The sequence below is a fragment of the Streptomyces sp. NPDC048290 genome (assembly GCF_040652095.1).
Taxonomy (GTDB): domain Bacteria; phylum Actinomycetota; class Actinomycetes; order Streptomycetales; family Streptomycetaceae; genus Streptomyces.
The window spans coordinates 1-57,671 of sequence record NZ_JBEZLM010000020.1; the positions used below are offsets into that span (position 1 = coordinate 1).

The 57,671-nt window shown below is 72.6% G+C and carries 41 protein-coding genes (1 of these 41 running past the window's edge); 25 read left to right on the forward strand and 16 right to left on the reverse strand.

Annotation, left to right across the window (positions count from 1 at the left end; genetic code table 11):
* The first annotated feature begins 308 nt into the window (after positions 1-308).
* Genes AB0D49_RS29175 through AB0D49_RS29185 form a run of 3 tightly spaced genes read left to right on the forward strand, consistent with a single transcriptional unit; the run spans position 309 to position 3,853 of the window.
* Positions 309-1,472 (forward strand): M24 family metallopeptidase, encoded by a 1,164-nt coding sequence (locus AB0D49_RS29175; RefSeq protein ID WP_362762730.1) that lies wholly within the window; start codon positions 309-311, stop codon positions 1,470-1,472.
* Positions 1,469-2,284 carry a nitrilase-related carbon-nitrogen hydrolase gene (locus AB0D49_RS29180; RefSeq protein ID WP_362762731.1) on the forward strand — a complete coding sequence of 272 codons (816 nt, stop codon included), beginning with the start codon at positions 1,469-1,471 and terminating at the stop codon, positions 2,282-2,284. Before AB0D49_RS29175 ends, AB0D49_RS29180 begins: the two co-directional genes overlap by 4 nt.
* 24 nt (positions 2,285-2,308) lie before the next feature.
* A complete protein-coding gene (locus AB0D49_RS29185; protein ID WP_362762733.1) occupies positions 2,309-3,853 on the forward strand; it encodes an amino acid permease in 1,545 nt (514 codons plus the stop codon).
* Positions 3,854-3,881: 28 nt separating this feature from the next.
* Here the strand turns inward: AB0D49_RS29185 and AB0D49_RS29190 are convergent, their stop codons facing one another.
* A complete protein-coding gene (locus AB0D49_RS29190) occupies positions 3,882-4,895 on the reverse strand; it encodes a LacI family DNA-binding transcriptional regulator (protein WP_362762734.1) in 1,014 nt (337 codons plus the stop codon).
* Between the two features lie 1,150 nt (positions 4,896-6,045).
* Here AB0D49_RS29190 and AB0D49_RS29195 point away from each other — a divergent pair.
* A complete protein-coding gene (locus tag AB0D49_RS29195) occupies positions 6,046-7,005 on the forward strand; it encodes a S1 family peptidase (RefSeq protein WP_362762736.1) in 960 nt (319 codons plus the stop codon).
* Between the two features lie 117 nt (positions 7,006-7,122).
* On the opposite strand, the gene AB0D49_RS29200 is transcribed toward AB0D49_RS29195, so the two are convergent.
* From AB0D49_RS29200 to AB0D49_RS29210, 3 genes are all read right to left on the reverse strand, one after another.
* On the reverse strand, positions 7,123-7,941 hold the full coding sequence (locus tag AB0D49_RS29200; RefSeq protein WP_362762738.1) for an SAM-dependent methyltransferase: 819 nt from the start codon (positions 7,939-7,941) through the stop codon (positions 7,123-7,125).
* Positions 7,942-8,081: 140 nt separating this feature from the next.
* Positions 8,082-8,615, reverse strand: a complete 534-nt coding sequence (locus AB0D49_RS29205; protein ID WP_362762740.1) for an EF-hand domain-containing protein — start codon at positions 8,613-8,615, stop codon at positions 8,082-8,084.
* 431 nt (positions 8,616-9,046) lie between these two features.
* Positions 9,047-11,374: a hypothetical protein gene (locus AB0D49_RS29210; RefSeq protein ID WP_362762742.1), complete on the reverse strand. Its 2,328-nt coding sequence runs from the start codon at positions 11,372-11,374 to the stop codon at positions 9,047-9,049.
* A gap of 258 nt (positions 11,375-11,632) precedes the next feature.
* Between AB0D49_RS29210 and AB0D49_RS29215 the strand changes: the two genes are divergently transcribed.
* The 8 genes from AB0D49_RS29215 (at position 11,633) to AB0D49_RS29250 (ending at position 21,246) form a co-directional block, all read left to right on the forward strand.
* Positions 11,633-12,685: a LacI family DNA-binding transcriptional regulator gene (locus tag AB0D49_RS29215; protein WP_362762744.1), complete on the forward strand. Its 1,053-nt coding sequence runs from the start codon at positions 11,633-11,635 to the stop codon at positions 12,683-12,685.
* A gap of 82 nt (positions 12,686-12,767) precedes the next feature.
* Positions 12,768-14,363: an FAD-dependent oxidoreductase gene (locus AB0D49_RS29220; protein WP_362762746.1), complete on the forward strand. Its 1,596-nt coding sequence runs from the start codon at positions 12,768-12,770 to the stop codon at positions 14,361-14,363.
* A gap of 36 nt (positions 14,364-14,399) precedes the next feature.
* Positions 14,400-15,662, forward strand: a complete 1,263-nt coding sequence (locus AB0D49_RS29225) for a sugar ABC transporter substrate-binding protein (protein WP_362762748.1) — start codon at positions 14,400-14,402, stop codon at positions 15,660-15,662.
* Entirely contained in the window at positions 15,659-16,624 is a 966-nt protein-coding gene (locus tag AB0D49_RS29230) for a sugar ABC transporter permease (protein ID WP_362762750.1), read from the forward strand. Before AB0D49_RS29225 ends, AB0D49_RS29230 begins: the two co-directional genes overlap by 4 nt.
* Positions 16,614-17,447: a carbohydrate ABC transporter permease gene (locus AB0D49_RS29235; protein ID WP_362762752.1), complete on the forward strand. Its 834-nt coding sequence runs from the start codon at positions 16,614-16,616 to the stop codon at positions 17,445-17,447. Before AB0D49_RS29230 ends, AB0D49_RS29235 begins: the two co-directional genes overlap by 11 nt.
* An 80-nt stretch (positions 17,448-17,527) precedes the next feature.
* Positions 17,528-18,157 (forward strand): disulfide bond formation protein DsbA, encoded by a 630-nt coding sequence (locus AB0D49_RS29240; protein WP_362762754.1) that lies wholly within the window; start codon positions 17,528-17,530, stop codon positions 18,155-18,157.
* A gap of 274 nt (positions 18,158-18,431) precedes the next feature.
* Positions 18,432-19,796 carry a carboxylesterase family protein gene (locus tag AB0D49_RS29245; RefSeq protein ID WP_362762756.1) on the forward strand — a complete coding sequence of 455 codons (1,365 nt, stop codon included), beginning with the start codon at positions 18,432-18,434 and terminating at the stop codon, positions 19,794-19,796.
* A 121-nt stretch (positions 19,797-19,917) separates the two neighbouring features.
* Positions 19,918-21,246, forward strand: coding sequence for a hypothetical protein (locus tag AB0D49_RS29250; RefSeq protein WP_362762758.1), 1,329 nt, complete (start codon positions 19,918-19,920; stop codon positions 21,244-21,246).
* On the opposite strand, the gene AB0D49_RS29255 is transcribed toward AB0D49_RS29250, so the two are convergent.
* Together AB0D49_RS29255 and AB0D49_RS29260 are read right to left on the reverse strand one after the other, a co-directional pair.
* On the reverse strand, positions 21,210-21,983 hold the full coding sequence (locus AB0D49_RS29255) for a BPL-N domain-containing protein (RefSeq protein WP_362762760.1): 774 nt from the start codon (positions 21,981-21,983) through the stop codon (positions 21,210-21,212). The genes AB0D49_RS29250 and AB0D49_RS29255 overlap by 37 nt on opposite strands.
* A gap of 62 nt (positions 21,984-22,045) precedes the next feature.
* Positions 22,046-22,663, reverse strand: coding sequence for a TetR/AcrR family transcriptional regulator (locus AB0D49_RS29260; RefSeq protein WP_362762762.1), 618 nt, complete (start codon positions 22,661-22,663; stop codon positions 22,046-22,048).
* Between the two features lie 76 nt (positions 22,664-22,739).
* Between AB0D49_RS29260 and AB0D49_RS29265 the strand changes: the two genes are divergently transcribed.
* Together AB0D49_RS29265 and AB0D49_RS29270 are read left to right on the forward strand one after the other, a co-directional pair.
* The gene (locus AB0D49_RS29265; protein ID WP_362762764.1) at positions 22,740-23,159 is read left to right on the forward strand and encodes a VOC family protein; all 420 of its coding nucleotides are present in this window, start codon (positions 22,740-22,742) and stop codon (positions 23,157-23,159) included.
* Positions 23,160-23,235: 76 nt separating this feature from the next.
* Positions 23,236-23,793 carry a hypothetical protein gene (locus AB0D49_RS29270; protein WP_362762766.1) on the forward strand — a complete coding sequence of 186 codons (558 nt, stop codon included), beginning with the start codon at positions 23,236-23,238 and terminating at the stop codon, positions 23,791-23,793.
* 106 nt (positions 23,794-23,899) lie between these two features.
* Here the strand turns inward: AB0D49_RS29270 and AB0D49_RS29275 are convergent, their stop codons facing one another.
* The 5 genes from AB0D49_RS29275 to AB0D49_RS29295 form a co-directional block, all read right to left on the reverse strand.
* Positions 23,900-24,160: a hypothetical protein gene (locus AB0D49_RS29275; protein ID WP_362762768.1), complete on the reverse strand. Its 261-nt coding sequence runs from the start codon at positions 24,158-24,160 to the stop codon at positions 23,900-23,902.
* 407 nt (positions 24,161-24,567) lie between these two features.
* On the reverse strand, positions 24,568-25,578 hold the full coding sequence (gene gap, locus AB0D49_RS29280) for a type I glyceraldehyde-3-phosphate dehydrogenase (protein ID WP_362762770.1): 1,011 nt from the start codon (positions 25,576-25,578) through the stop codon (positions 24,568-24,570).
* Between the two features lie 129 nt (positions 25,579-25,707).
* Positions 25,708-26,664, reverse strand: coding sequence for a helix-turn-helix domain-containing protein (locus tag AB0D49_RS29285; protein WP_362762772.1), 957 nt, complete (start codon positions 26,662-26,664; stop codon positions 25,708-25,710).
* Between the two features lie 55 nt (positions 26,665-26,719).
* Positions 26,720-27,379: a response regulator transcription factor gene (locus AB0D49_RS29290; RefSeq protein ID WP_362763138.1), complete on the reverse strand. Its 660-nt coding sequence runs from the start codon at positions 27,377-27,379 to the stop codon at positions 26,720-26,722.
* Between the two features lie 23 nt (positions 27,380-27,402).
* Positions 27,403-28,812: a histidine kinase gene (locus AB0D49_RS29295; protein WP_362762774.1), complete on the reverse strand. Its 1,410-nt coding sequence runs from the start codon at positions 28,810-28,812 to the stop codon at positions 27,403-27,405.
* Positions 28,813-28,944: 132 nt separating this feature from the next.
* On the opposite strand from AB0D49_RS29295, the gene AB0D49_RS29300 reads away from it, so the two are divergent.
* Positions 28,945-29,514: a methyltransferase domain-containing protein gene (locus tag AB0D49_RS29300; RefSeq protein WP_362762776.1), complete on the forward strand. Its 570-nt coding sequence runs from the start codon at positions 28,945-28,947 to the stop codon at positions 29,512-29,514.
* A 326-nt stretch (positions 29,515-29,840) separates the two neighbouring features.
* Positions 29,841-31,235: a hypothetical protein gene (locus AB0D49_RS29305; protein ID WP_362762778.1), complete on the forward strand. Its 1,395-nt coding sequence runs from the start codon at positions 29,841-29,843 to the stop codon at positions 31,233-31,235.
* 12 nt (positions 31,236-31,247) lie between these two features.
* On the opposite strand, the gene AB0D49_RS29310 is transcribed toward AB0D49_RS29305, so the two are convergent.
* From AB0D49_RS29310 to AB0D49_RS29320, 3 genes are all read right to left on the reverse strand, one after another.
* Positions 31,248-35,783, reverse strand: coding sequence for a hypothetical protein (locus AB0D49_RS29310; RefSeq protein ID WP_362762781.1), 4,536 nt, complete (start codon positions 35,781-35,783; stop codon positions 31,248-31,250).
* A gap of 1 nt (position 35,784) precedes the next feature.
* Positions 35,785-36,384, reverse strand: coding sequence for a hypothetical protein (locus AB0D49_RS29315; protein ID WP_362762784.1), 600 nt, complete (start codon positions 36,382-36,384; stop codon positions 35,785-35,787).
* A 121-nt stretch (positions 36,385-36,505) separates the two neighbouring features.
* On the reverse strand, positions 36,506-37,699 hold the full coding sequence (locus AB0D49_RS29320; RefSeq protein ID WP_362762787.1) for a polyprenyl synthetase family protein: 1,194 nt from the start codon (positions 37,697-37,699) through the stop codon (positions 36,506-36,508).
* 297 nt (positions 37,700-37,996) lie between these two features.
* Between AB0D49_RS29320 and AB0D49_RS29325 the strand changes: the two genes are divergently transcribed.
* The 5 genes from AB0D49_RS29325 (at position 37,997) to AB0D49_RS29345 (ending at position 41,157) form a co-directional block, all read left to right on the forward strand.
* Positions 37,997-38,191 (forward strand): hypothetical protein, encoded by a 195-nt coding sequence (locus AB0D49_RS29325; RefSeq protein ID WP_362762790.1) that lies wholly within the window; start codon positions 37,997-37,999, stop codon positions 38,189-38,191.
* Between the two features lie 595 nt (positions 38,192-38,786).
* Positions 38,787-39,347 (forward strand): N-acetyltransferase family protein, encoded by a 561-nt coding sequence (locus AB0D49_RS29330; protein ID WP_362762793.1) that lies wholly within the window; start codon positions 38,787-38,789, stop codon positions 39,345-39,347.
* Between the two features lie 126 nt (positions 39,348-39,473).
* Positions 39,474-39,608: a hypothetical protein gene (locus AB0D49_RS29335; protein ID WP_362762796.1), complete on the forward strand. Its 135-nt coding sequence runs from the start codon at positions 39,474-39,476 to the stop codon at positions 39,606-39,608.
* Positions 39,609-39,619: 11 nt separating this feature from the next.
* Positions 39,620-40,366: an enoyl-CoA hydratase/isomerase family protein gene (locus AB0D49_RS29340; protein WP_362762800.1), complete on the forward strand. Its 747-nt coding sequence runs from the start codon at positions 39,620-39,622 to the stop codon at positions 40,364-40,366.
* A gap of 20 nt (positions 40,367-40,386) precedes the next feature.
* Entirely contained in the window at positions 40,387-41,157 is a 771-nt protein-coding gene (locus tag AB0D49_RS29345; RefSeq protein ID WP_362762803.1) for an SDR family oxidoreductase, read from the forward strand.
* A gap of 119 nt (positions 41,158-41,276) precedes the next feature.
* Here the strand turns inward: AB0D49_RS29345 and AB0D49_RS29350 are convergent, their stop codons facing one another.
* Positions 41,277-41,543 carry a hypothetical protein gene (locus AB0D49_RS29350; protein WP_362762806.1) on the reverse strand — a complete coding sequence of 89 codons (267 nt, stop codon included), beginning with the start codon at positions 41,541-41,543 and terminating at the stop codon, positions 41,277-41,279.
* 404 nt (positions 41,544-41,947) lie between these two features.
* The gene (locus tag AB0D49_RS29355; RefSeq protein WP_362762808.1) at positions 41,948-43,120 is read right to left on the reverse strand and encodes a LuxR C-terminal-related transcriptional regulator; all 1,173 of its coding nucleotides are present in this window, start codon (positions 43,118-43,120) and stop codon (positions 41,948-41,950) included.
* Between the two features lie 448 nt (positions 43,121-43,568).
* On the opposite strand from AB0D49_RS29355, the gene AB0D49_RS29360 reads away from it, so the two are divergent.
* From AB0D49_RS29360 to AB0D49_RS29375, 4 genes are all read left to right on the forward strand, one after another.
* Positions 43,569-44,411 (forward strand): N-acetylmuramoyl-L-alanine amidase, encoded by an 843-nt coding sequence (locus tag AB0D49_RS29360; protein WP_362762811.1) that lies wholly within the window; start codon positions 43,569-43,571, stop codon positions 44,409-44,411.
* A gap of 296 nt (positions 44,412-44,707) precedes the next feature.
* Positions 44,708-49,297 carry a hypothetical protein gene (locus AB0D49_RS29365; protein ID WP_362762814.1) on the forward strand — a complete coding sequence of 1,530 codons (4,590 nt, stop codon included), beginning with the start codon at positions 44,708-44,710 and terminating at the stop codon, positions 49,295-49,297.
* Positions 49,294-53,151: a DUF6603 domain-containing protein gene (locus tag AB0D49_RS29370; protein ID WP_362762817.1), complete on the forward strand. Its 3,858-nt coding sequence runs from the start codon at positions 49,294-49,296 to the stop codon at positions 53,149-53,151. The genes AB0D49_RS29365 and AB0D49_RS29370 overlap by 4 nt, the downstream gene beginning before the upstream one ends.
* On the forward strand, positions 53,148-57,671 hold the 5' portion of the coding sequence (locus AB0D49_RS29375) for a hypothetical protein (protein WP_362762820.1). It continues 690 nt past the right edge of the window; the window shows 4,524 of its 5,214 coding nt (coding positions 1-4,524); the start codon lies at positions 53,148-53,150; its stop codon lies beyond the right edge, outside the window. The genes AB0D49_RS29370 and AB0D49_RS29375 overlap by 4 nt, the downstream gene beginning before the upstream one ends.

The following is a 57,671-nucleotide window of genomic DNA, read 5'->3' on the forward strand; positions in this document are numbered from 1 at the left end:
GGTTAGGCACCGAACCCCCGTTCCGCACGCATTCACCCTCCCGGGTGATCAGTCCACCAGATCCCTGACCACCGCGGGAGCGCGCGGCCATCGTCACGCCGGCCGAGCGGTAGCCGCCGGGGACGCCCTCCGGTGGACGTACCCACCGCCCGCGCGAACCCCGCCAGCCACCCTCCGTGCGCAACCGACCCCACCCCGGATATTGACTTGCAGAAGCGCTTCACCAAAGATGACTCCCACAGTTTGCAGAAGCGCTTCTGCACTCTGCTTCCGCACCGCCGTCGCCGTGACATCTGGGGAGACACACCATGTACACCTGGCCCGACATCGACGTCGACCGCCTCCGGACCCAGCGCAGGGAACGGCTGACCGCGTTCATGCGGGAGGAGGGGCTCAGCCACCTCGTCCTCACCGGGTTCGACCACATCCGGTACGCGTCCGACTACCGTACGCAGATCATCGCCGAGGCGTTCGACTGGTTCGCCGCCGTGGTCGACGCGGACGGCGCGGTCGAGCTGTTCGTCCCCTGGGTGGACGAGGAGATCAAGCAGCCCGAGGCCGATCTCCCCTGGATACGGGCCGTGCACCCGATCCCGTCGTGGGCGCCCGCCGTCGGACACCCGGTCCACTGGACCACCTACCTGGCCCGTGCCCTCACCGGCGCCGACCGGGTCGGACACGAGCTGATCGACCCGCAGGTGCTGGACGGACTGCGCGCCGCGTCCCCCGGCACCGGGTTCGTCCCGGTCGGACAGCGGCTGTACGAGCTGCGGATCGAGAAGACAGCCGAGGAGATCACGCTGCTCGACGCGGCCAGCAAGGTCAACGCCCGCGCCGCCGAGGCCGCCCTCGCCGCAGCCGCCCCCGGGCTGGCCGACTTCGACGTCCTGGCCGCGGCCATGGCATCGGCACAGCGCGACGGCGCCGAGTTCCTGTCCCACTCGCTGTGCAACCACCGCCGGGGCAGCGGCACCTGGTTCGGCAAGGGCAGCACCCTGAAGGAGGGCGACGCCTACTTCTTCGACATCGGACTGTACGGAGCCCACGGCTACGCCTCCGACATCGCCCGCACCGGCTTCGTGGGCGAACCGCCGAAGGCCGTCGCGGACGCCTACCGCACACTGATCACGGCCCACCACATCGGAGAGCAGGCGGCCAGGCCCGGGGCGCGCGCCTCCGACGTCGACGCGGCGGTCAACTCCTACCTGGAGAGCCAGGGCCTGCCCCGCACCCCGTACGCCATGGGCCACGGGGTCGGGCTGCGGGCCTGTGAACTCCCCACGATCTACCGCTCTCATCTGGTCGACCGTGACTTCGTGCTGCGGGAGAACAGCGTCATCTCGCTTGAGCCGGAGACCGGGGTGTGGGTCGGCGACCAGTTCGTGCTGCTCAAGGTGGAGGACAACTACACCGTGACCGCCGACGGTGTGCGCCGGCTGTCCGACGCCGGCTACGGCCTGGGACTGGAGTGAGCACCACCGCCGGGCCGGGCCGATCCGAGCTGCGGGTGGTGCTGGCCCAGCTCACCCCCCGCCCGGGGGACACCGCGGCCAACCTGGACCGCCTGGAGTCCGTCCTCGCCGGACACGCGGACGCCGAACTGATCGTGTTCCCGGAACTGTTCCTCACCGGCTACGACCTCGGCGCCGTACGCGAGCAGGCGCTGAACGCGTACGGCCCGGAGATCGGGCGGGTCCGGGAGCTGGCCCGGCGGTGGCGCACGGCGGTGGCGGTCGGCTTCCCCGAGGCCACCGGCGACGGTGTGGCCAGCTCCCTGGCCTGCGTCGACACCGACGGCACCCTGGCCGGGGTGTACCGCAAGACCCATCTGTTCGGCCGGGAACGGGACCACTTCACCCCCGGCGACCGGCTCGCCGTCGTCGAACTCGCCGGGGTCCCCGTCGGCCCGCTGATCTGCTTCGACATCGAATTCCCCGAACCCGCCCGGACCCTGGCCCTGGCCGGCGCCCGGCTCCTGGTCAGCGTCGCCGCCAACATGGCGCCCTACGGCCCCGACCACGACCTGGCGTCCCGCGCCCGCGCCCTGGACAACCGGCTGCCGCACCTCTACGTGAACCGCACCGGACGGGAAGCCCCGTTCACCTTCACCGGCCACTCCCGCGCCGTGGCACCCGACGGCTCGCTCACCCTCCCCCTGGGCCCCGGCGAGCAGGTGGCCCCGGCCCGGATCGCCCTCGGTACGGCGGCGGACTGGCCGACCGACTACCTCCACCACCTGCGTCCCGGCCTGTACGGCGGGCAGTCGCGGACAGCGCGGCGCTGATCCACCGAACCACGGGAGCACGTCATGATTCCCACCCCGCACACCTCACCCCACCCGGCCGGAGCAGAAGCGGACATCGACACCGACGCGGACGCGCGGGAGCTGGCCGCCTTCGGCTACCGGCAGCAGCTCAAGCGCGAGCTGGGGTTCTGGACCAACTTCGGCCTCGGCTTCGCCTTCGTCTCACCCGTCGTCGGCCTGTACTCCATCGTCGGCGCCGGAATGTTCGCCAGCGGCCCCGCCTGGATCTGGGCCCTGCTGATCGCCCTGTCCGGGCAGATCCTGCTCGCCCTCGTCTTCGCCGAACTCGCCTCGCAGTTCCCGGTCAGCGGGGGCATCTACCAGTGGAGCCGACGGCTGGTCGGACCGCGCTACGGCTGGTTCGCGGGCTGGCTCTACGCCTGGACGCAGATCATCACCTTCGCGTCCGTCAGCTATCTCGGCGGCTTCTGGATGGCCGAACTCTTCGGCCGCACACCGGGCGCCCGCGAACAGCTCCTGTGGGGCTTCGGCGTGCTGCTGCTGGTCACCGCCGTGAACCTGCTGGGCCAGAACCCCCTCAAGTACTCCGTCAATGTGGGGATCGCCGCCGAACTCGTGGCCAGCGTCGCCATCGGCCTGATCCTGCTGGTGTTCTTCGCCGCCCACGACTGGTCGGTGTTCTTCCACACGCTCGGCGCCGCCGACAACTGGCAGGGCTCCTCGACCGGCGGCTTCCTCGCGGCCATCGCGGTGGCAGGGTGGGCCTTCGTCGGGTTCGACGCCTGCTCCGCCGTCTCCGAGGAGGTGAAGGACCCGCGCCGGCATGTGCCGCGTGCCCTGCTGATGTCGCTCGTCGTGGTCGGCCTGGTCATCGTCATGAACGCGGTGGCCGTCGTCCAGGCCGAGCGGAGTCTCACCGGCCTGGTCCAGGTGCTCACGGTCGACCCGCTCACCCCGCTGGTCACCGACTCCTTCGGCGGCTGGGTCGCCAAGCCCTTCCAGGGCGTCGTCCTGGCCTCCTTCGTCGCCTGCTCCATCGCCATCCAGACCACCGGCACCCGCACCCTGTTCTCGCTCAGCCGGGACCGCGCGCTGCCCTTCTCCGACCGGCTCCAGAAGGTGGCCCGCAACCAGGTCCCGGCCAACGCCGTGCTCACCACCACCGTGATCGGCGCGGCGATCCTCTGCGTCGGGCTCAACGGCTCCGCCGTCAGCACCCTGATCGCCTTCACCTCCGGCGGCTTCTACGCCTCCTTCACCCTCGCCGCCGTCGCCGCCCTGTGGGCCCGGCTGCGCGGTCGCTGGGACCCCCGCCTCGGCACTTTCCACCTGCGCGGCTGGGGACTGCCCGTCAATGTGATCGCGGTGCTCTGGGTCTGCTTCGAGACCGTGAACATCGCCTGGCCCCGGCCTCAGCTGCTCGCGGCCGGAGCCCCCTGGTACCTGGAGTGGGCCGTCCCCCTGATCGGGCTGGTCCTGACCGTCACCGGCGTCCTCTACCTCGCGCGGCACCCGCGCCCCGGGGGCCCGGAGATCCCGGTGATGGCTCCGAGGCCGCCCGACCCGGCCACCACGGCCCGGGGATGACCCGGGCGGAACGGCGGGACAGCGCCCGTCAGCCGGCGGCCGTCGCGCCGGTCGTGCCCCGCTCGTGCAGAGTGGTCGGCACCAGGACCGGTGCCGGTGCTCCGGACTCCTCGATCGCCGTGATCAGCAACTGGACCGCGTCCCGGCCCGTCCCGACCGGGTCGAGGTCGATCGCCGTCACCGCGGGCCGGGCCTGCCGGGCCGCCTCACTGTCGCTGAGCGTGGCGACCTGGAGGTCGTCCGGCATCCGCAGCCCGAGCGACCGGGCGGCGAGATGCACCCCGAGGGCCAGGGAGTCCAGCGTGGTGAACACCGCGTCCGGACGGTCCGGCCCGGTCAGGAAGTCACGGGCCGCCTCATACCCGGCGCCCTGGGTCAGCCCGCCCTTCGCGGTCACCACCCGGGGCGCCGACCCGCGCGCCGCGCACCAGGCGTGATAGCCGTCCACACAGTCCCGTACGTACGACGAGTCCGGTGCGCTGGCCAGCAGCGCCGGACGTTCGGCACCCGCTCGCGCCATCAGGTCCAGGGCCTGGTGCACGGCCGCCGCGTGATCGTTGTCCACATGCGGCCGGTCCGGCTGCTCCAGGTCGCGTCCCACGGTCACCACCGGCTTGCCCTCGGCGTCCGCCAGCCGCAGCAGCGGATCGTGCGGCCGGGGGTCGACCACGATCGCCCCGTCGAAGTCGACGGGCACCGACGGCTCCCCCTCCGTCGCCGGGGCCAGCACCAGGGCCCAGCCCCGGTGCAGCGCGACCCCCGAGGCGGCGCTCAGCAACTGCACGAAGAACTCGATGTCGACGGCCGAACCCGGCGTGGACTCCGGCAGCGACACCGACAGCAGCAGAATCCCGGAGCGCCCCTTGGCCAGACTCCGGGCCGTGCGATGGGGCGCGTAGCCGAGCTGATCGGCCGCCTCCCGGACCCGTCGGCGGGTGGCTTCGGGCAGCCGCCCGCGGTCGTTGAGCGCGTCGGAGACGGTCGTCAGGGACACCCCGGCGGCCACCGCCACGTCCTTCATACTCACGCGTGATCTGGTCATGTTCCCGCGATTGTAAGCAGCCGGGGACGTCCAGCAGAAGCGCTTCTCCTCAGAGCGGACAGTGCGGTACGGGCGGGATGCGGACCGCGCGGGGGAGGGGCGGCCACGGGCCGGACGGGGCCGCGGGGGCGCGCCCGCCGCCGGTGCCGGTCCCGAGTACGCTGCCGCACCCCGGCCCCCGCGCCCACTGCTGGTGCCGGTCCCGGGCGCCCTGCCGCACCCGGGCCCCAGCGCCCGCCGCCGGTGCCGGTCCCGGTCCTGGGTACGCTGCCGCACCCGGGCCCCAGCGCCCGCCGCCGGTGCCGGGCACCCTGCCGCACTCGGCCCCCGCGCCCGCCGCCGGTGCCAGGCACCCTGCCGCACCCCGGCCCCCTCGCCCGCCGCCGGTCCCGGGCACCCTGCCGTACCCCGGCCCCGCGCCCGCCGTCGGCGCCGGTCCCGGGCCCCTGCGGCACCCCGCCCCCGCAACGGACCGGAGGCGCGGCTTCCAGCGCAACCGGAAGCCCCGCCCGAGCCCCTTCCGGCGTCGAACCGGACAGCGCGGCCCTCGCCCCAAGGCGGGCAATCCACCCATAGGGACCCGGCCACCCGGGAGCTGCCGGATGCATTTCCCGCCGTCAAACGCGGTCACTGGTCCGACCACTGTCTTCGCGCCGCGCCGCGAGCCGGGGCCGGGGGTGCCACCGCCGCGCTCCCTCGCGCCGTACGACACGACGTACCGGAACCCTCCACGTGATCTTCGCAAATCGGCCAGGCGACCGGACGAGCCCGTCGGGCCCGATCTCCCCGTGCCCCGATGGTTGCGCTGAACAGCCAAATCTTTACTAGGACTTGAGGAAACCGGGAATCGTGGCGAGCCGCCGCATGGCGTGTTCCCGGCATATGCGCCGCGCCCGGCACCGCACCGGAATCCGAACACCGGTGACACGTTGAACCGTCGGCTCCGCCGGGCGACCCATCGCCCCCCGGCCACGCCCAGGCGGGGCAAGAGCGGCTTCCTGCCAACGTTGTCGGGCGCACAAACCCCCTCGTAGCGGCGTCCGAAAGCCCAACTTGTTGGCAGGGACGGCTCACGCCCAGGATCACAACTGTCGCCGTGGCGCCCCCAGGACACCCGCACGGTCCTCGGGACCGCCACCGACATGACCGCATGACCGAGAGCCCGGACTGCGACCGGGCCCAGCACCCCCACATCGGAGGACATGTGAAGGTCAAGACGTTCCTGTCGGCGGACTCCGTCGCCCGGAGAGCCCGCGCCGCCACCGTCGTCGCCAGCCTCGCGGCCGTCACCGCGCTGGTGGCCCCCACCGCCGTCGCGGCCCAGGCGCCCGCCGCCGCGAAGCCCACCGTGGCCCAACTCGCCCAGGCCAGCGACGCCGTGCTCGGCGCCGACATCGGCGGTACGGCCTGGTTCACGGACAAGGCGTCGGGGAAGGTCGTCGTCACCGCCGACAGCACCGTCTCGGCGGCGGAGATCAACGAGATCAAGCAGGCCGCCGGCGCCCAGGCCGGGGCCCTGGAGATCAAGCGCACCCCGGGCAAGTTCAGCCGGCTGATCGCGGGCGGCGAGGCCATCACCTCGGCCGGTGTCCGCTGCTCCCTCGGCTTCAACGTGATCAACTCGGCCCGCCAGTACTTCGCACTGACCGCCGGTCACTGCACCAGCGGACGGCCGAGCTGGAACATCGGCACGGCGGTCCCCGGCCAGACCGTCTTCCCGACCTACGACCACGGGGTCATCCAGCACTCCAACGCGGCCAACGCCGACGGCCGGGTCTACCTCTACAACGGCACGTACCGCGACATCATCAACGCCGGCAGCCCCGGCCTCGGCCAGGCCATCGAGCGCTCGGGCAGCACCACCGGCTACCGCACCGGCACGGTCACCGGGCTGAACGCCACCGTGAACTACGGCGGCGGCCAGCTCGTCTACAACACCATCCAGACCAACGCCTGCGCCCAGCCCGGCGACAGCGGCGGTCCGCTCTTCGCGGGCAACACCGCCTACGGTCTGCTCTCCGGCGGCAGCGGCAACTGCACCGTCGGCGGCACCACGTTCTTCGAGCCGGTCACCCGGCCGCTGGGCCTCTACGGCCTGAGCGTCTTCTAGTCCGGTCCGGTCCGCCCGTAGTCGGACAGGCCAACCGAAGAGCCCCGCATACCCCGGCGGTCGCCGTTCTCCCAGGCGACCGCCGGTCGCGTGATCCGGCGGCGGCGTCCGCGCCGGTCACGGCTTGCGGCCGACACCGCCGAACATGGCCACCTCGGGCGGGAGTTCGGCCCCCTCGTCGTCCGGGCGCCAGCGGTTGCAGGACACCACACCCGGGTCGAGCAGTTCGAGGCCGTCGAAGAAGCGGGTGATCGCGGCCGGGGTGCGCTGGGTGAGTTTCGGGGTGCCGTGCTCGTTCCAGAAGGCCACGGCGGCGTCGACGTCCGGCATGTCGGACCGGGTGATCGTGTGGGTCAGGACGAGATGGCTGCCCGGGGCGAGCGCGTCCATGAGCCGCCGGACCGTGCCGTACGCCTCCTCGTCGTCCTCGACGAAGATGACGACCCCGAGCAGCATCAGCGCCACCGGACGGGTCAGGTCGAGTGTCTCGGCCGCCTGCTCCAGGATCGCGTCCACATCGCGCAGATCCTCGTCGAGGTAGGCGGTGCGCCCCTCGGGCGTGCTGGTCAGCAGGGCCTTGGCATGGGCCAGCACGATCGGGTCGTTGTCGACGTAGACGATCCGGGACTCCGGCGCGATCCCCTGGGCGACCTCATGCGTGTTGTCGGCGGTGGGCAGCCCGGTGCCGATGTCCAGGAACTGGCGGATGCCGCACTCCCCGGCGAGATGCCGGACCGCCCGCCCCAGCAGCAGCCGGTCGGCGCGGGCGTAGTCGCCGATACCGGGGTGCAATTGGCGGATCTGGTCCCCGGCAGCCTGGTCCACCGTGTAGTAGTCCTTGCCGCCCAGCCAGTAGTTCCAGATCCGGGCCGTGTGTGCCTGGTCGGTCCTGATCCGGCTGTGCGCGTCGGCCGAGGCGGCGGATATGTCCGTCATGCGAGGTCGTCCTCCGGAACGGTGGGTCGGCGGTCCAAGCTGGTGTCCACGGTGTTCGGGATGCTCGGGGTGTACAAGAGACAACCTAACGAACCGAGTTGACGCACGGCGACCGTGTTCCGACCGAAGTCGTCCGCGTGTCAGAAGCCGGTGCCCGTCAGCAGGTGGTCGCCCGCGATGCCCGCCTTGTCAGCGCCGTAGAAGTCCTTGATGCCCTCGTGCCAGGTCGCGCCCGCGATGCTGTCCCGCTCATCGGGGCCGAAGGCGTCGAAGAGGGTGTCGATGTTGGCGGGCCGGAAGCCGATCGCGATCATCAGCGCGGTGAAGTCGGCGCGCTCGACGTGTCCGTCGCCGTCCGGGTCGCCGAGTGCGACGAGCGCGTCCGCGAACGCGACGACGGCCGGTGTGAAGCGCTCCGGCGCCAGTACGCACGCGATGAACTCCTCCAGGCTGATCACCCCGTCTCCGTTGGTGTCATAGCCCGTGACGAGTGCCTCCCAGTACTCCTCGAAGGCCGCCCGCATGGTGTCCTTGGCGTCCTGGGCCGCGTGCGGCGCCGCCGCGGCGACCCGGTCGTTCATCAGCGTGAAGTCCTCGGCGTCCAGGACACCGTTGCCGTTCACATCGAACAGCGAGAACACCAGAGTGACCCGCTGGATGGCCTCCGTACGCATGATGCCGTCACCTTTCCGCCGTACCGGTCAGACCTCTGGGCCGGTGATTCCGGCCCTGGAGTGGCTGCCCGGGGGCCCCGGCCGTACGCGGGCCGGGGGCGGGGTTAGCCCGATCGGGCGAGGCGGTTTTCGGCCGGGGGCCGATCGGCCGCCCAGCAGCACGACATACGTCGTCCCGGTCGGTCGTCCACCGGAGTCCGTGCCGACGACGCCGCACGCCGGGCCGCCGCCTCCGTGACATGGGCCGTCGCCGAGTCCTCGCCACGGACCGCCGGCAACGCCACGCAGATCCTCACGAGTTCGGCGTACGCCACGGACGGCTCATGCCGCCGCGCCCGGCCGGTGGAGTCCGCGGGTACGTCGCACCCGGGACGGCGTACGCACCGGCTCCCCGACCGTGACGCGTCCGCGTTCCGGCGCGCCGGGGCCGCTCAGTCCGGCAGCCGGTGCACGCCCTGCGTGGTCACCGGCGTCAGACCGTAGAGCACTCGTGGTGCGCCGTCGAGGGTGAGGGTCACCCGGCCCTGTACGGGGGAGAGTTGGCGGCTGCGGCCGATGGCGTCGACCTCGCGTACCGGGCCGGGGGCGGCGACCGACAGGGAGGTCTTCGTGGGCCAGGGGTCGACCCATGCCTCGGGGGCGGGGAAGTGACCGCCGGTGCGGGTGCCGGTGGTGTTGAGGAGGTAGCCGTCGGCGCGGTTCCACAGGACGAGGGCGGGGCCGTCGGAGGTGGTGAACCAGAGGCCGAAGGTCTGCGGGTCGGTGAAGGTCAGCCGCCCCTGGAAGGTCGCCGTGTCGAGGACCCGGGCCGCGGTGGCGTAGGCCAGCAGCGACGGCTTGGGGGAGAGGTCACGGTTCATCAGGCCGTAGTGGTACTCGACATTGTCCGGGTCGGCGACCTGCGGCATCCCGAGCACACTGTCGTGGAACTGGTACCAGCACACATGCGTGACCCCCTCGGCCTTCGCCAGCGCCAGGGTGAGCAGCACGTTCTCCGCCGCGTGCCGGTAGGTGTCGTGCCACCAGCTGTTGGGCTTGGTCGGCGCGTACGCCTCGGTCAGCCAGATCTCCTTCTGGCCGTGCTGCGCCATCAGCGTCTGAAGCTGCTTCAGTCCGCCGTAGAAGTTCCAGTACGTGCCCTCGGCGCCGGTGCCCCAGTCGGTGCCGGGCGGGATGTAGTCGGGGGTGAAGTTGCCGCGGCCGGGGTGGTAGGCGAACGCGTCGATGAGGTTCCAGCCGCCCGCGGCGATGAAGTTCTCCACCCAGGGCTTGTCCATCCCGGCGAGCCCGTTGTTCATCAGCTTGATCGTGGCGCCGGTCGCCGCCCGTCGGTCGTGGACCGGCCGCAGTGCCTTGTCGAGGTATGCCTGGGCGGCCACGCCGGTGTTGAAGGGGCGGTTGAGTTCATTGCCGACCTCGAAGTAGCCCGCGCCCGCCGCCTGCGCCACGGCCAGCTTGTCGGCGGCCCACGCGGCGGCCTCGGTGTCGGTGGCCTCCAGCGACGGCTGGAGTTCGATGTTGTGGCGGATGCCGCGCGCGTCGAACGCGGACGGCGGCAGCCCGGGACCGCCGTCGTAGGCGATCCGGACCAGCGAGACGCCCACCCGCTGCCACAGATCGAGCACGGCGGTGGCGTTCGGCCGTAGCAGCCAAGGGTAGTTGGCCATCCCGAACATGCTGCTGGCACCGGCCTGGTAGGTGTACGGCGGCAGGGTGGCGAGGTTGGTCCGGGCGAACGCCTCGTCCCCGGTGGAGCGTACGACGATCTCGGCGAAGGCGATCCCGGCGGCCGGGGCGGGCACGGTGAAGGTGTGCTGCCAGGTGCCCGCGGCGGCGATGCTGCCGGTGACGGTCGTCGCGGCGAGGGATGTGCCGTCGTAGTCGCGCACCGACAGTTCCAGCTGGGCGGTGCGGGCGGCGCCGCCGTTGGCGACCAGCGCGGTGAGTTGCATCGGCTCGCCGGGGACCGTGTACAGGTTGAAGTCGCGGTCGGTGGTGACTTCCAGGCCGAGTTCGACGCCGCGGCCGATGGTGGCGGTGGCCGACGGGCGGGTCTCGGAGAAGAAGAAGTCGGCCCGGCTGGTCCAGCCGCCCGCCGGGTCGACCGTGCCCGGCGCGTGCACCCAGGTGCTGTTCGTCCACGCCTGGCGGGAGCGTTCCAGCAGGAACAGTCCGTGCCGGGTGCCCCAGGTGGAGGTGTGGGCGACGCCCACGGTGTCCTCGTAGGGGATGCCGCCGCCGGTGTCGCGGACCCATTCGGTGATCGCGATGTAGTCGTCGGGCGCCGTCGGTGTCTGGATCGCCCGGCTGAACAGGAAGCCGTCCGGGACCAAGGTGTCCGCGCCGGTGATCTTCCACTCCAGCCGGGCGCGGTTGGTGGCGACGCTGAACCAGCCGGTGACGGTGGTCGGTCCGGCCGCCGCGTCGAAGGTGTAGTCCATCCGGATCGCCGGTGTCCCGTCCGCCAGGGTGGTCAGCGCGGGAGTGCCGCCGGTGGACAGATGGATGCCGGTCAGACGGTCCTTGACCTGGAACTTCGACCCGGCCGAGCGGGTCGCGCCGGTGGTGTCCCGGATGGCGAGCCGCCCGCCGACACTGGCCAGCAGACTGATCCCGCCGGCGGTCAGGGTGACGTCTCCGGGGGCGGCGTGCGCGGTGATGGCGGTGGGTTCGGCGATCAGTACGACACCGGCCGCGAGGGCCGCGCCGAGCAGACCGCGGCGGCTGAGCCGGGGGTCGTGAGCATGGGGCGTTGTCATCGTGCGCTCCTGTCCGGCCGCGTCCCGTCCTGGATCTGACCTGTCTCCGACGTGCATCTGACGTGCATCTGACCTGGACCTGACCCGGGTCTGACCGGGATCTGGCCGGGTCTCGTCGTGATAATGCCTATCTTCAACGCGGCGAGACGGACGATGTCAACCACATGACCCGGCGGTCAAGGGGGGATTGCCAACTTGTTTCCATCGGTTTAAGGTCACCGATGTTCGTTGCGGATACGCATTATCAGCGGAGGATCGATGTCAACGAAGCCGCGCCGGGTGACCCAGCGCGAGATCGCCGAGATCGCGGGCGTCAGCCAGACCACCGTGTCGGTGGTCCTGAACGACCGTGACGACACGAACGTCCGTATCTCGGAGGAGACCCGCGCCCGGGTCAAGGCGGCCCTGGAACAGGCCACCTATGTCGCCGATCCGGCGGCCCGCAGGCTGGCCGGTCTGGACAACCAGATCATCGGCGTCTTCACCTACGAGGAAGCCCTGTCACCGGAGAGCATGGACTTCTACGGCCCGTTGCTCAACGGCATCGAGCGCGCCGCCGAGACCATCGGCTGGGACCTGCTGCTGTTCACCTCCTCACCGGTCGAGAACGGCACCCGCAGCCTGTTCCACCGCAAGACCCGGCTGCGCCTGACCGACGGCTGCATCCTCCTCGGCCAGCAGATGGTCGGCTCCGAACTGGAGCGGATGGTCGCCGAGCAGTTCCCGTTCGTCGCCGTCGGCCGCCGCGACGAGACGGCCGCCGCCGTGCCGTACGTCGGGGTCGACTACGTCAGCGCCACCCACGCCCTGCTCGACGAGGCCGCGGCGCGCGGCCACCGCCAGGCCCTCTATGTGCACCGGGGCCGCGACACCGCCACCGCCCGCGACCGGCGCGGCGCCGTGGAGGCCGCCTCGGCGTCCGGCCGGATGGCGTTCCTGCTGGTCGGCGAGGAGCGTATGGCCGAACTGCCACGGCTCGCCCAGGCCACCGGAGCCACCCTGATCGTCGCCGAGGACGCCTTCCTCACCGAGGACGTCATCCTCGCGCTGTCCGCCGCCGGCCTGGACGTCCCCGGTGCGATCTCCGTCGCCGCGCTCGGCGAGGTACGCGGCCACCGCGCCCAGGGACGAGCACTGACCGGCTTCCGGGTCCCGCGCAAACAGGTCGCCGCCGAAGCGCTGGAACTGCTGCGGCAACTGATCATCAACGACCCCGAGGAGTGGGCCGCCCTGGACACCCAGCGGCTGCTGACCGCCGGGGTCGAGACCGGTGAGACCGTCGTCGACCGCCGCCCCGAGGACCACTCATGACCGACCCAGGCCGTCACCCCGATTCTCACCAGCGTCCGACCACGAACCCCGAAGCGGGGCCCGCGACAGAAAGGGTCCACCAGTGACCACCCACGCCACGGACGTGGCGATCATCGGCGGCGGACTCGGCTCGGTCGCCGCCGCGCTCGCCCTGCTGGAGCGCGGCCACCGCGTGGTGCTGACCGAGGAGTACCCCTGGCTGGGCGGCCAGCTCACCTCCCAGGCGGTCCCACCGGACGAACACATCTGGGTCGAGCGGTTCGGTGTCACCGCCCGCTACCGCGCCCTGCGGGAGAACATCCGCCGCTACTACCGCGACCACTACCCGCTGTCCCCCGAGGCCCGCGCCGACCGGGAACTCAACCCCGGCCGGGGCCGCGTGAGCCGCCTGTGCCACGAACCCCGGGTCGCGGTCGCCGTCATCGACGCCCTCCTCGCCCCCTACCGGTCCGGCGGACGGCTCACCGTGCTGCAACCCGCCGTCCCGGTCGCCGCCGACGTCGTGGACGGCGTGGTCCGCTCGGTCACCGTCGCCGACCCGCACACCGGCGCCGAACAGACCATCACCGCCCGGTACGTGCTCGACGGCACCGAGACCGGCGACCTGCTCCCACTGACCGGCACCGAGTACGTCGTCGGCGCCGAGGCCCGCTCCGACACCGGCGAGCCCAGCGCCGCCGACACCGCCGACCCGGCCAACGTCCAGTCCATCGCCTGGTGCTTCGTCTTCGACCACGTCCCCGGCGACCACACCATCGCCCGCCCCGCCGACTACGACCACTGGCGCTCCGTGCAGCCGCCGTTCTGGGGCGCGCCCATGCTGTCGTTCACCGCGCCCGACCCGCGCACCCTGGTGCCGGAGCAGCGCACCATGAACGTCAACCCCGAACGGGACGTCAGCGGCGACCCCCGGTTCGACGCGGGCGACCGGGATCTGTGGCAGTTCCGGCGGATCGCCGCCCGGCAGACCTTCACCGACGGCGCCTACGACAGCGACATCGTGCTGGCCAACTGGCCCCAGCTGGACTACCTCGGCGGCTCCATCATCGACACCCCCGACCGGCTCGCCCACCTGACCGCCGCCAAGGCCCAGTCCCGGGCCTACTTCTACTGGCTCCAGACCGAGGCGCCCCGCCCCGACGGCGGCCGGGGCTGGCCGGGACTGCGGCTGCGCGGCGACCTGGTGGGCACGGCCGACGGCTTCGCCCAGGCCCCCTACATCCGTGAATCACGCCGGATCAGGGCTCTGACCACCATCCGTGAGCAGGACATCTCCATCAAGGCCCGCGGCCACGGCGGACCCGCCCGCTTCGACGCCTCCGTAGGTGTCGGCATGTACCGCATCGACCTGCATCCCTCGACCGGCGGCGACAACTACATCGACGTCGAGTCGGCGCCGTTCGAGATCCCGCTCGGCGCCCTGATCCCGGTCCGCACCCAGAACCTGGTCGCCGCCGCCAAGAACATCGGCACCACCCACATCACCAACGGCGCCTACCGGCTCCACCCGGTCGAGTGGAACATCGGCGAGTCCGCGGGCGAACTCACCGCGTTCTGCCTCGACCGCGCACTGAGCCCCCGACAGGTCGCCGACGAGCCCCGGCTCGTCGATCAGCTCCAGCGCCGGCTGTCCGAAGCCGGCGTCGAACTGCACTGGCCCGAGGTTGTCGGCTACTGAGCCGCCCCCGGGCACCCCCGAAAGGAAACACCGCACATGAACAGAGTCAGAAGGTCGCTCGGCGCCGTCGCCCTGACCACGGCACTCGCCCTCGCCGCGGCCTGCTCCGGACCGGCGGCCGACACCCAGGGCACGGCGACCCAGCTGCGGATGACGGTCTGGACCTCGGACGAGGCCCAGCTGAAGCTGCTCGACAGCATCGCCGCCGCCTACCGGGCCGACCACCCCGACGTCACGAAGATCACCTTCGAGAGCCTCCCGTTCGCCGAGTACAACACCACCCTCACCACCCAGATCGCCGGTGGCAACGCCCCCGACCTCGCCTGGATGGGCGACCTGTCCAGCGACCTCATCGAGTCCAAGGCGCTCCTCGGCCTCACCGACAAACTGAAGGCCACCCCGGGCTGGGACTACGACGACCTCCTCGGCAGCGTCACCGCCGAGTTCAGCCGCGACGACACCCTCTACGCCTACCCCTTCTCCAACTCGCCCTACGCGCTGTATGTGAACACCGATCTGCTCGCCGAGGCGGGGCAGAAGATCGACCCGAAGACCCTCACCTGGGACCAGGTCGCCGCCGCCGGAGCCGCCGTCAACGCCAAGACCGGCAAGGCTGGTTTCGTCATCCGCGACTTCGACTACAAGGCGTGGAACACCCTGGCCACCGTGTGGACCGGCTGGGGCGCCTCCGCGTGGAGCGCCGACGGCAAGACCTGCACCTTCACCAGCCCCGAGATGCAGCAGGCGTTCACCTTCCTGCACGACGCGGCGTTCAAGACCAAGGCCATGCCAGGGCCCGGCACCACCGCCGACTTCTTCGCCGGTGACGCCGCCTTCACCGTCGCCCAGGTCTCCCGCGCCTCCCTGCTGACCGGCACGTTCGACTTCGCCCTGCATCCGCTGCCGTCCGGCCCCGAGGGCGACTACGCCGTCCTCGGCCAGGCCGGGGTGGGCGTCCTCGCCTCCAGCAAGAACCCCGACCAGGCCGCCGACTTCCTCGCCTACCTCACCAACCCGGAGAACGCCGCCAAGCTCGCCCAGTACTTCCCGCCGCCCCGCAAGTCCCTGCTGACCGGAGCCAAGCTGGCCGCCAACAACCAGGTCCTGGACGCCACCCAGCTCCAGAACGCCGTCGTCGACCAACTGCCCGACGCCGTCACCCTGCCCAACCACACCAGCCCCGCCGAGATAGCCCAGAAGGGCAAGACCGCCCTGGACGCCATGTGGCAGCCCGACGCCGACATCCCCGCCGTCCTGCGCTCGGTGTGCGCCGCGATCGAACCCATCCTGGCCCGGTGACCACCACCCAGGCCGCCGCGCAGGCCCGCCCCCAGGGGCCTGCGTCCGCCGCCCGCACCGCACGGGCCACCGGGCCCGGCTTCTGGACCACCCGCAGGCGCGACGCCCTCACCGGCTACCTCTTCATCCTGCCGCAGCTCATCGGGGTGGCGGTGTTCGTCCTGCTGCCGGTCGGCATGGCGATCTGGTACAGCCTCAACGAACGGAACGTCTTCACCGGCGAACAGACCTTCGTCGGCGGCGCCCACTACGCCGCCCTCGCCGACGACCCGCAGCTCCCGGACGTCCTGCTCGCCACCCTGCTCTTCTCCGGCGGCGTGGTCGTCGTCAACATCAGCCTCGGACTGCTGATCGCCGTCCTGCTCAACCGCAGGTTCCGCGGGGTCACCCTCTTCCGGACCCTGTTCTTCTCCCCGGTGGTGGTCTCCGTCGTCGCCTGGACCCTGGTCTGGGGCTTCCTCCTCCAGGACAACGGAGGCATCAACGGACTCCTCGCCACGGTCGGCATCGACGGACCCAACTGGCTCCAGCGCGGCGACACCGCGATGATCTCCGTCGTCCTCACCCAGGTCGTCCGCAGCGTCGGCGTCAATGTGGTGCTCTTCCTCGCCGCCCTGCAAGGCGTCCCCCGCGAGCTGTACGAGGCCGCCCGCATCGACGGCGCCGGCAGCCGCACCGTCTTCTTCCGCGTCACCCTCCCGCTGATCTCCCCCACGGTCCTGCTCACCGTCATCGTCACCGTGGTCGGCGCCCTCCAGTCCTTCGCCCAGATCGCCGTACTGACCGGCGGCGGACCGGAACTGTCCACCACCGTCCTCGTCTACTACGTCTTCCAGCAGGCCTTCGAGTTCAACGACATCGGCTACGGCTCCACCCTCGCCCTCATGCTGCTGTCCTTCGTCATGCTGCTCACCCTGCTGCAATGGCAGCTGCGCCGTAAGTGGGTGTTCTATGAGGACTGACCGAGTCCGCCGGGCCCTGCTGGTGCTCGCCCTCGCCGTACTGTCCCTCCCGTTCGTCGTCCCCACGGTCTGGATGGTGGCGGCCTCCGTCAAACCCCTCGCGGAGATCTTCCAGGCCCCGCCCTCCCTGTGGACCGACTCACCCACCCTGGCCGCCTACTCCGAGGCGTTCACCTTCCAGCCGTTCGCCCGCCAGTACGTCAACAGCGTGTACATCGCCACGTTGGTCACCCTCATCACCCTGACGGTGTCCAGCCTCGCCGGATACGCCTTCGCCCGCATCCGGTTCCCCGGCGCCAACGCCCTGTTCCTGGTGGTGCTCACCGGGATGCTGGTGCCCAGCGAGGTCACCATCGTGCCGCTGTTCCAGCTGTTCAAGACGGCCGGACTGATCAACACCCACTGGCCGCTGATCCTGGTCACCGCCCTGGCCGCGCCCTGTGTCCTCGGCACCTTCATCATGCGGCAGTTCTTCATCACCCTCCCCGTCGAACTGGAGGAGGCCGCCCGGCTCGACGGTCTCGGCCGCCCCGCGATCTGGTGGCGGATCTGCCTCCCCCTGGCCCGCCCGGCGCTGTCGGCGGTGGCGATCCTCACCTTCCTCGCCTCCTGGAACCTCTACCTCGAACCCACCGTCTACCTCACCTCACCGGAGATGTTCACCCTGCCCCAGGCCCTCACCCGCTTCACCGACGCCTACGGCGGCCAGATGTGGAACACCCAGCTCGCCGCCGCCACCCTCACGGTCCTGCCGATGCTGATCGTCTTCGTCCTGGCCCAGCGCCAGTTCGTGGAGGGACTGTCCCACTCCGGCCTCAAGTGACGCCGGACGCCCGCCCTGGCAGGATGGCTGGTTCCCCTCACGGGGCAGCCGCCCGTCCGCCAGCGCGAGGAGTGGATCACATGCCCGAACGCCGCGTCGTCGACTTCTGGTTCGACCCCGTGTGCCCATACACCTGGATCACCTCACGGTGGCTGCTGGAGGTCACCGAGGTGCGGCCGGTGGACATCCGCTGGCGGCTGATGAGCCTCTCGGTGCTCAACGAACACCTGGAGGTCAACCCCGAGGGCGACTGGGGGGAGTACATGTGGGCTCCCGTGCGGGTGTGCGCGGCGGTGGAGGAGCGGTTCGGACAGCGGGCGCTGGGCGCGCTCTTCACCACACTGGGCACCCGCTTCCACCTCCTGAGCGACTGGGACTTCGCCGCCGCCCTCACGGACGCCGGGCTCCCCGGCGACCTGGTGGAGGCGGCCGGTTCCACCGCCTACGACACGGCGATCCGCGCCTCCCACGCCGAGGCTGTCGCCCTGGCCGGGGACGACATCGGCACCCCCGTGATGGCGCTGGAGACACCCCCCGGCGAGCCCCGCACCGGCTTCTTCGGCCCGGTCGTCTCCCCGGCGCCCACCGGAGAGACGGCGGGCCGCCTCTGGGACGGCGTCCTCCACCTGATGGCCGTCCCGGGCTTCTACGAGATCAAACGCCCCCGCACGGAGGAGCCCCGCTTCGACATGGCCCGCGCGTCGACGTGACGTCCGCGTGGATGTGACCTCCGCGTCGGCGTGACCTGCGTATCGACGTGACCTCCGCGTCGACGTGACCCCCGCGTCGGCATGACTCCCGGTGGCCGGCCCTGACCCCGGCCGCGCGGGACGGGGGCGGTCCGGCGGCAGCCGCCCGGCCGCCCCCGCTTCACCCTCGCCGGGACCATCCAGGGGACCCGTCCGACCCGCGCCCCGGGGCGCGATGCGACGATCGTGCCGCACACTCGGACCCCGGACCCCCCACCGAACGGAGCCCCCGGCCATGTCACCCCACTCGACATCCCACCCGGCACCCCACACCGCGTCCACCACCGGCGGACCCGTACGCGGCCACCTCGAACACGGACTGACCGTGTTCCGTGGCGTGCCGTACGCCACCGCCCCCGAGCGCTTCGCCCCGCCCGAGCCGGTGCCCGCCTGGACGGATGTACGCGACACCGTCACCGACGGCCCCGTCGGACCCCAGTCGCCGTCCCATTTCGACCCCGTCCTCGGCACACCGGCACCACGCGAACAGGCCGAGGACTGTCTGACCCTGACCATCACCACCCCCGCCCCCGACGACCGCGCCCGCCCGGTGCTGGTCTGGTTCCACGGCGGCGCCTGGATCACCGGAGCCGGATCACTGCCCTGGTACGACGGCCACCGCCTGGCCACCGAGGGCGACATCGTCGTCGTCGCCGTGAACTACCGCCTCGGCGCCTTCGGTTATCTGCGCGCCCCCGGGGTGTCCGAGGGCAACCTCGGACTGCGCGACCAGATCGCCGCCCTGCGCTGGGTGCACGACAACATCGCCGCGTTCGGCGGCGACCCCGCCCAGGTCACCGTGGCCGGGCAGTCCGCCGGAGCCCACTCCGTGCAGTGCCTTCTCGGCATCCCCGAAGCCCGGACGACGTTCCGGCGGGCGATCCTGCACAGCAGCCCGGCGGGCCTTGGCCTCGGCGACGCGCGCGCGGCCGAGCGCACCGCCCGCGGCTTCCTGCGGGCGCTCGGCGCCGACCCCCGCACCGCGCCCGTCGCCGACGTCCTGGCCGCCCAGGACCGCTACGCGCAAGCGGCGGCCCGGCCGTTGGGCCTGAACGTGACGCCCGCCTTCCGCCCGGTCGAGGGCGTCGGCCCGCTGCCCGCCCGCGACCAGTGGGTCCGCAATGTCCGGGCGTCGGCGGGGGACCTCCAGGTCGTCATCGGGTTCACGGCGCAGGAGATGACCGGTTTCCTGGTGCCCAACCCGGCGGTGCGGCGGCTGCGCCGCGTCCCGGCGCTGGGCCCGCGCGCGGTGTCCGCCCTGGAGCGGACGGCGGGCCGGTTCGCCTTCACCCGGCCGGTGCTCCGGCTGGCCGACCGCCTGAGCGGCGCCGGAGCCGCGGTGTGGGCCTTCCGTTTCGACTACGCGGCGAGCGGCAACCCCTTCGGCGCCACCCACTGCGTCGACCTGCCGTTCCTGTTCGGCACCGACGCCTGGGCCGACGCGCCGATGCTGCGGGGCGCGGACCCGGAGGAGGTCGAGGCGCTCGGTCGCCGGATGCGCGCGGCGTGGCTCGGCTTCGTCCGGACCGGCAACCCGGACGGCGAGCAGGGGAGTTGGCCTGCGTACCGGGGCCCTGGCGAGGTCAAGGTGTGGGCCTGACGCTCTGGTCCTCAGGGTGAGGGCGCCGGGGCCGTGGCCACAGCGGCGGAAGCGACAGAACGTCGGGCTAGGACGTCGGCCGGGGGCTGATGCGTCAGCGGGGGCGTCTACCGTGCTCGCCATGAGTGGCGATGAAGGTGCGGACGGTACGGCGACGGGTCTGCCCGGGGCGGGTCCGAGGTGGGCGGATCTGGGGTGGTTGGTGAACGGCGACCCGGAGCGGGTGCGGGGGTTGCTGGACTCCGGGGGAGGGCCCCACGCGGATCGCGACGCGCGGCTGCTGGCCGCGGTGTACCAGGCGTCGGCGGACCTGCACGGGGAGGCCCCACCGTGGGTTCGGCGGCAGGTGCTGGCGTTGGACGCGGCTCGATACGGGGACCTGGAGTTGTCGGCGCTGATCGCCGCCGTGCCCGTGGCGGAAGCCGACGCCGAGCCCTGGCGGGTGCTGTGGTCGACCGGTTCGCGAAGCGACGCCGACTTTCAGATGATCCCGTCCGGTCACACGAGCGGTGTGACCGGGGTGGCCACGGCCTCCTTGGACGGCCGTCACGTCGTGATCACCGGCAGCAAGGACCGGACGGTCCAGGTGCGGGACCTTGGGACCGGTAGGCCGGTCGGCGGACCCATGACCGGCCTCGACGGCAGGGTGTGGGCGCTGGCGACGGCGACGGTGCACGACCGGCCGTACGTCGTCACGGCCGAAGACTGGGCGGTACGCGCGTGGGACCTGGCCACCCGGCACCAGACCGGCGAACTGCCGGGGATCGACGGTGAGGCATGGTGTGTGGGCACGGCTGTCGTCCGGGGGCGACCGTGCGTGCTCGCCAGCGACGACGATGTGTCCGTGCGGGTCTGGGATCTGGCCGGTGGGGAACAGGTCGGCGAGCTGACCGGACACGACGACTTCCTGATGGCCGTCGAGACGCTGGTGATCGACGGCAGGCCCCATGCGGTGGGCTGTATGAGCCGGGGCGCGATCTGGATATGGGATCTGACCACCGGACGACCGGCCGGGGAGCCACTGCCGGGCCACGACGGCGAAGCGTGGGCGGTCGCGACAGCGGTCGTCGGCGGTCGGGCGCACGCGATCACGGCAGGCTACGACGCCACCGTGCGCGTGTGGGACCTGACCACGAGACAGGAGGTCGGCAGGCTGAACGGCCACGAGGGCACCGTCTCCGCGGTGGTCACCACGGTGATCGGTGGCGAACTCCGGGTCGTCACCGGTGGTTCCGACGGAACGGTGTGCCTGTGGGAGCCGGCGACCGGGCGGCAGACAGGGCGGGAACTGGTGTTTCCCGCGCCCGTCCACGCGCTGACCGCGTACCCGGAAGGCCCGCTCGTGGTGGGCTTCGGCGCCGACATCGCGGCCCTGACCCCGCACGTCGACCCCGGCTCCACGTCCGCCGGGTCTCAGCGGCGCCCCATGGTCGCCTCGATCAACTCGTAGGCCAGGTCGGACCGGACGCCGTCGGGATTGCGCAGCCCCTTCTCCGTGTACCAGGAGGCGTCGGCCTCGGGGTGTGGGCCGCTCACGCCGACCCGGCCCACGCCGTAGGGGGCGACGACGACGGCGGGCGTTCCGTCGGGGTAGGTCGCGAGGACCGTGGCGTCGGCGCCCCGGTCGAGGTAGAAGGCCGGTCCGTCCTGGAAGTACATGTGCCGGGGCGTGCCCCGCCAGTCCACCCGTACGACGGTGTCGCGGGCGTCCCGGACCGTGGCGCCGGGGGAGTCGATGTATCCGCCGGTGTCCCCCGGGAGCAGGTCGAAGCCCGGGTCGCGTCCGGCGAGGTAGGCCCCGAAGCAAAGGCCCAGATAGCTGCCGCCCGCCCGTACCCAGTCCCGGACCGCTCCGGCGGAGCCGCGCAGGTGCCGCCAGGTACCGGCGAGGTCGGCGCCGCCGCCGGGCTGGACGTACAACCGCGCCTCGGTCAGGGCGGCGGCGGTGAGCGGGGTCTCGGCGCCCACGTACCGGACCCGGAACGGCCGTGGCGCGTTCCGCAGCAGGGCGGCCACGGTCGGCGCGCAGGCGGAGCAGCCCTGCGGGCCGTCGTAGATCAGCGCGAGGGGCGGCCGGTCGTCCTCGGCCGGCTGTGACCGGCCGCACCCGGCGGCCAGCAGGGCGGCGGCCGGGAGCGCGCCGAACAGCAGTCGGCGGCGGGTGGTGCCCTGGGGTGTGCCCGGCATGGGGCTGCTCCCTGCTGCGCGGTGTCGGAGGCGGACGGCTGCCGCCGTGCCGGTCGGGTGGGTCATGTGCGCGGACGCTCGGGCTGCCGTGCGATGTCCCGGGCCGTGCGGGCGGCCCTCGCCTCGGTGGCGGTGAGGGCGTCGCCGCCCAGCCCGAACAGGCCCTGGCGGAGGAACACGGCGAGCCCGTGGGCGGCACCGGCGACCCTCAGCAGCAGATCGAACGCGTCCTCCCGCCCGGCGGCCAGCCGTTCGGCCACCGGCAGCAGCAGACCGGCCACCGCGTCCCCGGCCGCCGCCAGTTCGGGGAACCGGCCCTTGTCGAGGCCCGCGTTGAAGGTGACGTCGAACAGCGCGGGCCGCTCCGCCGCGAAGCGCACGTAGGCGGACGCGAAGGACGCGAGCTGCTCCACCGGGTCCGTACTGCCGCCCACGGCCTCGGCGAACCGCTTCCGCTGCTCGCGGTAGCCCCGCACGGCCAGTTCGGCGAGCAGGGTCTCCCGGTCCGCGAAGTGCTTGTACGGGGCGGCGACGCTCACCCCTGCCCGGCGGCTGGTCTCGGCGAGCGTGAAGCCGTGCGGCCCGCGCTCACCGACCAGGTCGAGGGCCGCGGTCAGGAGGGCGTTGCGCAGATCTCCGTGATGGTGGCCGGTGGGGCGCCGCTTGACGGGAGGGCTCATGGCGCTAAGGTTAACATCACTTACCAGGTGAATGGTATTAACCTTCAGGGTTGTCAGCATCAGCAGGGGAGTCCCCATGACCACCGTCCGCTTCCACCACATCAGCCTCTCCGTCGGGGACCTCTCCACCCAGGAGCCCTGGTACGGCACCGCCTTCGGTCTCACCCAGGTGGAAGAACGCCTGGAACTGCCCGAGGCGGGCGTCCGTACCGTCGTCCTCGGCGACGGACAGGGGCTGCGCGTCGAACTCGTCGAACGGCGCGGGTCGAGCCCCGTCTCCTACCCCGACCCGTTCGCCGCCACCGCCGTACAGACCTACACCCACCTCGCTCTCCAGGTCCCCGACCTCGACGCCGCGTTCACCCGGCTCACCGGCGAGTGCGGCGCCGGACAGATCTCACCGCCCGCCCCCGGCGCGACCGCAGGGATGCGGTACGCGTATGTCGCCGATCCGGAAGGAAACCTCATCGAACTGATCGAAACGGCCCGGGACTGACCAACGGGCCCGTACGCTCGGCGCGTCGCGGAGGATCGATCCTCCGCCGTTTCCCGACCAGGGACAGGAGCCGGGCTTGCGTTCTCGTACGGTGGTGGGCCGTTGGGCCGCGCTCGCGCTGACGGGCGTCGTGGCGACCGGAGTCGTCAGCGGCTGCCAGACCTTGGAGGACGTCGCCGGCGGGGGGTGCGAGGGCACCGTGAGTCAGGTCGACGCGCTGACGGAGTACAGCGTGCTGGACTCCCGGCCGCGAGGCGCGATCGTGCCGGAAGGCTTCGAGCGGGTCGACGCCGGATGCTGGGCGGACAGCGGCGAGGTCCACCTGTACGCCGACCGGACCTATGTCCATCCCGGGCCGGAGTCCGAGGTGATCGAGCACTACCGGACGGCCGCGCGGCGCGAGGGCTGGCTCGGCGCCGACGAGACGGACACACCGGGGGGCGGCACCTCGAGCCTGTGCTTCACCCGCCCCTCCGGGGACGGCCCCACCACGCTGGACATCTACTTCCTCACGGACGAGATCCTCCGGGAGGAGGACACCGAACCGGGACCCGACTTCGACACCGGGGTCGGCTACCGCGTGGCCATCAGCTCCTCGGTCGACTGGACGACGATTCCCGGCTGCGGCGTCTGAGGCCGGGTTGTGCGGCTGTCCCCGGTTCCACCACGCCGGGCTGCGCGGCCGTCCCCGCCTCCGCCACGCCGGGCTGCGCGGCCGTCCCCGCCTCCGCCACGCCGGGTTACGCCGCCGTCCCCGGCTCCACCAGGCCGGGTAACGCCGCCGTCCCCCGTCCCACCTCGCCCGGGTCCCCCGGCGACAGGGTCGGCATGTCCTCCGCACCCGCCCGCCGGTACGGCTCCGTCTCGTCCAGCTCCCAGTAGTGGCGGCACTCGTCGCAGCGGTACTCCGGCGGCCCGGCGTCGATCGTCAGCACCGCGCCCTCCGGGCACCGGCTGCCGTCGCCACGGCCCGCACACTCCTGTTCCCCGGTGTACCCCACACCTGCGACGGTGCGCCGAGGTGGCGGAATCCGGGCAGAGGGCGTGCGGGGCGCACAGGCGCTCACACCGGGCAAACCGCCCCACCAGCCGTCACCAGGCACACCGATGGCACCCGGGTACGGGATCAGTCACCCGCACGCTGCCGTGACCTGATCGTGGACGGCCGCGGTCCGCCGCCTCCCGCCACGGACCTCGCCCGCAGCCGGAGGATCCCCGCGCCGAGAATGGCGCACACCTACAGGGCCACACCCTGACCGAGCCCGATGGTCCCCTGCCGCGCCCCCCGCCGCTGTCCTCGCTCATGCCCCCATCCCAGGCGATCCGCTCCGGCACGACAAGCGGCAGCACTGCCATACAGCGCGGAAGAACGGACACGCCCACACACAGGGGGCGTTGCCCTCGTCCACTACGCGGCGCCCCGCTGTCCGGCGAGCAACTCCAGCGTGTCCACGACGCGGTGGGAGAAGCCCCACTCGTTGTCGTACCAGGCGGTCACCTTGATGTGGTGGCCCTCGACGCGGGTGAGGGCCGAGTCGAAGACGGCGGAGGCGGGATTGCCGGTGATGTCGGACGACACGAGCGGGTCCTCCGAGTACTCCAGGATGCCCGCGAGGGGCCCTTCGGCCGCCGTCCGGTACGCGGCGAGGACCTCCTCGCGGGTCACGCGGCGGGCGACCGTGGTGTTGAGTTCGACGAGGGAGCCGACCGGGACGGGGACCCGGATCGAGTCGCCGGACAGCTTGCCGTCCAGGCCGGGCAGCACCAGGCCGATCGCCTTGGCGGCCCCGGTGGTGGTGGGGACGATGTTGACCCCGGCGGCGCGGGCACGGCGCGGGTCGCGGTGGGGACCGTCCTGGAGGTTCTGCTCCTGGGTGTAGGCGTGCACGGTGGTCATGAAGCCGTGCTCGATGCCCGCGAGCGCGTCGAGGACCGCGGCGAGCGGGGCGAGCGCGTTGGTGGTGCAGGAGGCGTTGGAGACGACGGTGTGGGCGGCCGGGTCGTAGGCGTCGGTGTTGACCCCGTAGGCGAGGGTGACATCGGCTCCGGCGGAGGGCGCGGAGACGAGGACCTTCGACGCCCCGGCGGCGAGATGGGCGCGGGCGGCGTCGGCGGAGGTGAAGCGGCCGGTGGCCTCCAGCACGAGGTCGACACCGAGCGCGGCCCACGGCAGGTCGGCGGGATCGCGCTCGGCGGTCACCTTGATCCGGCGCCCGTCGACGGTGAGGGTGTCACCGTCCACGCCGACCGGGCGGCCGAGACGCCCGGCGGTCGTGTCGAAGGCGAGCAGCCGGGCCAGCGTCGCAGGATCGGTGAGATCGTTGACGGCGACCACCTCCAGGTCACTGTCCCGGGCGAGCAGGGCGCGCAGCACATTGCGTCCGATGCGGCCGAACCCATTGACGGCGATGCGGGTCATTCCGGTGTCCCTTCGTGAACTGTCTGGTCCGTTCCTTCCTGGTCAGCCTCGCCCGGCGGACGGGCGGGGGACAGCGGCGAGAACGCCATGATCCGCAAGGATCGCGACACCTGCGGGCCGGACGAGGAGTCACTGACCGCCGGTGAAGGTGCGCCGGTAGTCGCTGGGGGTCGTGCCCAGGACGCGCTGGAAGTGCAGCCGGAGATTGGCGCCCGTGCCGAGTCCGGTCTCGGCGGCGATCTGCTCCACGCTCAGCTCCGAACGCTCCAGCAGCTCCCGGGCGCGGTCGACCCGGGCCCGGGTCACCCACTGCATCGGCGTGTAGCCGGTCTCCAGGACGAAGCGCCGCGAGAACGTACGCGGCGACACGGCCGCGTGCCGCGCCAGCCGTTCCAGGCCGAGCGGTTCACCGAGCCGGTGCAGCGCCCACTCCCGGGTGGCGGCGAACCGCTCGCCCTGCGGCTCGGGCACACTGCGCGGCACGTACTGTGCCTGGCCGCCACTGCGGTACGGGGCGGCCACCAGCCGCCGCGCGGCATGGTTCGACGCGGCGACCCCCAGATCACCGCGCAGGATGTGCAGACACAGGTCGATACCCGAGGCCGCGCCCGCCGAGGTCAGGACCGGGCCCTCGTCGACGAACAGCACGTTCTCGTCCACCCGCACCCGTGGATGCCTGCGGGCCAGGGCGCGCGCGTAGTGCCAGTGGGTGGTGGCACGTCGGCCGTCCAGCAGACCGGTCGCGGCGAGCGCGAACGCCCCCGTGGAGATCGCCGCGAGCCGCGCGCCCCGCTCCTGCGCGGCGACCAGCGCCTCCAGCACGGCGGGCGGCGGGTCCTCGCGATCGGGGAACCGGTAGCCCGGGACGAAGACCAGATCGGCCCACTCCAGCGCCTCAAGCCCATGCGCCACGTGGTACGACAGCCCGTCGCCGCCGGTGACCAGACCGGGCGCGGCGGCACACACCCGCACCTCGTACGGCATGCTCGCGCGGGTCGTGAACACCTGCGCGGGGATGCCCACGTCCAGCGGTTTCGCTCCTTCGAGCACGAGGACGGCGACGCGGCGCAGGGGGATCTCGGACACCGCCCCAGCGTAGGCAGCCCGGCACGGGAGCGCGGCGCGCGGGTGCGGCGCGGCGTCAGTCCCCGGCCCGTACCAGCCCGCTCTCGTAGGCGAAGATCACGGCGTGGACGCGGTCCCGCAGGCCGAGTTTGGCCAGGACACGGCCGAGGTGGGTCTTGACGGTCGTCTCCCCGACGAACAGCCGGTCGGCGATCTCGCCGTTGGGCAGTCCCCGGGCGACCAGGGCGAGCACCTCCTGTTCCCGGTCGGTGAGCGCGGCCAGCCGCCCGCGCTCCTCGGGCGCGCGGGCGGGACCCTGCCGTACGAAACGCTCCACCAGGCGCCGGGTGAGGGAAGGGGCGACCATGACCTCGCCGCGCAGCACCGCCCGCACGGTCACCAGGATCTCCTCGGCTGGAGCGTCCTTGACCAGGAAGCCATTGGCTCCCGCGCGCAGTGCGGCGTACGCGTACTCGTCGAGGTCGAAGGTGGTGACGACGAGGATGCGGGGCGCGTCCGGCCGCGCGCAGAGCCGCTCGGTCGCGGCGAGCCCGTCCAGCCCCGGCATCCGGACGTCCATCAGGACGAGGTCCGGTTCCAGCGCGGCCACGGAGCTGAGCGCCGCGTCGCCGTCGGCGGCCTCGCCCACCACGGTGAGATCGGGCTGACTGTCGACGACCATGCGCAGCCCCAGCCGCACCAGTTCCTGGTCGTCGCAGATCAGCACCCGGGACACCGCCTGCGCCGATTCCGGGCGGTTCACGGGACCACCGTGGCGGGCTCGGCCCCGGCCGGGCGCAGGACGGCGTCGACCCGGTAGCCGCCGTCCGGAGTCGGACCGGCGTCGACACTCCCGCCGTACCGCGCGGTCCGCACCCGCATCCCGGCCAGACCCCGCCCAGGCGAGGACGCCGGGACGGGACGCCCGGTCCACGCCGGGCCGCCGCCGCTGTTCTCCACCCGTACCCGGACCAGCCGCCCCGGCCCCTGCGCCCCGGTGTCGACCCGGACCCGGATCGCCGCGTCCGGCGGCCCGTGCTTGACCGCGTTGGTGAGCGCCTCCTGCACGATCCGGTACGTCTGGAGGGTGAGGTCGGAGGGGAGACCGCGGGGCGTTCCGCGGATGTCGAGACGGGCGCGGGGGACGGTGGTGTTGAGCCGGTCGACGAGGCGCCGCAGGTCGGCGACGAGGTGCCTGGCGTCTTGGGGGTCGTCGGTGGCACCGGCGGTTCCTTCGCGACGGTCCCCGTCATCCCCGTGATCCCCGGCGGTCCCTTTGCGACCGTCCCCGGTTTCATGAACGTCCTCGTCATCCCCGGCGGTCCCAATGCGACCATCCCCGGCGTCTCCGGTGGTCCCTTTGCGACGGTCCCCGGCGTCCCCGCCGCTCTCACCAGGCGTGTGCAGCACCTCCAGCAGCCGTCGCAGCTCACCCAGCGCCTCCCGGCCGGTCGCGCCGATGACACCGAGCGCCCGGTCGGCGGCCTCGGGGTCGCTGCGCCGGATCAGCCTGCCGCCCTCCGCGTTCAGCACCATCACGCTCACACTGTGCGCGAGGACGTCATGGATCTCCCGGGCGATCCGCGCCCGCTCCTCCGCGACGGCGACCCGCGCCAGCGCCAGCCGCTGCGACTCGGCCAGCTCCGCGCGCCGCTCGAACTCGGCGATGTACGCCCGCCGCGCCCGCACCCACTCGCCGAACACCCAGGCCCCGGCCAGCAGCAGCACCACCGCGAGCGAGGTCAGCCACGCGTCGCCCGGACTCGTGCCCCCGTACTCGCGCTGCCACAGGGGGAACCACAGGACCACGCATACGGCCGTGGACACCGCCGTCGCCGTGGCGGCCCGGCGCAGCCCGCGCACGGTGAGCGTGGCGAGGACCGCGGCCACCGCGACGGCCCCGCGCCCCGGCTCCTGCCCCCACACATGTCCGAGGTACTGCGCCCAGAACGCCGCCGTCACCACCGCCGCGACGAGCACCGGGTGGTGTCGGCGCCACAGCAGCGGCAGCACGAGGGCCCCGTAGAGGATCGCCTGCACCCAGACCGGCCGCCAGCCCGGCTCCGTACGGATCACCGGGGGAAAGGCCACCAGCACGAACAGCACGACATCGGTCAGCCACGGGTGTGCCCGCCGCAGGCGGGCCGGGGTCGCGATCAGCCGGTGCACCACCTCACGCTAGGTCCGCGCCCGCCCCGCCCACATCGTCCTGGCGGGCGTCACAGGGTCCTCCCGCGGTCGTACACGCACCGGCCCGGGATACGACGTGGGGCTACCCCCGGCGTGCCGAACATGACCGCCATGTCGATCACCAGCGAGTTCCTCAGACGGCCCCTGACCACCGGGGCCGTGGCCGCCAGTTCACGACGGCTGGCGCTCGCGATGACCGCAGGCATCGGCCTGGAACAGGCCCGGCTCGTCATCGAGCTGGGACCCGGGACCGGTGTGTTCACCGACGCGATCCTCGCCCGCCTCGCCCCCGGCGCGCGGCTCGTCGCCGTCGAGCTGAACCCCGTGCTCGCCGCCGGTCTCGCGGCCACCCGTGACGACCCGCGGCTGACCGTCGTCCAGGGCTCCGCCGAAGACCTCTCCGCGGCGGACGGCGAGATGGCCGACGTGGTGGTCTCCGGACTGCCCTGGACGGTCATGCCGAAGGAGCGGCGCGGGCACATCCTGGACGCCGTGACCGGGGCGCTCGCCCCCGGCGGCCGGTTCACCACCTTCGCCTATGTGCACGCGGCCTGGACCCCGCCCGCCCGCCACTTCACCGCCGAACTGCGCGACCGCTTCGACCGGTTGGAGCGCTCGGAGGTGGTGTGGGCGAACCTCCCGCCCGCGTTCGTGCACCGCGCGACCGGCGACCGCCCCTGAGTGACGTCAACACGAGCGTGCTCGATTCACTCCGACGGGGGGTGAGTCCGCGCGCGGGTGACGGTGTTTCCGGTCGCGCCCAAGGTGCCGAAAGCGGCTCCGGCCCTGCCCGGCCGGGGTCGCGGTGCCTGTTTGGCGCGGGGAAGTGGCCTGCCAGAGGCATATGTAAACCCGTCACACGGAGTTGGCCGGAGCCGAAGGGGCGCCACTGTACGTAGTGCAACTCCCGCGATTCGCTACTGAACGTAATGGGTTCGCTCCGGCGGCTACGGATCGTGCCGGTCGGTCGGCGTGCCCCAGCAGCGTGAACTCCGAGGAGAAGCACCATGTCCACGCCCCCCGCGCCGTTCCGTGTCACCCTCGTCAACGGCAGTTTCGAAGAACCCGTCGTGACCGACTTCGAGATCCTGCCGGACGCCTCCCAGACCCAGGCCGCCAAGCGCGTCCCCGGCTGGCTCACCACCGCCTCCGACCACATGGTCGAACTGTGGCGCTCCGGCTTTCTCGGTGTCCCCTCCGCCGACGGCGCCCAGTTCGCCGAACTGAACGCCAACGAGGTCTCCACCCTCTACCAGGACCTCCCGACCACCCCCGGCATCACGCTGTACTGGCGTCTGTACCACCGCGGCCGGCTCGGCGACGACACCATGGCGCTGGACATCGGCGCCCCGGGGTCGACCGTGGAGCAGCGGCGCATCACCGACGGCAAGAACGCCTGGGGCCACTACACCGGCACCTACGTCGTCCCGGCCGGGCAGACCCTCACCCGGTTCGCGTTCCGCTCCATCGCCGCCGCGGGCGGCAACCGCGGCATCGGCAACTTCCTCGACGGCATCTTCTTCGGCACCGCCCCCCACATCGTCCTCCACAAGACGGCGATCCCCGCCGGGCCGCTGGACGTGGGCGACGTCCTCACCTACCGCATCACCGCCCGCAACGAGGGCGGCGGCCCCGCCGAGGCCCTGGTCCTCACCGACGTCGTACCACCCGGGACGACCTATGTGCCGGGCTCCCTGCGGATCGTGGACGGCCCGAACACGGGCGCCGTCACCGACGCACCGGGCGACGACCAGGGCCACTACGACCCCGAGACCGGCAAGGTCGTCTTCTACCTGGGCACCGGCGCCTCCGCCGCCGCCGGGGGCCGGCTGGCCAACACGGAGACCCTGCCGGGCGGGACCACGGCCGAGTACCGCGTCGTCATCGACCTGGCCAGCGCCGGAAAGGTGATCAGAAACACCGCGACCGCCACCTACGAGAACCGGCTCGGCGAGACGCCCCAGCCGCTGACGGCCACCTCCGACGAGGCGCTCACCCAGGTCAAGCCCGCCGCCGACCTGAGTGTCACCAAGGCCGCCGACGCCACGACCGTCACCGTCGGCCAGACGGTGACCTACCGCGTCACCGTCGCCAACACCGGCCCGAACCGGGCCACCGGCGTCCATGTCACCGACCGGCTCCCGGCCGGTCTCGCCTTCCTCTCCGCGGACGCCGGAGGCACCGGACCCTACGACCCGGCCACCGGCCGGTGGACCGTGGGCGACCTGCCCGTCGGCGCCACCGCCACGCTCGTCCTGCGGGCCAAGGCCACGCAGACCGGCGCCGTCCACAACACCGCGACCGCCACCGCGAACGAGAAGGACCCCGACACCGGCGACAACACCGACGCGGTGACTATCTGCGTCGAACCGGCGCCCACCTGCTGCACGCCCTGCACGTGACGGAGCCCGCGTTCAGCATGAGGCGCGGTGCGCGATACCGGGGAAGAGCTGCTTCCACTCTTCCTCGGTGACACTGTCGGGGTAGCGGCGGCAGAGGTCCTGGTGGACGCGGTCGGGGCGGAGGTCGAGGAAGTAGGTGCGCTCACGTTCCTCCTGGGCGTCCCAGTACCAGTTGGTGGCGAGGCGTCCCCGGTCCGTCACCACAGCCAGAACGTGCTCCTGTCCTGGAATCTGTTCGATCGCTGCCGCCTGGGACAGGATGGCGAACGCCGGAGCGCGCCACTCGCCGTCCGGTGTCCGCTGCCACAGTGTCGTCGGCGGGTCGGACACCGCCCACTGCCCCCCGTCGGTCACCGTCATCTGTTCCGCCTGTTGGTCGAGGCGCAGGGTGGTGGTGCGGCGGGGGTGCCGAAAGTCGCTCACGTCCCAGAACTGGACCGTCCCGTCGTTGAGCGCGGTCAGCAGGAGATCCTCCCCGGCGGGGAAGTAGCCAAGCGGTCCGGCCGGAAGCCGTCCGCCCTCCTCCGGACTGTCCACGTCGGAGAGGCTCCACAGCCGTACGGCCTGTCCCGCCTCCTCGACGAGCAGGATCTTCGAGGAGTGGACGTAACCGGCACCCGAGTACAGGCCGCCGTCCTTGAAGGTCTTGACCAGCCGTGGACGTGTCGGGTCACGGAGGTCCCACATGCGCAAGTCCTGGGAATCCGGCGTGATCAAGGCGTCCCCGGCGAACAGCGAGGTGTAGCTGACGGGCGTGTCGATCACTGACTGCCGCCGTGGCCTGTCGATATCGGTGATGTCCCAGATCTGCACGTCGCGCTCGCCCGCATCGCCGATGGCCAGCAATGTCCCCTCGGCGTTGACGGCGAGCACGCTCGCCCCACCGGTGAGGTCGATCGTCGCGCCGTCCCGGGGCTCTTCGCCCACGCCGACTTCCCACAACCGCAACTGCTGTTGCTGAGTGTCCTGCACCCAGCGGGACGCGAGCAGTACCGGACTGCTCCGGCCGGGCAGGAACTCCGTGCTCTCCCAGTGTCCCGGCAGCGTCCAGTACCGCCGGGGCCGGGTGATGTCCCGGGTGTCCCACACGCTTGCCGTGATGTCGACGCGCCCCGTGGTCGTGGCCATCAGGGACCCGTCCGCGCTGAAGGCATGGCCACCGTAATCGGGGCTGACCATGGCCCCGTCCGCGTACGGAGCGGCGGTACGCTGCGGCCACAGACGTACCTGCCCGCCCTGTTCACCCGCCGCCACCTGCCCCGTCGAGGAGACGGCCACGGACTGGACGGGTTCGGCCGAAGGGAACTGCCGGACCTCCGCGTCGAGGGAGTGCAGCGACTCCAGATCGGCTATTCGTCGCTGGAAGAAGAGTCCACCGGCACTGTCGTCGGCCACCGCGATCATCCCGCCGTCGGGGAAGAAGGCCAGCGACGGCATACTGTTGTTGCCCCAGCCCTCCGGGGTCGGTGTGATCCCGTCCACGGTCGGGCCCACCGGAATGTGCCGGAGCCGCCGTCCGCCGTCGATCGCCCACCAGCCGACCGCTCCCTCACCCCCCGTGGCGACGACCAGATCCTTGCGGGGATGCACCCCGACGGCGAACGCGGACGGCGTCGACGCCGTGTCGAGCAGAACGGGTTCATCGAGGCGGGTCACGTCCCACAGCCGTACCGGGGCCGGTCCGGTCTCCCCGACGGCACCGGCCGTGACGAGGAGACGTCCGTCGCGGTGGAAGGAGACCCCGTTCAGCCATGCCTCCTCAAGGGTCCGCTCAGTGCGCAGCACCGGCCGGTCGGGACGGGACACGTCCCAGAGCATCAGCCGCCCCGTGCCGTCCAGTTCACCATTGCTCCCGGGCGCATTGCCGCCCGCGGCCAGCGCGGAGCCGTCCGGGCTGAACTGGAGGCTCATGCTGGGACCGGAGGGGAACGTCTGGGCCCCGAGGCGGCGCGGCTCGCGTGGGTCCGACACGTCCCACAGCGTCAGCCTGCCCGGCTCCTGCGCCGCGAGGATCGGCCGACTGGGGTGCATCGCGATGGGACTCGTGTCGTCCCCGGTCAGGTCGGCGCCCTTGCGCGGGCTTCCGGGGCGCGAGACGTCCCACAACTGCACCCTGCCCCCGCGCTGACTGGTGGCGAGCACCGTCGCGTCGGGAGTGAACGCAAGATTCACCACGGGCTCCCGGATGCCCGGCAGCACGCTCGGCGTCACCGTCTGGTACGAGTCGTACAGCGCCGACCGGGACTCGGCGGTCGGCGCCGTGCGGTACGCGGCGAGACTGAGCCGCAGCGCGGTCTGCGGATCGCGTCCACGCAACTGTTCGGCACGCGTGGCGAGTTGCTGCGCCAGCAGCGTGTTCTCCCGGTCCTCGGCGACCCGGCGCGCCCGGTCGGACTGGACCGCGAGGAGCCCGGCCAGCAGGGTCAGCGCGGCGAGCACCGCCACCGCGACGGTCCGGGTACGCCGTCTGAGCAGCTCGGCACGGCCGCTGACGGCGAGGAAGTCCCGCTCGACGGGACGCAGCGGCAGCACCGCCCCGGCGGGCTCGGTGAGGGCGCGGGCGGCGGCGAGATGACGGCCCGCGTACAGACCGCTCGCGGGACGGCCGTCGCTCTGCCAGGCGTCCGCCGCGCGCCCGAGCCGGTTGCGGACGAGGAGGGCGTCCAGATCGGCGGCGATCCAGCCGCGCAGCCGGGGCCAGCCGTGCAGCAGTGAGTCGTGGCACAACTGGGCCTCACCGTCGTCGAGTACGACGAGCCGGGCGTCCGCCATCCGTTGCAGGACCCCGGCGCCCGCGCCCGCCTCCTCGATGCGCAGCCGACGGCGGACGGCCAGCCCGTCCTGGTCGACCAGGTGCACCAGCCGCAGCACCAGCACCCGCAGCGCGTCACGCCCGGCCGCGTCGAGTGACTCATGGACGCGTTCGGCGGTGCGGGCCACCGAGCCGTGGATGCCGCCGGTGGCCTGATATCCGGCCAGTGTGAGCAGCCCGCCCCGGCGGGCGGTCCATGTCTCCTGGAGGGCGTGGGCGAGGAAGGGGAGCGCGACGGGGCCGCCGTGCTCCTCGCTGAGGTCCCGCACGAGGAGGTCGGTGAGCCCGGCCTCCAGACGCAGGCCCGCGTGCTCGGCGGGTCCCTCGATCGCGGCCCGCACTTCCTGTTCGCTCAGCGCGGGGACCGTGAACTGTCCGTCGCGCACCGCCTGGGCCAGCCCGGGGTCGGCGAGGCAGCGGCCGTAGTAGTCGGCCCGCAGACCGAGGACGAGACGGGGAGCGGCACCGCTCTCCTCCGGAGTCTCCAGGGGTCCTCGGCCCACCATCGCCCGGAGGAAGAGTGCGCGTTCCTCGTCGTCCCGGCAGTGGGTGAAGATCTCCTCCAGTTGATCGACGACCAGGACGTGCGGGGCCCGATGGCCGGGCGCCGCGCTGGTGAAGCGTCCGGCGCCCAGATCCCGCGCCACCTCCTGGAAGGGCCGTCCTACCGCGTCGGCCCAGCGGGTGACCAGGGCCTCGAACGGGCGGGGACCGGGACCGGGCATCACGAGCACCCGGTCTCCGCCCGTCGCCAGGGTCGCCGCGAGCCCGGCCCGCAGCAGCGAGGACTTGCCGACGCCGGAAGGACCGACGAGCACCACCGGACGACCGGGCGGGGCCGCCTCGACCCGTGCCACCAGGGCCCGGGTCAGCTCGCCCCGCCCGAAGAACAGCGTCCGCTGCTCCGGCAGGAAGGGCCGCATACCGGGATACGGGCAAGGGGCGGCGGGGTCGCCGGGGGCTTCCTCCTGGACACCGTCCGGGGGCGCCACGTACCGGGGGTTGCGGGCGATCACCAGGTCCCCGATACGCCCGCTGGCATCCGCGTGCGGACGCGCGGGTCCGCCCTGGAACCGCCGGTCCAGGAGCCGGTGCACATCGGCCAGGGTGAGCCACTTCGGCCCGGCCGGATCGCCCTCCCTCAGCAGTTCCACCAGCGCCCCGCCGAACAGCGTGTACGTGTCTCCCTCCGGTGCGAAGGAGGCGGCGTAGTGGGTGGCGGACGTCAGCAGATAGCTGCCGTCGGGCCGCGCGGAGGCGTACGGATCGGGCCGCGACCGTCGCCCGGCGGCCTCCGCGAGCCCGGAGAAGCAGCAGTCCAGAATCACCACCGACCGGGCCGCCGCCGCCCCGAGACGCGCCTTGACCTCGGCGTACGGCACTCCGCGCGCCCCGTGATCGGCCATCGTGCTCGCACCGGTCGCCAGGTACAGACGCTCCTCGGGCCCGAGGAGTCCGTGCCCGGTGAAGCAGAAGAGGACGACACCGCCTTCGGCCCGCTCCACCGCCGTGTTGACGGCGTCCAGTACCTGCGTCGGATCGCCGGGATCGAGGATGAGCCGGATCGCGTCGGCGGGGATGCCGCACACCTCGTGCAGGGCGGAGGCGAGCGCGGTGGCGGAACGTGTGGCGCCGGGCAGGCTGTCCAGTCCCGCGCCCGGGGCATGGAGTCCGGTACCGACGACTACGGCTTGGCAGCCGGGTCCGGCGAGGTCGCTGCCTTCCAGGGGCGGCACGTCAGGTCCCGTCCTGTCCTGGTGGGGGGTCAGGGTCGGTGGTGTGCGTGGGGGGCGGGTCTTGGGTGGGGACGGGCGCCTGAGTCTGTGCCTGGGTCTGCGCTTGCGTCTGTGCCTGCGCTTCCCCCTGCCCTTGCCCCTGCCCTTGCCCCTGCCCTTGCCCTTGCCCCTGCCCCTGCCCCTGTCCTTGTCCTTGCCCTTGTGTCTGTGCACGCCCCTGCGTCTGCTCCTGGGTCAGGAGACCCTCGGCGATCCGGCGGGCGGTCTCCGCGGAGTCGCTGGCGCTCAGGTCACGTACCCGGTCGGCGGCGACGGTGATCTGCGTACCGTCGGGCAGATTGATCGTCACCGTCTGGCTGCCTCTACGGGTCTGGAGCCAGGCGACCAGGGCGGCGGCGAGCGCGGCGGTCACTCCGCCGGGTGCGAGCAGCAGGGAGAGAAGCTCCCCGGAGCCGCCCATCGTGCCCGCCCGGGGCGCGTTGTCCTCAACACGCCGCACCCGCATACGCAGTTCGGGATCGCGCCGCAGCCAGGTGCAGAGTTCCTGTGCCCCGCCCATGACCGTCCCCGTCGGATCACTGACGGCAAGCGTGACTCTCATCCCGCTGTCCACCCCCGTATGTCGACACGCGGATTTCAGGCTAGCGACCGGGGCTCCGGTGCGGACCGTGTTCTTCGGCCACGTGAGAGGTGACGGGATGGAATCGGGCCCCCTGGCGCTTTCACCCCGCCGCGGTGGGCACGAGCAGTGCGTCCAGGGAGGTGGCCGTGTGCAACTCCTCGGCGACCAGGTCGATGTGGTGACCGACGCGCTCGATCGCCGCGTCGAAGTAGGCCGCGCTCTCCTTGGAGCGGCACAGCGCGAACACCCGCTCCTTGGCGGTCCGCTTGAACCGGACGGCGTCATCGGCGAGCCGGAGCATGACGTCCGGAAGCCCGGGGTGGTCCAGGGCGAAGGACTTCAACTCCTCCGGAGTCATGTCGTCCGCCGCGCGGGACGGTGGGGTGGACATCCCCAGGAGTTCCAGGCAGACGCGGTTCTTGAGCCCCTTGAAGTCGGTGAAGCTGTTCGCCGCCGAGTGGTGGGGGAGGAAGTCGAGGAGATCGTTGAGCAACTGTGCGCCGAGCCCCATGAGGTGCATGCTCTCATCAAGGACCGTGCGCTCGTCCCGAGGTATGTCCAGCGCGAACGCAGCCGTGTTCAGGGGAAGTTGGAGCAGTGTGGAGGTCTTGAGGGCGGCGACCGATGTCCAGAACTCGACGCGGTCCGCCGGGGGTCCGGCGGCCAGGGTCCGCTTCACGTCGGTGAGGTGGGTGGACAGGTCGAGTGCCTGACCGGTGAACCCGTTCTGTACCGCGCCCAGGGCGTAGTCGACCACCTCGGGGACCGCCATGTGCCGCAGCCCGCGCGTGATCATCCAGGAGGCGGTGTTCAGGGCGAGCGGGACACCGTGGGTGAGGTGCAGCGCCGGTCTGCCGAACCGTGTCTCGCTGCCGTCCTGGATGTCGTCGATGATGACGGCCGCCTTGAGCAGCAGGCGCACCGAGGCGGCGATCCGGCGGACCGTCCCGAAGTCCGCCCCGGCCTCGTCCTCCACGCTGAACCCACGGTAGTTGCGGAAGGCCCAGTACACCGTGGAGGGGCGGACCCCGGGCGCCGGGCCGCCGCCGCGTCCCGTGGAGCGGAGGCGCGCGTGGTCCAGGGCGAAGGCATCGGTGTGCGGGGCGTGCAGCGCGAGCCGTATGGCGTCTTGCAGGGTGCGGTTCTGCGGCGCGAAGCCCGGGACCAAGGGCTCCATGACGTTGTGCGCCGACACCGCGAGGAGGTCCCGGAGATCGGCGTCCAGCAGGTGGGCGTCGGCTGTGATGACGGCGTCGACGTCAGCGGTGGGGGCGTGTCTCACAGGCTCGGCCATGGTCGTCCTTCGCATCGGGAACGGGGGCGGGTGATCGGCGGTCCGTGTCGACGGGCTGCCGGGGGTACGCGCTGAACGGGCGTTCCGTGAAGGTGCGGGTGCGGTCGCGTGCGGGGCGGATGTGTCGGTGCTGAGGTGCTGAGGTGCTTAGGTGCGCGGGATGCCGCCGCCCCACGTGCCCCGTGACGCGGCCCCTTCACCCAAGGGTGTGCGTGCGGTGCTGTCAATTCTTGTGTCTTGGTATGGCTCGTATGGGATTCCCACGCTGGCCGTAAATGTCGCGTGGAGGGTGTCGCGGTGTCGCGGAAGGCGGTTCGCGCCGAGTGCGTCGACGGCCCGCCGCTGCACGAACACATCGCCACCCGCGACACCCACGGCCCGGCCACCGTGCTTAAGGTCAAGGCCCGCGTCCAAGACCTGCTCATGTGGATCCATGTCACCGCGCCCCACCGGTCCCGCGCCCGCACGCGGGCCGGAAGTGACTCCCGCTGACGCCGGACGGGCCCTCCCCGATCCAGCCGGATACCCGTCGATCCGGGCGGCGGCTCAGGGGGTGTGCCGGAGGCTCACACAGCCCCACGGGCTGCGGCCCGCCCGCCTCAGCCGGACATGTGTCCAGAGTCGAGAAACAGACAACACGGCCGCCGGAATCGTCATAGCCCTCGCGCGGAGGCGGGCGGTGCGGCATTGTGATGGCGCGGTCCGTCGTTCATCCCCCGAAGCGACGGGCCGCACTTGTTGCCCACGGACGCGCTGTCCGCGCCGGATCTGACCCGGTGCCTCGGCTCCGCCGCCGTCGCGATCGGGCCTCGGATCGGTGCGGGCAGCAGCGTGAGACGCGGGTCGACCATACGGAGGAGACCCAGGGCCTCTCCGTCCTCCACGGTCAGGGAGAGTTCAAGGGCCGCCTGGCACGTGCAGTCCATCGCCAGGGCATCGAAGACCCACCGGCCAGTTCGACTGGCTAGTCGGCGCCCCGCCATCGTGTGCTCAGTCCTGTAGATGTGACACCGACGGCGGCCGGGGAGAGGGGCCCGGCTGCCGCGACGCCCTTCGGGCTTCCCGCGCCCTCCTACACTCGTACGCAGTGACCACCGCCGCGCCCGTCATCCGCCCCGCCGCCCCGTCCGATCTGCGTGGGGTGGCCGGGATCTTCACCTACTACGTCCGCCACACCGTGATCACCTTCGAGGAGACCCCGCCGTCCCTCTCCGCCTGGCGCCAGCGGCTCGACGATCTCACCGCGCGGGGGCTGCCCTTCCTGGTCGCCGAGGTGTCCGGCGAGGTCGCGGGGTATGCCTACGCGGCCCCGTGGCGCACCAGGCCCGCCTACCGGCACACCGCCGAGAACTCGATCTATCTGGCGCCCGCCCGGACCGGCCAGGGGCTGGGCGGCGCACTGCTGGGAGCCCTGCTGACAGCTTGCGCCGAGTCAGCCGTACGCCAGGTGGTCGCGGTCATCGCGGACATGGGAACGGATGCCTCCGTCGCACTGCACCGGCGGCATGGGTTCACCGACGCGGGTCGATTGACGGCGGTCGGGCACAAGCACGGACGGTGGATCGACACGGTGCTGATGCAGCGGACACTGGAGATTCCGTCGGCACCGGGGAAGGCGAGCGTCCCCACCCGCGATGACCTGGGGTGACAGGGCGAGGTACAGGTAGTCGTACGCCACCCGTCCGGACGCGAGGGTAAGTCATCCGACCGTCGCCGGGTCCGGGCTCGGCAGACGTTCTACCGATGTCGCGGGGAGCGGGGCTCACCAGACTCGGTGACAGCGGCGGCGCGCCACGCCGCCTTCATCGAGCGGAGAGAACAGACAGCCATGTCCGAGAAGCAGAAGGGCCGAGCCGCCCAGCGCTCCGCCGTCGTCCTGATCGGCCGCCGGCCGACCCTCGCCGGGTGATGGCGGCCGTCATGGGTGACTGGACCCTTGAGCACCGGGGCCCGATCGCCCTGCTGACCTTCCGCAGGCCGCCGGATCACTTGCTCCCTCCGGAGTCGTTGGACGAACTCGTCGCCCTGTGCGACGGGCTCGCCGAGCGCACCGACCGGACGAAGGTGATCGTCATCACCGGGGGAGGCGACGGGTACTTCGTCAACCACGGCGATCTGTCCGGTCACCCGGACTGGCTCGCCCCCGGCGAGGACGGCGTGATCCGCTCCCGGGGACTCGAGGCGCACCTCGACGCCTTCCAGCGCATCGAGGAGCTGCCGCAGCCGACGATCGCCGCGATCGACGGGATCGCGTCCGGCGGAGGCAGCGAACTGGCGCTGGCCTGCACCCTGCGCGTCGGTTCGCCGCGTGCCCGGCTGCGGCAGTCGGAGGTGCCCGCGGGGATCATCCCCGGCGGTGGTGCCACGGTCCGGCTGCCACGGCTCGTCGGGCCGGGGTTCGCGGCCGAGGTGATCCTCGGCGGGCGTGAGTTCACCGGGGCGGACGCCTACCGGGTGGGGTGGCTGAACGCGCTGCTCCCGGCCGAAGGGTTCGTCGACCACGCGGTCGCCTGGGCGCAGCAGTTCGCGCGTCACTCCGGGTCGGCCCTGATCGCGGCCACCGCGGCGCTGCGGGAGAGCCGCCGGCTGCCCTTCCGGTCGGCGCTGGCGAGTGAGCGGGAGATCTTCCTGCGCCAGCTGGCCCGCCGTACCGAACAGCAGACATGAAGCACGAGGAGGAGAGCGGAATGCGTGGACTCAAGGACAAGGTGGCCATCGTCGCGGGCGGCTCACCGGGCGGGATAGGCGGGGCGACCGCCGTCCGGCTGGCCGAGGAGGGCATGGCGGTGGTCGTGGCCGACCTGAACGAGTCGGCCGCCCAGAAACTCGCGGCCGAGATCAGGGCGAACGGCGGCGAGGCCGTCGGCCAGGGCTTCGACATCAGCAACGAGGAGTCGTACGCCGGGCTCATCGACTTCACCGTACGCACTTACGGGACCCTGGACGGGCTGTACAACGTGGCGGCGGACCTGTCTCCGGCCACGATGAACGCCGACGTCGAGGTGACCGATGTCCCCCTGGACATTTGGCACCACACCATCGACGTCACCCTCACCGGATACATGCTCGGCATCCGCCACGCGCTGCCGGTGATGCTGCGGCAGGGCAGCGGATCGATCGTCAACACGATGTCGAGTTCGGTGTGGGTGGCCCCGCCGACGAAGGTCTCCTATCAGGCGGCGAAGAGCGGTCTCGTCGGGCTGACCCGGCACACCGCGAGCCTGGGCGGCAAGCGGGGCGTCCGCTGCAACCTCATCTCTCCCGGCCTCACCCTCACCACCTCGGCGATGGCCACGACGACGGAGGAACTGCGCACCCAGGGCCTGTCCGCCGCCCGCTCCCCACGCCTCGGCAAGCCGGAGGACATCGCGGCGATGGTGGCGTTCCTGTTCTCCGGCGACGCCGAGTTCATCAACGGCCAGTCGTTCCTGATCGACGGCGGCGCGCATCTGACGTGAGGACCCGGCCGGGTGCGGTCAGGTCGTGATCGGGGGCGGGGCGGGAACACGGACGTACCTACGAGTCGATGGGCATGGACAGGGCCGCTGCCCCGGGCTGGGGCAGCGGCCCTGCCGTGTCAGGTTCCGAGGTACTCCAGGAGCCAGCTGACCGGCAGGTCGTCCGCCGAGTCGGTGGCGTCCTTCTTCATACGGCCGATGACCACCTTCTGGGTGTCGGCGGGAAGCCGCTCACCGAGACGGCGGCCGTTGTCCGGGACGAGCCGGGGCGTGACACCGTTCCATGTGTTGCCGGCGTAGATGCTCACTCCGAGCTTGACGTCCGCGTAGGCGCTGCCGAAGCTGAGCCATGCGTCCCCCCACGGCCCGGCGTTCGGCGGGGGCACGGTCAGGATGATCGTGTACTTGTAGTGGATGAGGCCGTTGGTCTCCGTGTATGCGAAGCCGTGCGGGATCTCTTCCGTTATGCGAAGCCGTGCGGGATCTCTTCCGTCTGGAAGCTGTTCGCCACAGGTCCCTCTCCTTGGTCAGGAACACCGACGCGTTTCACGGTAGGGACGCGCAGAGTGCCCAAGGCCGACCTCCGGAGGAAACCCCCGCTTCGGGCGGACCCGAAGTGAGCAGCGGAATCAACGGCGTTGTGTGTCTCTGCCGCCCTGTGAGTGCCACAACACGCCGGGCAGGGCGCACCAACAGGACCCTCAGTCACTCGGTGCACGTCAGCAAGACCGTTCTGGGCGCGGCACTGTCGTTGCTGACCCCGCAGATGGTCCGGTTCATCGACGGAATCTCACCCGCGTCGGTCGGTCACCGGTGACCCCACACCCCCGGCCCCCGGCTCCGGACACACCTGCGGTGGTGTGGTCGGTGCCAGTGCCGGGGCGTGGTGGCGGACGAACAGTGTGGCCACCAGGTCGCGGCGGCTGCGGACGCCTGTCTTGTCGAACACCGACTTGAGGTGGTCCTGGACCGTGTGCGGGGACAGGCCCGCGCGGCGGGCGATCTCCGCGGTGGAGTGGCCGTGCAGCACCAGCTCCGTGATGTGCTGCTCGCGGGCGCTGAGCCCGTACGCCGCGACGATCACCCCGAGGCGTTCACCTGGCCCGGCGGGCTCGACCACGACCGCGACCCGCGCCTCGGTGAGGTCGTCGAGCCGCCAGGCGTGCAACCGCACGGATCCCTGGGAGCCGCTGTGCGCCCAGGAGGTGAAGGAACTCGCCGCTCCCGGTGCGCGGACCGCCGCCGCCACGCCGTACACCGCCGGGGGCAGGGACGCTCCGGCCGGGGACCTGGTGCGCCCGGTGGGCGGGAGGGAGACGCCGTCGATCCAGAGCGGGAAGGCGGGGGACATCTGGAGCACGTTGTACTCCTCGTCCAGCAGGACCAGGCCCGGTGCGGTCGGCGCCGGTTCGCGGTGGGCGCGGTCCGTGAGGTGCAGGCGGCGCAGCGCGCTGCCCAGCGGCTGGGCGAGCGACTCGGCCAGCGCCAGGTCCGCGGGCGTGAACGCGGGGGCGTCCACGGCCCGGCCAAGTACCAGGGCGCCCCAGGCGCCGTGCCGGTCGCGCAGCGCCACCCGCAGTTCGTCCCGGAAACCGAGCGGACCGGCTATGTCCCGGTAGCGCGGGCTGAGTTCGAGGCGACCGCCGACCTCCTCGCTGAGCAGCCCGACGGGTACCGGTTTACGGGCCAGGTCGGGGATCGAGTTGACGTCCCCCTCGCAGTACTCGATGTCGAGCATCCGCGGCATCAGCGCGGCCGGCACCGCGCACCGGTAGTTGCCGCCGGTGTTCATCAGCGTCCGTGGATCGACCGTGACCCCGGCCCACATGTCGACCCGCAGCGCGGGCACGATCACCCGCGCCACCTCGTCGAAGAACGCCTCGACACTCTCGGCCGACGTCGCCGCACGTACCGCCGCGTCCTGGACCGTGCCGGACCGCGTTGTCCCCCCAATACGCCCCATACCGGCGATGGTAGCCGTGTATCCGTCCTGTGGAGAAAGGGTGTGTGCGGCGTGGAGTGTCGCGGTGGCGGCGCTTCCGTCCCGTCGAACTCCCCAGCTTTCTGGGATAGGAACGGTCCGCCCCGCCACGGCACCCTGTGACGCGACGGGAGAACGGCCCGCCGCTGCCAAGGGGGGAGCGCCGCGGGCCCGGAGACCACGAGTACGAGGGCTGCGGATCACGGATGTCCACGGGGGTGACATCCGGCAGACACGCGCGGGCGGTGGGGGGTCGCCCGCGGCGGAAGCCCTCGCCGTGCCGATGTCCGCCGAGCGCGGACCCGCGAGGTATGTACCGGCCCGTCCCGGCGGGACCGACGGCCGCCTCGTCCCGCGCCTTGTCCCGGCCACCGCCGCGCACCTCACGTGCCGCCTGCCGGGGCTCACCGAACCGAGAGGAACCCGACCGATGAAACTGGTCACCCGTGCCCAACTGGGCTGGCCCGCCTCACAGGCACCCGCGCAGACCCGGACCAAGGGCGTCAAGGTCCACTACGAGGGCACCCCGGTCAGCACCCGGCTGCTCAAGGACCACGACGCCTGTGTCGCCGAGGTGAAGGCCATCCGGGCCTCGCACCTGGCGAACAAGAAGGAGAACTACTCCGACATCGCCTACAACTACCTCGTCTGTCCGCACGGTTACCTCTTCGAGGGGCGCGGCATCGGCAGACGGACCGGCGCCAACGGCAACCAGGAACTCAACCGCGGGCACTACGCCATCTGCTGTCTGGTCGGGTCCGAAGGGCTGACCCAGCCGACCGACGCGATGCTGACGGCCGTACGCGACGGCATCGAGCTGCTGCGGCGCAACGGCGCGGGGGACGAGATCAAGGGCCACCGCGACGGATACGCCACGAGCTGTCCGGGCGGTCCGCTCTACGCCTGGGTGGCCAAAGGCGCGCCCCGCCCCAACAGCAGCGATCCCGACGGCGGTACCAAGAAGCCGTCCGGCGGCACCGGGAAACCGTCCGTCAGTCTGGCGCGGGTGACCGCCGCCGCCCGGCGTGACCCGGGGCTGGCGCAGGGCGGGAGCACCCATCCGGCGGACGTGCGCCCGGTGGAGGCCGCGCTGAAGGCGGAAGGGCTGCTGGCCGCCGCGTACGCCACGGACGGCTCCTTCGGCTCCGTCACGGTCGCGGCCTACGCGGCTTGGCAGCGTCGGCTCGGGTACACGGGCACCGCCGCCGACGGCATCCCCGGCCGGGCCTCCCTCGCCAAGCTCGGCGCGAAGCATGGCTTCACGGTCGATTGACCGCGTGCCACAACACCGCTCCGCCGTGGAGTGACCGCGCGTCACACCGCGGAGCACCGCACCGCACCGCAGAGCACAGCACCGCGGAGCACCACCACCGCAACACACCGCGCCGACGGCACCGTCACGCCCCGTCCCGGGTCCCCGGTCGCCCGTCCCGTGCGCGGCACATCCAAGTAACGGACCAGTGCCCCGCCGTACTTCCGTACCGCGCCTCTTCCGCAACGCGCGTAGAGGCGGGTGGGAGCGGCGGCGGGCACTGCGCGGCGAGTGCCGCGTCAGAGCGTGGAGGTCCCATGGGGACTGTGGGGGGAAGCGGCGGCACGGGTGCGCCCGTACTGCCGGCGTTGGACGTGACCGCGCTGCCACTGGTGCTCGCCGGACCGGTCGTCCGGCGCGTGGACCACACCGGAGTCACCGTATGGCTGGCGCTGAAGGCACCGCGGAAAGTCACCCTGGACGTGTACGAGGGGGCCACGGGCGACCTGCCCGCGACACCCGCCCTCACCGGCACCCGGGTCACCGCCCGGACGGGGGAGCACCTGCACATCGTGGCGGTGACCGCGAAACCGCCCGCCGGTGGCACCCTCAAGGCGGGCACCATCCACCGCTACGCCCTGCGCTTCGGCGAGGACATCACCGCGCCCACCACACCCGTGCCCGGCGACGCGCCGGGACTGTTCACACCCGGGGTGGTCGCCGCCACCGGGGCCGAGGCCCGCGCCGCACTGCTCTACCAGAGCACTCCGGGCGCCCCCGACCTGCCCAGCTTCATCACCCCGGCCGACCGCCCGGCCGCGCTGCGGCTGTTCCACGCCTCCTGCCGCAAACCCCACGGGGAGGGCACCGACGCCCTGTCCATCCTGGACGAGGTGCTCGCCGCCGACGCCGGAGCGCCCGAACGCCGACCCCAGCAACTGATCCTCACGGGCGATCAGATCTACGCCGACGACGTCGCCGACGCGCTCCTGCACCTCTGCACCAGCTACGGCCGTACCCTGCTCGGCCGGGACGAGCGGTTCCGCACGCTGCCCCCGGCCAGCCAGGAGTGGCTGTTCCGGCCGGGCCGCCGCCAGGAGATGATCGCGGACGACTTCCACCTCACCACCAGCGAGGGGCGCAGCCATCTGCTGCGGCTGTCGGAGTTCCTGGCGATGTACCTCCTCGTCTGGTCGCCGACCCTGTGGCCCACCGTGTCCCCCGTGCGGTACTTCGCCGAACTGTTCCCGGAGGACTCCAGGACCCTCGGCGACCCCGACCCCACCGAGTTCTTCGGTCTGCGCACCAAACCCGCCTACAAGAAGGCCCATGAGCGGCTGACCGAGTACGTCACACAGTGCGAACGCCTCGACGTCTTCCGCTCCACCCTCGGCATGGTCCGCCGGGCGCTGGCCAACACCGCCACCTACACGATGTTCGACGACCACGAGGTCACCGACGACTGGAACATCTCCAGCCGCTGGATCAACCAGGTCTGCGGCACCGTCCACGGACGGCAGTTCCTCGGCAACGCGCTCGCCTCCTACGCGGTGTGCCAGGGCTGGGGCAACACCCCCGCGCAGTTCGCCGACGGGCCGCCCGGCGAGGCGGGCCGCGACCTGCTCGACGCCCTCGCGGCACCCGACCACACCGCCGACGGACCCGCCGCCGTCATCGCCCGCCGCGTCGGCGTCCCCACCGGGACCGACCTCGCCGGGCGGATCACCCGCCAGGACTCCTCCCTGAGCTGGCACTACGCCGCCGACTGGGCGGGACACCAGATCGTGGCCCTCGACACCCGCACCCAGCGGGTGTTCCGCGGCGGCCCCACCGACCCGCCCGCGCTGATCTTCTCCGACGCCGCGCACACCGCCATGGTGGAGACACCCGCCGACCCGGGGCTGGACAAGGTCACCCTGCTGGTCTCGCCCTGCCCCGTCCTCGGAGTGCCGATGATCGAGGAACTGGCGCAGCCCCTGGTCCGCTTCTTCCAGGGCTACGCGGGTCAGCTCGCCCAGGACTACGAGGCGTGGGGACACGATCCGCGCGCCTTCGAGAAGTTCATCGCCCGGGTCCTGGGACACGCCGCGCCCGGACCCGACGGCGTCCGCAGACGCCGGGTGATCGCCCTCGGCGGCGACGTCCACTACGCCTTCGCCGCACGGATGTCCTACCGCGCCTCCGCCCCGTACACCGGCGCACCCGGGCAGGTCCGCGGGGTGCTGGCGCAGCTCACCGCCAGCTCGCTGAAGAACCAGGCCGACGGCACGGAGCTGCTGCACGACCACGGCTTCGACCCCTCCCTCGGCCTGCCCCGCACCCGCCGGGTGGGCTGGGCCAACCCTGACGGACGGGCACTGTCCGTGGCGGTGCACGACCCCGGCGGCGCCGGAATCCGCAACGAGGTGCTGCGTGACGTGCCCGCCGTCCACCGCCTCGACACGGGGCAGTCCGTGATCAGCCCGCTGCCGGAATGGGAGTACCAGGTCGACTACTACCGGCACACCGACCCGGACCAGGAGGCCCCGCGCCCCGGTGGACCCGCCCCCGTCGCGTACCCCGAGGGCGGCGACCGCCGCGCCGCGCTGGCCCAGTACGTGCAGGCCGCCGGAAATCACGACGGCTATCTCGGCGTCTTCGGGAGCGGCAAGGAGATCGTCGGCCGCAACAACATCGGCGAGGTCCGCTTCGACTGGGGCGCCCAGGACGCCAAGTCCGTCGTCCAGACCCTGTGGTGGCGACTGCCCGGCAGCCTCAGGGGAGCACCCCTGACCCGACTCTCCGTACCCCTGGACGTCGGCGACACCGGCGGCGGCCCACCCACCCAGGAGCCATCGGCCGAACTGTACGGCGGCAATCTGCTGCGCGAAGGGGACACGGACGCCAGCACCCACGGCGGCGACCCCGCACTGACCCATGTCAGCGACCTTCAACGCGACCTCCACGAACTGGGCTTCGGCGTGGTAGGCGCCCGTGACGGCGAGTTCGGCCGGCATGTGCGCTGGGCGGTCCGTGAGGTGCAGGGGTACGGCAGGATGACCCAGGTCGCCCGGGTCGCCACCGCGGTGGTGCGGCTGGCCGGACCGATGGCCGCCGACGCGACCGACCTGACCCTGCGGGAACCCGCGACCGGGCCGCTGCCCCCGCCGCCCTTCACGGCCCGCGTCGGCGACGAGAACCTCACCGTCACGGCCGCCGACGGCACCACCTGGACGGTCGTGCGCGGCGCCGACGGCACCGGCGCCACCGCCCACCCGGCCGGTGACGCCGTCACCGTCCTGCGCGACCACCGCTGGGCCTCCGCGCTGGAGAGCGTCCCCGTCCCCGCCGAACTCCGCTTCCAGGGCCAGGTCAGCGGCGTCGTCGACACCGCCACCCGCCGACTCATCGCCCGCTGGAAGGCCCACGGCTGGCGCTGCCCGCTGGTCGTGGAGGCATGGACGCTCGACAACGCGGCCGACCCCGTCACCATCCCGCTCCTGCCCGCCACCGCCGCCCGCCCCGTCCGGCTCGCCGACAACCTCTGGCGCTGGGACGAGAACACCAACAACAGCAACACCTCACCCAGGATGTACGCGCGGGACTTCTCCACCCACTGGCCCCGCCCGGAGACCCGGCCCGCCGACAGCGGGGCGGTCGCCGACCGTACCCCGATCGGACAGCGCGTCCCCTACTACGACCCACTGGCTGCCGCCGGCGACCCCATGAGACCCATGGAGGGCCCCGTCGGACTCCCCGAACGCAGACAGACATGGTCGCCCGAGGCCGAGATCACCTCCGAGGCGCTGACCGGTCGGCCGCTGACCGACCTCGGCGCGGACACCCTGGCCACCTTCAAGGTGATCCGGGCCGTCGCCGAGGTGGAGGCACTGGGCTACTTCGACGCCGTCAACTGCTACGACCACGCCTTCGCCTCCCTGGGGCTGTGCCACTGGACCATGGGCACCCGCGTATGGCACGCCGCCAACGAGGCCGGACGGCCCGCGCGTGTCCTGTGGGAGGTGTCCGACGGCGAGCTGTGGGCCTTCTTCGCCTATCTGCGCAGCCGCGACGAGACATCCTTCCAGCGGGTGCTGGGCACCTTCGGTGTCCAGCCCGACCGGGTATGGACCGGCGACGGCCACGGCGGCACACCGGCCCTGTGGAACGCCGCGGAGCGCAAGTATGTCGCCCGCGGCACCCTCACCCGCCAGGACGGCAGCACCGCCCCGCTGCACGGTCACCCCGCCCCCGCCCCCGGAGTCACTCAGCTCTACGGCCAGTACGGCGACCACGAGTACTTCAAGCTGTGGCACTGGTACTACCGCTTCGTCATGGCGGGCCGCACCGACCCGGAACTCCACCGCGCCATGTGGGACATGGCCCGGCTGCGCCTGCGGGACCTGCGCGCCGCCGACTGGAACGGCCCCTCCGGCAGCAACTCCTTCCCGCTCCAGCCCGGCACCACGATCGGTGACGTCTTCCGCTCCGAGCGGACCGCCGCCCTGCTGCACCGCTGGCACGTCTTCTCCCCGGCGAAAGTGCTGCGTGGCACTCCGGGCCGTGCCTCGGACCGCCTCCAGCAGGTGGTCGTCACCGCCGCGACCGACTCCGGACTCACCTTCGGCCAGAACCCCGCCACCTGGACCGCCCAGCACGAAGCCGCCCTGGCCGCCGCGTTCCTGACCCGGAACCCCTGCCCCGACACCTCGGTAGCCGGCCACGAACCCCACCCGCCGAACCACCACAGCCACGACGGAACCAAGGACCCCGGCCACACCCTGCGCATGGTCCACGACTGGCCCACCTGGACCGGCGGCGACAACCCCCGCCGGTTCACCCTGCCGCTGGCCGACCTGCCCGCCGACCAGCGCACCCTGCGCACCGCCCGCGACTTCGTGCTCGACACCGAAGGGCTGCCGACATGACCCAGCACCCCGCACCCGACCCCGCGGCCCGACGGACCACGACCATCCCGGGCGCCGTGACCGACCCGGACGCCCCACTACCGGCGACCCCGGCCGCCAAGTCGCCGGTACCCGCCGCCGCGCCACCCCCGGCCGCCGAGACGCCGGTACCCGCCGCCGCCGCGCCACCCCCGCCCGCCCCCTCGGCCGCCGTCACCGCCCCCGACGCCCCGCCCCCGCCCGCCGACGGCCAGCGCGCCCTCGCCGCCGAGATCCTCCACCTGCTCGCCCCCCTCACCCAGGCCGCCGCCAACCCCATGCGGCTCGCCCGGCTGCTCGCCCGTATCGGCTGGAACCCCGCCGCCGCGGGCGACAAGGACAGCGCCGAGGTGACCGCCTGGCTGGAGAGTGTCGCGGGCGCGCTCGGCGACCTGGAGGAACTGGTCGCCCGCCCGCCGCAGGACCTCGACGGCCTCAGACGGGCACTGGCCACCATCGGCGGCGTCATCCGCCTGGTACGCCAGGCACCGCCCGCGCTCGGCGCGTTCGACCCGTCCGCCTTCGCCGAGGACGTCGTGCACGACCTCGTCACCGACTGGCTCGTCCGCCACCACCAGGTCCTCTTCCACGTCCTGGTACTGCTCGGCGTGCTGGTGCTCCCGGCCGACGCCGGACAGCAGAGCGCGATCCTCAACGAGGACGGCGAACCCGTACGCACCGGCGCCGCCCGTGCCCGGCTGCGCCCGCGGCGGCTCGCCGAACTGCTCCGCGACCCCGTCGGCACCCTGCGCGCCGACTACCTGCCCCGTGGACTCGCCGACGACCGGGCCGCGGACGAACTGGCCGCCAAGCTGCTGCCCCGGCTCGGCGCGCTGCTCAACTCCCTCGGCGCGACCGTCCTCATGGGCCTGGGGGAGACCGAGGGCACCGGCCTGGACGAGGCGTCGGTGGCGCTCGGCCGCCGGATGCTCACCCTCGCCGTACCGATCCCCACCGCTCCCGGTGTCATCGACGCGCTCGGTCTGACGCTGGGCATCTCCTCACCCGAGGCGGGCGGCCTCGGCGCCGTCCTCGTACCGCGCGGCCGGGCCACCGTGGACCAACTGCTCGGTGACGGCTGGGCGCTGCGCGGCGAACTGTCCGGCGCGGGCCCCGCCGTGGCACTCGGCCCGCACGGAGTCACCTTCACCGCCGACACCCCCGGCCGGGTCCGGCTCTTCCTCGAACTGCGCAAGGACCTGGGCACCGACACGCCCGCCCTGCTGCTGGGCAGCGCCTCCGGCACCCGGCTGGAGATCGGCGCCTTCCGCGCCTGGACCAAGGCCGAACTGGAAACCGGGGGCGCCCAGGACACCGGCGACGTCGAGATCGGGGTCGCCGCCGACCGGGCCGCCGTGGTGATCGCGGGCGGTGACGGCGACGGCTTCCTCGCCACGGTGCTGCCCGCCGACGGACTGCGGATCGAGTTCGCGCTCGGCCTCCAGTGGTCCCGGCGCAAGGGACTCGCCTTCACCGGCTCCGCGGGCCTGGACACCACCCTGCCGGTCAACGCCCGCCTGGGCCCGTTCGAGCTGCTCGCCGTCCATCTGAAGCTGAGCGCCGGAACCGACCAGCGGATCGAGGCCGACGTCACCGCGACCGCCCGCCTCGACCTGGGCCCCGTACTCGCCACCGTCGAACGGCTCGGCCTGGACGCCGGACTGACCACCGAGGACGGCAACCTCGGCCCCGTCGGGCTCGGCGCGGGCTTCGCACCGCCCAAGGGAGCGGCCCTCGCCGTCGGCGCCGGACCGGTCACCGGAGGCGGCTACCTCTTCTTCGACCAGGACAAGGAGGAGTACGCGGGCGTCCTCGCCCTCCAGTTGGAGAGCGTCTCCCTGAAGGCCGTCGGCCTGCTCACCACCAGGATGCCCGACGGCGCGGACGGCTTCTCCCTGCTGATCCTGATCTCCGCCGAGTTCACCCCGGTCCAGCTCGGCTTCGGCTTCACCCTGAACGGTGTCGGCGGACTCATCGGCATCAACCGGTCCGTCTCCGTGGACACCCTGCGGGCCGGAATCCGCAGCCGCGCCCTGGACTCCCTGCTCTTCCCCCGCGACCCGCTCGCCCGCGCCCCCGAGATCGTCGCCACCCTCGGCGCCGTCTTCCCGCCCACCCCCGGACGGCATGTCGTCGGCCCCATGGCCCGCATCGGCTGGGGCACCCCGACCCTGCTCACCATCGACCTCGGGCTGCTCCTCGAACTGCCCACCCCGGTACGGCTGATGCTGCTCGGCAGGCTGCGCATGGCACTGCCCACCGAGGCGAGCGCCGTCGTGGCGATCCACATGGACGTCCTCGGCGTCATCGACTTCGAGCGCGGCGAGGCGTCCGTCGACGCCACCCTCTACGACTCCCACCTCGCCGCCTTCGCGCTGACCGGGGACATGGCGCTGCGCGCCCGCTGGAAGGGCAAGGCCACCTTCGCCCTCTCGGCGGGCGGCTTCCACCCCCGCTTCCAGCCCCCCGAGGGCTTCCCCGCGCTGCGCCGACTCAGTCTGTCCCTGCTCAGCGGCGACAACCCCCGGCTGCGGCTGGAGTCGTACTTCGCGCTCACCTCCAACACCGTGCAGTTCGGCGCCCGGCTGGAGCTGTACGCGGCGGCGCTCGGCTTCAGCGTCGACGGTCAGCTGGCCTTCGACGCCCTGGTGCAGTTCGAACCGTTCGGCTTCCAGGTGGACATCACGGGCCGCCTCGCCCTCAAGCGCGGCAGCCGCACCCTGATGGGCGTCGGGGTCGCCGTCGCCCTGTCCGGGCCGACGCCCTGGCACGTCCGGGGCAAGGCCCGCTTCGAGATCCTGTTCTTCACCGCCGAGATCAGCTTCGACCGCACCTTCGGCAGCCGGGCCGCCCCGACCGCCCTGGCGGAACCGGTCGATGTGGCAGACGGCGTGGAGAAGGCCCTCGCCGACCCGCGCAACTGGACCGCCCAACTGACCGGCGCCGGACGGACCGTCGTCACCCTGCGTGAACTGCCCTCGACCGAAGGCCAGTTGATCGTGCATCCGCTCGGCGGGCTGGCCTTCACCCAGCGGTTCGCCCCGCTCGGCATCACCATGGACCGCTTCGGCAACGCACCCATCAAGGGCCCGCGCAGGCTCGACCTGGACCCGGAACTGACCGTCACCGACCCCGCGGGCGGCACGCCCCGGACCGTACGGCTCGCCCCGACCCGGGAGTACTTCGCCCCCGCCCAGTTCCTCGACCTGTCCGACGACGAGAAGATCGCGGCGCCCTCCTTCGAGAGCCTGATCGCCGGGGCCACCGCCGACGGGGCGCTCGCCCGCGCCCGGGAGCGGACCGGGGTGTTCGCCTCCCCGATCCGCTACGAGGAGGTCTTCGAGGACGGCGCCCACCGGGGCACCGCCCCCGCCGCAGCACCGGTCGGCCGGGCGGGGCTGCGTGTCGCCGCCGCGCCCGCCGCCCGCGCCGCGACCCGCCGCACCGGCCCCGGCCGCTTCGCCGCCGCCCCACGCGGACTCGGCCTGCGCGACACGGGCTGGGTCGTCAGCGACGGGACGGCGGGGTGGGGGACCGATATCGGCGGGACGGTCGGTGCCCGCCCGCGCGACACGGGCTGGGTCGTCAGCGACGGGACGGCGGGGAAGGGGACGGACATCGGCGGGACAGCCGGTGCCGGCACGGCTGGCGGGGGAACGGACACCGGCGGGACAGTCAGCGCCGGGACCGTGAGCGGACCGACCTCCGGCGAGCGACTCCCCTCCCGAGCGGCAGCCACCGGCACCACCTGGACCGAAGCCGCCGAACTGCGCCGCGCCAGCACCGCCCCCGGCCCGCGCATCACCACCGACACCCGCACCGGAGGCCCCCGTTGACCGGCCTGACCTTTCTCTCCTGGACCCGTGAGGGCCTGGCCGCGGCGGGCGGAACCCCCGACCCCACCACGGGCCCCATGCCCGCCCGCACCACCGTCACCCTGCGCCCCCGCCTCACCGGCCGCGCCCCCGTCGATGTCACCGCGCGCCTACTGGGACCCGGTGACGTCACCGGCCTCGACCCCGCCCAGATACTGCGCTGCTCCCCCGCGCCGGACACCGCCGACGCCGAACCGCACCTCTTCCCCGCCGTCGAGTTCGACCGCCCCGACCTGCCCTGGATGTTCACCCCGGCCGCCGCCACCGCCGAAGGCCGACTGCGCCCCTGGCTGGTCCTGGTCGTCCTGGAGGCGGAACGCGCCGAGTTGCTGCCCGGCGGCGGCGGACTGCCCCAACTCGTCTGCGCACGGGCGGACCTGCCCGACCTCGCCCAGTCCTGGGCCTGGGCGCACGCCCAGGTCACCACCGACGACGGCGCCGGGGACACCGACGTCGACCGGCTGCTGGCCGAGGAACCCGACCGCACCCTGTCCCGGCTGCTGTGCCCGCGCAGACTGCGCCCCAGCACGCGGTACCTCGCCGCCGTCGTCCCGGCGTTCAAGGCGGGCAGGCTCGCCGGGCTGGGACGGCCCGTCCCGGACGGCGACCTGATGCCCGCCTGGCCCGACCCGGAGGAACCCCGGACCCAGACCACCGTGGACCTGCCCGTCTACCACCACTGGTCGTTCACCACCGGCCTGGACGGCGACTTCGAGTCCCTGGTGCGCCGACTCGTCCCACGGGCCCTGCCCGGCGACATCGGCACCCGCCCCATGGACATCGGCGACGCCGGGCACGGACTGCCCGCCCTGCCGCCCGGACACCCCGGCCGCACCCTCGACCTGGAGGGCGCGCTGCGCTCCGCGGGGACCGACCCCCGGCCCTGGCACGGGGAGACCGCCGCCGCCTTCCGCGCCGCCTACACCACCGCCCTGGACGCGGGCCACGACGGCACCGAACTGACACCGCCCCTCTACGGCGGGGCGCAGGCAGGCGTGCGGAACCTGCCGTCACCGCAGGCCGGGCCCACCTGGCTGCGTCAGCTGAACCTCGACCCCCGGCACCGGGTCGCCGCCGCGCTGGGCGCCGAGGTGGTCCGCCGGCACCAGGAGGAACTGGTCGCCGCCGCCTGGGACCAGGCGGCCGAGGTGCGCCGCGTCAACGAGACCCTGCGCCAGGGCCAGTTGGCCCGGACCGTCGCCGACAGCCTCCACCGCCGTATGCCCGGCGCCGCCGCGAGCGGCAGTCCGGCCGCCGACGACCGGCTCGACGCCCGGATGCTCCAGATGACCACCGCCGTACGCGCCGCCGTCGGCTACGGCCAGGGCACCGCCGCCGGGGAACTGGCCCGTAACAAGGAGGCCGCCGCCGCGATGGAGCCCGCCCTGCGTCGGCTGATGCGGCCCGGCGGACCGCTCGCCCGCCGCGCGGCCCCGACCGGAACCGTCCCCGCGTCCGCCGACACCGCGGCCACCGAGCTGGCCGCCTCGCTGGCCCGGCGCACCACGCAGGCCGTGCCCGATCTGACCACTCCGGCGGGGACGGTGGGCGTGGAGGACGTGGCGGGCCAGGAGAAGTTCGAGGGGCTGACCCCGAACCGGCTCCTCACCCGTTCCTGGGAGACCGCCCCCACGGGTCCCCAGGAGACCGTGCCCTCCGACTACGTGACGATCCGCTGGGCGGGCGCCGCGATGCCCAACCGGGTGTTCGTGGTCACCCCCGACGGACGGCTGATGTCCCGGGTCACCCAGGCGGGCGTGCCCGGCTGGGTCGACCACGGCAGACCGCCCGGCACCACCTGCGCCACACCGCCGGTCGCCGTGCGGGACCTGCATGTCTTCGTGGTGGGCGCCGACGGACGGCTCTTCCAACTGCACTGGGCGGGCGACCAGTGGATCTGGCTGACCCACGGCCTCGCCCCGGGCAACCGGGCGCTGCGTACGGGGGAGGGGCGGTTCGACACGGCCGTGCGGTACCAGCCGGACACCACCGCCCACCCCCACCAGGCCGTCTACGCGGCCGACGAGGCGGGCATCCTGTGGGAGCTGACCGGCAGGGGCACCAACTGGTCCTGGCGCAATCTGGGCTCGCCGGGCGGCGCCGGGATCACCGGCGTCCGCACCGTCTCCGACCGGCAGCTCCACCTGGTCGACAGGAAGGGCAAACTGCTCCGGCTGACCTACAACGGCACCTCCTGGGCCACCACCCACCTCGACGCCCCCGGCGCCGGGTTCACCCCCGACCGCGGTGTGCCCGTCCCCTGGGGCGTCTACGAGTACGGCGTCGACACCAACGGCACCCTGCATCTCGGCGTCCACATGGTGATGAACCAGACGCTGTGGATACCCGCCGAGGACGCACCCCGAATCTCCCGCCTGGCGGGCATCGGCCACGACGGTCAGATCCTGCTGTCCACCACCGATTCACGGGTGATCACCTGGGGCGAGACGAGCACCGTCGTCGGCGGCGGCTACGCCCCCGTCTGGGGCTACCAGCAGAGCCTGCCCATCGCGGTGTACGGCTCCCAGGTGCACGCCGCGGGTGATGGACAGCTGCTGGCCATCGACCGGGCCGGGGACAACACCTGGCGCCAGCTCGGACGGCCCACGTCCGGTGGCATCGGCGACCCCGCCGCCCCACCTCCGCGGCATATCCGCTGGCGTCCGCCGCTGGGCTTCCTGTCCCATCTGCTGATCGGTCATGTGGACGCCCCGGACGGCCCCAACCTGCCCTATCTGCGGGTCGGCCGGTCCACCGACTTCGACGCCAAGGTCCGCGGCGGCTGGCAGACCAAGCCCGCGCTGACCGGCCGTATGACGGCCGACATCACGCAGGGGTTCGGTATCGCCACCGCCGATCTGAACCGCTCGGGCCGCCCCGACGCGCTGATGTTCTGGATCGAGGAGTTCGACCACAGCGGTCATGTCGGGAACTTCGGCCGCTATCTCATCGCCCGCGACCTCGACACCAACGGCGACCCGGCCGCGTGGATCGGCCCGGTCACCATGCCCACCCCGATGTCCACCCCCACCACAGCCAGCGGCGGCCTCACCGAGACCGTCCATGTGCTGGCGGGCAGCTGCACCCTCGCCGACCTCGACGGCGACGGCAACCAGGAACTCCTGGTCGCCTACCTCGGCGGCATCAAGGGCAACCGGCGGCTGTTCCTGCGGATCGGCTGGAACATCGACCCCGACACCGGCATCGCCCGTGGCGGCTGGGCCGACTCCGAGGAGATCCCCTGGCCCGGCAGACCGTCCGACAGCGCCCCCGTCGTCGCGGCCATGGACATCGCCGTCGCCGACCTCAACCAGGACCTACGGCCCGAACTGCTGGTGATGCTCATGGAGAAGACCCCCGACGGGGTCCGCGGCACCTACCGCATCGGCTGGGACATCAACGCCCGCGGCCGGATCACCGGGACCTGGGGCAACACCCGGGACATCCCCGGCACCTACGCCGCCGTCGCCGGGGCGGGCATCGCCGTCGCCGACTTCAGCGGCTCCGAGAAACCCGACCTCGCCGTACTCGTCCTGGAGGACGGCCCCACCGCCAACTCGGCGAGCTACCGGGTGGGCTGGGACATCCAGGGCACCGGCACCGCCCGCTCCTGGTCGGCCCCCGTCCCCGCCGACGCCGGGTCCTGGTACGGCTGGGTCAACCAGGGCGCCGGACTGGCCCTGGCCGACCTGCCCGGCACCGTCGCCGACCGCCGCGCCGACATCACCCGTACCTTCCGCGCCGCCGCCACCCGGCACCAGAACGCCCTGCTCACCGCCCAGTCCCGGGCCGACCGGGAACGCGAACCCGAGGTACGGCTGCGCCAGCTCGCCGACGCCGTACGCCGGGCCACCGACCCCGAACACGCCGTCACCGCCCGGGTCACCGCCCGGATCGACGGCGCCGACCTGGCAGGAGCCGGACTGCCCGACCCGCTCGGCCCGCTGCTCGTCCCGCCGTCCTTCGCCCAGCCCCTGGCCGAACTCCTCACCGGCCTGGGCAGCGACCATCTGCTGCCCGGCGTCCAGCACATCCCACCGGACACCGTCACCCTGCTGCGCGCCAACGGACCCTTCATCGAGTCCTTCCTCGCCGGAGCCAACCACGAACTCGGCCGTGAACTGCTGTGGCGGGAGTTCCCCACCGACCGGCGCTCCACCGCCTTCCGGCACTTCTGGGACGCGCGCGGCACCACCGAACCCGGCGAGGAGGCGCCGGACGTCCCCCCGATGCGCGCCTGGGGACGCTTCAGCCGCCTCGGCGAGACCCTGCGCCGCCCGCCCGGCGGCGACGACGCCGTGGTGCTGCTGGTCCGCGGCGATGTCGTACGGCGCTTCCCGTCGCTGGGCCTGCACGCCCGCCGCGCCCTGCCCCCGGCCGTCCCCGGCGGCCCCCGCAGACCGGGGGAGCAGCGGCTCGACCCGGTGTTCGCCGGGGAGATCGGCGCGGACATCCTGTTCCTCGGCTTCCCCCTCACCGCC

What these genes read in the sequence shown, in the direction of transcription:
- AB0D49_RS29175 (WP_362762730.1), top strand. Translation starts at nt 309, where the DNA reads ATGTACACCTGGCCCGACATCGACGTCGACCGCCTCCGGACCCAGCGC.
- AB0D49_RS29185 (WP_362762733.1), top strand. Translation starts at nt 2,309, where the DNA reads ATGATTCCCACCCCGCACACCTCACCCCACCCGGCCGGAGCAGAAGCG.
- AB0D49_RS29190 (WP_362762734.1), bottom strand. Translation starts at nt 4,895, where the DNA reads ATGACCAGATCACGCGTGAGTATGAAGGACGTGGCGGTGGCCGCCGGG.
- AB0D49_RS29195 (WP_362762736.1), top strand. Translation starts at nt 6,046, where the DNA reads ATGACCGAGAGCCCGGACTGCGACCGGGCCCAGCACCCCCACATCGGA.
- AB0D49_RS29200 (WP_362762738.1), bottom strand. Translation starts at nt 7,941, where the DNA reads ATGACGGACATATCCGCCGCCTCGGCCGACGCGCACAGCCGGATCAGG.
- AB0D49_RS29205 (WP_362762740.1), bottom strand. Translation starts at nt 8,615, where the DNA reads ATGCGTACGGAGGCCATCCAGCGGGTCACTCTGGTGTTCTCGCTGTTC.
- AB0D49_RS29210 (WP_362762742.1), bottom strand. Translation starts at nt 11,374, where the DNA reads ATGACAACGCCCCATGCTCACGACCCCCGGCTCAGCCGCCGCGGTCTG.
- AB0D49_RS29215 (WP_362762744.1), top strand. Translation starts at nt 11,633, where the DNA reads ATGTCAACGAAGCCGCGCCGGGTGACCCAGCGCGAGATCGCCGAGATC.
- AB0D49_RS29225 (WP_362762748.1), top strand. Translation starts at nt 14,400, where the DNA reads ATGAACAGAGTCAGAAGGTCGCTCGGCGCCGTCGCCCTGACCACGGCA.
- AB0D49_RS29235 (WP_362762752.1), top strand. Translation starts at nt 16,614, where the DNA reads ATGAGGACTGACCGAGTCCGCCGGGCCCTGCTGGTGCTCGCCCTCGCC.
- AB0D49_RS29240 (WP_362762754.1), top strand. Translation starts at nt 17,528, where the DNA reads ATGCCCGAACGCCGCGTCGTCGACTTCTGGTTCGACCCCGTGTGCCCA.
- AB0D49_RS29245 (WP_362762756.1), top strand. Translation starts at nt 18,432, where the DNA reads ATGTCACCCCACTCGACATCCCACCCGGCACCCCACACCGCGTCCACC.
- AB0D49_RS29250 (WP_362762758.1), top strand. Translation starts at nt 19,918, where the DNA reads ATGAGTGGCGATGAAGGTGCGGACGGTACGGCGACGGGTCTGCCCGGG.
- AB0D49_RS29255 (WP_362762760.1), bottom strand. Translation starts at nt 21,983, where the DNA reads ATGCCGGGCACACCCCAGGGCACCACCCGCCGCCGACTGCTGTTCGGC.
- AB0D49_RS29260 (WP_362762762.1), bottom strand. Translation starts at nt 22,663, where the DNA reads ATGAGCCCTCCCGTCAAGCGGCGCCCCACCGGCCACCATCACGGAGAT.
- AB0D49_RS29265 (WP_362762764.1), top strand. Translation starts at nt 22,740, where the DNA reads ATGACCACCGTCCGCTTCCACCACATCAGCCTCTCCGTCGGGGACCTC.
- gap (WP_362762770.1), bottom strand. Translation starts at nt 25,578, where the DNA reads ATGACCCGCATCGCCGTCAATGGGTTCGGCCGCATCGGACGCAATGTG.
- AB0D49_RS29300 (WP_362762776.1), top strand. Translation starts at nt 28,945, where the DNA reads ATGTCGATCACCAGCGAGTTCCTCAGACGGCCCCTGACCACCGGGGCC.
- AB0D49_RS29305 (WP_362762778.1), top strand. Translation starts at nt 29,841, where the DNA reads ATGTCCACGCCCCCCGCGCCGTTCCGTGTCACCCTCGTCAACGGCAGT.
- AB0D49_RS29315 (WP_362762784.1), bottom strand. Translation starts at nt 36,384, where the DNA reads ATGAGAGTCACGCTTGCCGTCAGTGATCCGACGGGGACGGTCATGGGC.
- AB0D49_RS29320 (WP_362762787.1), bottom strand. Translation starts at nt 37,699, where the DNA reads ATGGCCGAGCCTGTGAGACACGCCCCCACCGCTGACGTCGACGCCGTC.
- AB0D49_RS29340 (WP_362762800.1), top strand. Translation starts at nt 39,620, where the DNA reads ATGGGTGACTGGACCCTTGAGCACCGGGGCCCGATCGCCCTGCTGACC.
- AB0D49_RS29345 (WP_362762803.1), top strand. Translation starts at nt 40,387, where the DNA reads ATGCGTGGACTCAAGGACAAGGTGGCCATCGTCGCGGGCGGCTCACCG.
- AB0D49_RS29355 (WP_362762808.1), bottom strand. Translation starts at nt 43,120, where the DNA reads ATGGGGCGTATTGGGGGGACAACGCGGTCCGGCACGGTCCAGGACGCG.
- AB0D49_RS29360 (WP_362762811.1), top strand. Translation starts at nt 43,569, where the DNA reads ATGAAACTGGTCACCCGTGCCCAACTGGGCTGGCCCGCCTCACAGGCA.
- AB0D49_RS29365 (WP_362762814.1), top strand. Translation starts at nt 44,708, where the DNA reads ATGGGGACTGTGGGGGGAAGCGGCGGCACGGGTGCGCCCGTACTGCCG.
- AB0D49_RS29370 (WP_362762817.1), top strand. Translation starts at nt 49,294, where the DNA reads ATGACCCAGCACCCCGCACCCGACCCCGCGGCCCGACGGACCACGACC.